This window comes from Streptomyces sp. NPDC093109, assembly GCF_040701725.1.
Taxonomy (GTDB): Bacteria; Actinomycetota; Actinomycetes; order Streptomycetales; family Streptomycetaceae; genus Streptomyces.
Genome location: NZ_JBFBEZ010000011.1, coordinates 114,288 through 171,958 on the forward strand (window position 1 = coordinate 114,288; position 57,671 = coordinate 171,958).

Sequence of the window (57,671 nt, forward strand, 5' to 3'; positions counted from 1 at the left end):
GTCGGGCGCCGAACGGGTCTTCATGCCGTACGTGGCACTCCAGCTCCTGGCCGAGCACGGCGTCCATCTGGGCCGCTACCCGTCGCGGCTGCGCGATGTCGTCACCGCCGGTGAGCAGTTGGTGTGCACGGACGCGATCCGCCGCTGGTTCGCCGGTCTCTCCGGCGCGCGGCTCTTCAACCACTACGGCCCGACCGAGACCCATGTGGTCAGCGCGCTGTGCCTCGACGGGGATCCGGCGCACTGGCCGGCCCGGCCCGCGATCGGCCGCCCGGTGGTGGGCGCCTGGCTGCGGGTCGTCGACGACGCCGATCAGGCCGTACCGCCCGGCTGCCCGGGCCGGCTGCTGATCGGCGGGCCGATGGCGGCTCCCTGCTACGCGAACGATCCCGCGCTCAACGAGAAACACTTCGTCGAACTGCCAGGACTGGGCGTGTTCTACCGCAGCGGCGACCGGGCGCGGTTCGACCGGCAGGGGCTGCTGCACTATCTGGGCCGGGACGACCAGCAGATCAAACTGAGCGGCCACCGGCTGGAGTTGGGCCAGGTCGAGGCGGCGCTGCTGCGCCATCCGGCGCTCGTCAACGCCGTGGTCGTACGGGACGGCGAGCGACTGGCGGCGTGTGTCCAGTGCCGCGACGGGGAGCCCGAGCCGACGGCGGCGGAGCTGGCGGAACATCTGGCGCCGCTGCTCCCCGCGTACGTACGGATCGACCGGTTCCGGCGGCTGACAGAGCTGCCCCGCACCCCCAGCGGCAAGCTGGACCGGCGGGCGGCGCTGAGCGCCCCCGGGGAGGAGCTGGGACAGGGGCAGGCCCCCGGGTCGGGTGACACCACCGGCTCCCGCACCGCCACCGCCGTACCGGAGCTGTCGGCGCGCGAGGCACGGCTGTCGGCGCTGTTCGAGGAGGTGATCGGCCGGCCCGTCGGGCGTGACCAGCGCTTCTTCGACGCGGGCGCCTCCAGTCTCGATCTGATGCGCTTCCATCTGCGCTGCACGGCCGAGCTGGATCTGCCGCTGACGATCCCCGATCTCTTCGAGCACGTCACCATCCGCCGGCTCGCCCGCTTCCTGGACGCCTCCGGCACGGCCCAGGCTGTACGGGACGATCGCGCCGCCGGAAACACCGAAGGCCCCGGCGACGCCGGGATCGCCGGGTCCGCCGATGAGCCCGTGGCCGTCGTCGGCATGGCGGTACGGCTGCCCGGCGCCAACGATCTGGCCGGCTTCTGGGCGATGGTGAACGAGAACGGCCGGGGCATCGAGCACTTCGACGCCGCCGACGGACTCGTGGGCGCCCGCAGCCTGTTGGACGGACCGCTCTCCTTCGACCCGCGCCGGTTCGGCATCGGTCCGGCGGAGGCGCGGCTGATGGACCCGCAGCAGCGTCATCTGATGATGAGCTGTGCCGAGGCGCTGGCCCACGCCGGGATCGCCGATCCGGACGGGCGTGGGATCGGGCTGGTCGCGGGGTGCGGCGAGAACACGTACTTCCAGTCCATGCTCCGCGAGGCCGACCCCGAACGGCTGCCCGACCGATTCCAGCTGGCCCTCCACCACGACAAGGACTTCCTCGCCACCAAGACTGCGTACCACCTCGGGCTGACCGGGCCCGCCTTCACCGTGCAGGCGGCCTGCGCCAGTTCGCTGGTGGCGGTCCATGTCGCGGCCGGAATGCTGCGCCAGGGCGACGCCGGGACCGTGCTGGCCGGGGGCGTCCTCGTCGACACGACGCTGAGCGACGGTTACCGGTACCGGCCGCAGCACATCCTCTCCCCGGACGGGTACTGCCGGCCGTTCAGCGACGACGCCGACGGCACCATCGGGGCCAGTGGCGTCGGTGTGGTGGTGCTCAAGACACTGCGGGCCGCGCGGCGTGACGGTGACACCGTGTACGCGGTGATCACCGGATCCGCGCTCAACAACGACGGTTCCGCCAAGCTCAGTTACAGCGCACCCTCACTGCCGGGGCAGCGGGAGGTGATCCGCACGGCGCTGCGCCGCAGTGGCCGCTCCGCCTCCGAACTGGGGTACGTGGAGGCGCACGGCACCGGTACGCGGCTCGGCGATCCGGTCGAAGTCGGCGCGCTGCGGCAGGCGTTCGGGCTGGAGGCGGCGAGCGGCGGCGACAGCGGCAACGACAACGGGCTGAATGCCGGCGGCGGGTGCGCGCTGTCCTCCGTGAAGAGCCAGATCGGCCATCTCGGCGCCGCCGCCGGCGTGGTGGGGTTGGTCCGGGCGGTGCTCGCGGTCCACCACGGGGTCATTCCGCCCAACGTCGGCTTCCGGCAGCCCAATCCGCGGATCGGCGCGGACGCCGCGCCGTTCCGCTTCCCGGCGGAGGCCGCGCCCTGGCCGGCCGGCCGGGACCGGGTGGCGGCGGTGAGCAGCTTCGGGATCGGCGGCACCAACGCCCATCTGATCCTGGAGGCCGCCGACAACACGCCCCCGGCCGGTCCTCCCGCGTCCCCGGACTGTCTGCTGCTCTCCGGCGACAGCGAGGCGGCGCTGCGCGCCGACGCCGCCCGCGTCGCCGACTACCTCACCGAACGTCCGCAGGCGTACGGCCAGGTGCTGCGGCACCTCCAGGCCGGACGCCCGGCAGGCCGGCTGCGGATGGGCGCGGTGTGCGCGGACGCGGCCGACGCCGTCGCATGGCTGCGTACGGCGGCCGTGGCGGACGTGGTGGAGACGGTCCCGGGCGAGGAGACACGGCCCGCCGGGGACCGGACGGCGGCGGCGCTGACCGCCGCGTGGCTGGCCGGTGAGCGGATCGCCTGGCACCCGGGGCCCGCGCAGGCGCCGTGGGACTTCCCGCCGCCCGCCTTCGATCTGGCCGACTACGACTTCGAGCGCGCCACACCCGGAACCGTCACCGGAATCGAAGCCGGAACCGGATCCGGAATCGGAACCGGAGCCGAAACCGGAGCCGCCGAGGAGCGGCGCGGGCGGCTGCCCGAGTCCGACTGGCTGCACCAGCCGCACTGGGTACGCCGCGGCCGCGCCGCCACCGTACCCGGGGCGCGGACGGCCGGCCCGCGCGTCCTGGGCGGTCCGGAGCTGCCGGAACTGCTGGTGGTACTGACGGCGTCCGGCCCGCAGGACCGGGAGACGACGCGGCTCTTCGAAGCGGCGTACGCCCGGGTGGTACGCGTCGCGGCGGCCGGGACGTTCGCCCGGCTCGCGGACGGCACGTACGAGGTCGACCCGGCCGATCCGGTCTCACTGCGGCAGCTGCTCGACGCCCTGACCGGCCCGCCGTACAGCGCGTGGAGCGGCAGCGGGCAGGTCCGAATCGACTGGCTGCACGCGCTGCCCCTGGCCATCGAGGGCCCCGTCGGCGAGGACACACTGGAGCGCGCCCACTGGGCGTGTGTCGACACACCGGCGGCGCTGCTGACGGCCGTGGCCGGGATGGACCGGCCGCCACAACTGCGGCCCTGGTGGCTGTCGTACGGGGCGCAGCCGGTCGAGGGTGTCGTGGACCGGCCCGAAGCGGGGCTGCTCGCGGGCGTCTGCGAGGTCGCGCCGCAGGAGCGTGGCACCGAGGGCCACTGGCTGGACCTGCCCGGCGCCGACCCGGCGGTGTGGGTGGCGCCGCTGGCCGCACTGCTGGCCGGAACACCTGCCGCGGACACCGCCGCCCGGGCCACCGCAATCGCCGACGGCACCGAAGCCACTCCGCCGCTGCCCCGGCGGCTCGCGCTCCGCCAGGGGTACTGGTGGCAGCAGGCGCTGCTACCGGTGGAGGCGTCCCCCGCGGCCGGTCTCCCGTCCCTCCTGGACGAAGGCGGTGTCCATCTCCTGCTGGGCGGCACGGGCGGTATCGGCTCCGCCCTCGCGGCCTGGCTGCTGGAGGGGACGGACTGCCGGGTGGTCCTGCTGTCCCGGCACCCGCGCGTGCCGGCCGCGCTGTCGCGGTGGGCCGACCGTATCGAGCTGGTCGACGCCGATCTCGCCGAGACCCCGGTGGATACGGTCCTGGCCAGGATCGGCCGTATCGCCCCTCGCCTCGACAGTGTGATCCACGCGGTGGGGGTGGCGTCCGGCGGCCTGATCACCCACCGGGACCCCGAGGCGATGCGGCGGGCGACTGCGGGCAAAGTGCGCGGCGCCCTGCTGACCGAGCGGCTGATCCAGCTCCGTCGTCCCGCACTCGCGGTCTACTGCTCGTCGATGTCGGCGCAGTTCGGCGGTGTCGGGCAGCTCGACTACGCCGCCGCCAACGGTCTGCTGGACGGCTTCGCACGGCTCCGGCCCGACGCTGCCGAAGCCACACTGCGGATCGGGGTGGACTGGGACATCTGGCGCGAGGTGGGTATGGCGCGCCACGCCCTGCGGACGGACGCACGCCATCAGGAGCATCTGGCGGTCGGACTCGATGTGGCGGAAGGGCAGCGGGTGTTCGCCCGGGCACTGCGGCTCCAGCTGCCGCAGCTGCTGGTGTCCACGACCCCCGTCGAACGGGCCCGCGACTTCTACGCGCCGCCCGCCACCGCCGTACCCGTAACCACCACAACCACAACCACAACCACCGCGACCACCACGCCATCCCCCACCGAACAGCTCGTCGAACAGCTCACGGAGTGGCTGCGCGACTGGCTCGGTCTGGAGCAACTCGACCCGGACGCCTCGCTCTACGACCTGGGCGCCGACTCGCTGACACTGCTGGATCTGATCGGCGAGGTGAAACGGCTCTTCGGGGTGGACATCGAGCTGTCCCAGCTCAACCACCGGGCCAGCCTCGCCGACGTACTGGCACGGCTGGACGAGGAGACGCGGCCGGCCGCGGAGATACGGTCCGCCACCGGCGATCCGGTGGAGCTGGAGATCTGGCAGGAGGGCGACGGGCGCGAGTTGCTCTGCCTGGTCCATCCGGTCGGCGGCGACATCCAGGCGTACCGGGCGCTGGTGTCGGCGCTCGATCCGCGCCTGACCGTCTGCCTCATCGCGGACCCGGCGCTGCGCCGCCCCGAGCTGCCCGCCTGGTCCCTGGCCGAGCGGGCCCGCCGCTACCACGCGGCGCTCGCGGCGCGCTTCCCCGCCGGGCAGTGGCGCCGGCGGCTGGCCGGCTGGTCGTTCGGCGGCTGGGCGGCGCTGGGGATGGCCGCCGAGGCCGAGGCGGCGGGCGAGCCGGTGGCCGGGCTGTATCTGCTCGATCCGCCGCCGCCGGACGCCGGACCGGTTTTCGGTACGTACGACGAGGGCGGGTTCGAAGCGGTCTTCGCCCATGAGCTGAGCAGCGCGGGCTCGGGCGTGGGCGTGGGCACGGGCACGGCCCGGTCGGCCGGGCCTCGCGCGCAGGAGTACGCCGAGCGGCTGGCGCACTGCTGCCGGGCCAATGTGGCCGCGATGGTCCAGTACGAGCTGCCCCGGCTGTCCCGCACACCGAGCCGGCTGTGGCTGGCGAACACACCGGCGGAAGGACTGCCCACGACCGGTACGCCGGACGAGCGGCGGCGGCTGTGGCAGGCGCATCTGCCGGACCTGACCGACTGCCAGTACCTGGACACCACCCACTACGGCGTTCTCGGAGCGCCGTACGTGGCGGCCGTGGCCGGAACGGTCAACTCGACGTGAACGGGCCGCTCCACGCCTTCACACACCGACACACACCGCGGGAGACCTCATGGAACAGTACGCACTCGACGCGATGGAACGCATCACCACCCGGCCCCCGGAGGTCTACGAGACCATCGGTGTCGCTCCGCTGACCCCGGTGACCGGGGCCGAGGTGTCCGGGATCGATCTCTCGGAGAAGCTGTCGGACACCCAAGTGGCGGAACTGAAGCGGGCTTTCCACCTCCACCATGTGCTGGTCTTCCGTGACCAGGAGCTGACCGGCGAGGATCACAAGCGCGTCGCGGGCCACTTCGGAGAGCTGCATCCCGTGACACTGCCGGTCGAAGGGTCCGACCCGCACATCCTGGAGATCAGCGCCGGCGGCGCGTCGCGCGCCGTGGCCGGGGACGGCTGGCACTCCGACGGCACCGCCGACGCGGAGCCGTCGCTCGGCTCGATGCTCTACATCACCCGCACCCCGGAGATCGGCAGCGGCGGCGACACCCTGTTCGCCAACATGCATCTGGCGTACGAGCTGCTGTCGCCGCCGATGAAGGCGTTCCTCGACGGCATGACGGCGGTGCACGACGGGCTGCTGCCCTGGGGCGGTGTCACACCGCCGCCCGAGTACGACGTCCCGAAGAACGAACACCCGGTGGTGGTAAGGCATCCCGAGACCGGTCGTCCGCTGCTGTTCGTCAACGGCGCCTACACCTCGCACCTGACCGGGCTGACACCGAACGAGAGCCGGGCCGTGCTCGACATGCTGTTCGCGCACATCGCCCGTACCCCGCTGCTGACCTGCCGGGTCCGCTGGACGCCGGGCACCCTGGTGTTCTGGGACAACCGCTGCCTTCAGCACCACGCGACCTGGGACTACTACCCGCACCAGCGGTACGGGCAGCGCGTCGCCATCAAGGGCGCGCGGCCCCTGGCCTGAACCCCCCGCCCACCACAGCACACCGGGGCGGCGCGGTGGGGACAAGCACACCGCACCCCATCGCACCGCCTCCATCACGATCCGGTCTCGGAATGTCTCCGGGCCCTTGCCACGCTCCGTGTAATCGTTTCCAATCCTCCTTGTAATCGATTCCACAAGGAGGTGGACCGATCGATGGCAGGCATCAAGGATGTCGCAGCCGAGGCCGGTGTGTCCGTCGCCACGGTGTCGCGCGCGCTCAACGGCCATCCGTCGGTCAGCCCGGCCGCGCGGGCCCGGGTCCTCGCCGCCGTGGCCGCGCTCGGCTACCGGCCCAACGCCGTGGCCCGCTCCCTGCGCACCGACCAGACCCGCACCCTGGGGCTGGTCATCAGCGATGTGCTCAACCCGTACTTCACCGCCCTCGCCCGCGCCGTCGAGGAAGAGGCCCGGGCGCTCGGCTACAGCGTGATCATCGGCAACGCCGACGAGCAACCCGAGCTTCAGGACCACCACGTCCGCACCCTGCTGGACCGCCGGATCGACGGGCTGCTGCTCTCGCCCACCGACCCCGGCTCGCCGCTGATACCGGACGCGGTCCGCGCCGGGACGCCGATCGTCTTCGTGGACCGCTGGGTGCCGGGCGTGAAGGTGCCGGTGGTACGGGCCGACGGGCGCGGCGCCGTCGCGGACCTGGTCGCCCATCTGCTGCGGCTCGGCCACCGGCGGCTGGCGATCATCGCAGGTCCCGCGGCCACCACCACCGGCAGCGAGCGCGTCGACGCCTTCCGCGCGGCGCTGCGCGAGCACGGGGTGGCGCTGCCGGACGCGTACATCGGCCAGGGCGACTTCCAGGCGGAGAGCGGGCGGCGGGCCGCCGAGCGCTTCCTCGATCTGCCGGAGCCGCCGGACGCCGTGTTCGCCGCGGACAACCTGATGGCGCTCGGCGCGCTGGACGCGATCCGCGCCCGGGGGCTCAGCGTCCCCGGTGACATCGCGCTGGCCGCCTTCGACGACATCCCGTGGTTCGTCCACACCGATCCACCGATCACCGCCATCGCCCAGCCCACCGAGGAGCTGGGCCGGGCCGCCGTACGGGCGCTGGTCGAACGCATCGACGGCCGCACTCCCGACTCCGTGACACTGCCCGCCCGGCTCGTCGTACGCCGCTCCTGCGGCGCGCCGGGCCCGGCAGGAGACCCGCGCCCGCACCCACAGACACCTCCGCATCCGCATCCGCACACCACCGTACGAAGGAGCAACCCGTGAGCCATCCGGACGAGTTGCTGCGTATCGAGGGGATACGCAAGACCTTCCCCGGCGTGGTCGCGCTCGACAGCGTCGACTTCGATCTGCGCCGGGGCGAGGTGCATGTCCTGCTCGGCGAGAACGGCGCCGGCAAGAGCACCCTGATCAAGATGCTCTCCGGTGCCTACCGGCCGGACGCCGGGCGGGTGCTCGTCGACGGCCAGGAGGTACGGATCCACGGCGCGCAGGACGCCGAACGGCTCGGCATCGCCACCATCTACCAGGAGTTCAACCTGGTGCCCGAGCTGACGGTGGCCGAGAACATCTTCCTGGGCCGCCAGCCGCGCCGCTTCGGCATGATCGACCGCAAGAAGATGTACGCCGACGCGGCCGAGCTGCTGGAGCGCGTCGGGGTGGCCACCTCCCCGCGGACGCTCGTCCGTGAACTGGGCATCGCCCGGCTCCAGATGGTCGAGATCGCCAAGGCGCTCAGCCTGGACGCGCGGGTCCTGATCATGGACGAGCCGACCGCCGTGCTGACCTCCGGGGAGGTCGAGAAGCTCTTCCGGATCGTGCGCAGGCTGCGCGAGGACGGGGTGGCCATCGTCTTCATCACCCACCATCTGGAGGAGATCGCCGCGCTCGGCGACCGGGTCACCGTGCTGCGCGACGGCCGTAGTGTGGACCAGGTGCCCGCGTCGACCCCCGAGGACGAACTCGTCCGGCTGATGGTGGGCCGCTCCATCGACCAGCAGTATCCGCGCCGGGCCGCCGAGGCCGGCGAGCCGCTGCTCAGCGTCGCCGGGCTGACCCGTCAAGGGGTCTTCCACGACATCGGGTTCGAGGTGCGCGCCGGTGAGGTCGTGGGCATCGCCGGGCTGGTGGGCGCGGGCCGTACCGAGGTCGTCCGGGCGGTGTTCGGCGCCGACCACTACGACGCCGGTACGGTACGGGTCGCGGGCGCGGCCCTGCCGGGCCACGACGTGAGCGCGGCGCTGGCCGCCGGGATCGGGCTCGTACCGGAGGACCGCAAGGGGCAGGGCCTGCTGCTGGACGCCTCCGTGGCGGAGAACCTCGGCCTGGTCACCCTGCGCGCGGCGACCCGCGGCGGGCTGGTGGACCGCAAGGCACAGCACACCGCCGCCGAGCGGATCGCGGAGCGGCTCGGGGTGCGGATGACCGGCCTCGGCCAGCGGGTGGGCACCCTGTCCGGTGGCAACCAGCAGAAGGTCGTCATCGGCAAGTGGCTGCTCGCCGAGGTGAAGGTGCTGATCCTCGACGAGCCGACGCGCGGTATCGACGTCGGCGCGAAGGTCGAGATCTACGAGCTGATCAACGCGCTGACCGACGCCGGGCACGCGGTGCTGATGATCTCCAGCGATCTGCCCGAGGTGCTCGGTATGAGCGACCGGGTGCTGGTGATGGCCCAGGGCCGGCTGGCCGGTGAACTCGCCGCGCACGAGGCGACGCAGGACGCGGTGATGGCGCTCGCCGTCGGCGCGACGGACACGGCCCGCACCACGGGCGACGACGACACGACCCGCACAACGGACGACGAAGGGGTGGAGGGCTCCCGTGGCCACTGACACGCTCAAGAAGACAGACGGTGCCGGTGGCGCCTCGGCGATCCGCCGCGTACTCCTCGACAACGGCGCGCTGAGCGCCCTGGTGGTCCTGGTGGTGGCGATGTCGCTGCTGTCCGGCGACTTCCTCACCACGCAGAACCTGCTCAACGTCGGTGTGCAGGCCGCCGTCACGGCGATCCTCGCCTTCGGTGTCACCTTCGTCATCGTCTCGGCGGGCATCGACCTGTCGGTGGGTTCGGTGGCGGCGCTCTCCGCGACCGTGCTGGCGTGGGCCGCGACCTCCGAGGGCGTGCCGGTGGTGCTGGCGGTCGTGCTGGCCGTGGTCACCGGTGTGGCCTGCGGTCTGGTCAACGGCGCGCTCGTCTCGTACGGCAAACTGCCGCCGTTCATCGCGACGCTGGCGATGCTGTCGGTGGGCCGCGGGCTCTCGCTGGTGATCTCGCAGGGCTCCCCGATCGCCTTCCCCGACTCCGTCTCCCACCTCGGCGACACACTCGGCGGATGGCTGCCGGTGCCGGTGCTGGTGATGGTCGTGATGGGGCTGATCACCGCGGTGATCCTGAACCGCAGCTACCTCGGCCGGTCGATGTACGCGATCGGTGGCAACGAGGAGGCGGCGCGGCTGTCCGGGCTGCGGGTCAAGCGGCAGAAGGTCGCCGTCTACGCGCTGTCGGGGCTCTTCGCCGCCGTCGCGGGTATCGTCCTCGCCTCCCGGCTCACCTCGGCGCAGCCGCAGGCCGCGCAGGGGTACGAGCTCGACGCGATCGCGGCGGTCGTCATCGGCGGCGCCAGTCTCTCCGGCGGGGTCGGTAAGGCGTCCGGGACGCTCATCGGCGCGCTGATCCTCGCGGTGCTGCGCAACGGCCTCAATCTGCTGTCGGTGTCGGCGTTCTGGCAGCAGGTGGTCATCGGTGTGGTGATCGCGCTGGCGGTGCTGCTGGACACCGTACGCCGCCGCGCCGGGTCGACGCCTGCCGCCAACGAGGCTTCGGGCGGGGGCGGTTCGGGCGGCAAGCGGGCCCGTACGGTCCAGTACACGGTGGCCGCCGTGCTGGTGGCCGCGATCCTGGGCGGCATCTCGCTGTGGAACGGCGGCTCGTCCTCGGGTGGCACGACCAGGCTGGGGCTGTCCGTCTCCACACTCAACAACCCCTTCTTCGTCCAGCTGAAGGAGGGCGCACAGGCCGAGGCGAAGGCGCAGGGTGTCGATCTGACGGTCACGGACGCGCAGAACGACGCGTCCCAACAGGCCAATCAGATACAGAACTTCACCAGCGGCGGTATGTCGTCGGTGATCATCAACCCGGTCGACTCGGACGCGGCGGGCCCCTCCGTACGCGCCGCCAACAAGGCGGGCATCCCGGTGGTCGCGGCCGACCGCGGGGTGACCAAGGCGGACCTCGCGACGCTCGTCGCCTCCGACAATGTGGCGGGCGGCCGGCAGGCGGCGCGGGCGCTGGCGGAGAAGCTCGGCGGCAAGGGGAAGGTCGTGGTCCTTCAGGGCACCGCGGGCACCTCGGCCAGCCGTGAGCGCGGCCAGGGCTTCGCCGAGGGCATCAAGGCGTACCCCGGTATCGAGGTGGTCGCCCAGCAGCCCGCGGACTTCGACCGGACCAAGGGCCTCGATGTGATGACGAACCTGCTCCAGGCGCACAGCGATGTGAACGGTGTGTTCGCCGAGAACGACGAGATGGCGCTGGGCGCGGTCAAGGCGCTGGGTGCCAAGGCGGGCACCTCGGTGCCGGTCGTCGGCTTCGACGGGACGCCCGACGGGCTGAAGGCGGTCGCGGCGGGCACCCTGTACGCGTCGGTGGCGCAGCAGCCGAAGGAGCTGGGCCGGCTGGCGGTGCTCAACGCGATCAAGGCGGTGGACGACAAGAAGCTGACCGCCCAGGTGAAGGTGCCGGTCAAGGTGGTCACGGCGGAGAATGTCGCCGACTTCTCCTGACCGCACACCACCGCACACCACCGCACACCCACCGCACACCCACCGCACGCACCCCCGGGTGCCTCCGCGAGTCCGCCCCACGACGGAAAGAGACAGTGATGTACGACTACGACCTGCTGGTCGTAGGGTCGGCCAACGCCGACCTGGTGATCGGCGTCGAACGGCGCCCCGGCGCGGGTGAGACCGTGCTCGGCTCGGACCTGGCCCTCCATCCCGGCGGCAAGGGCGCGAACCAGGCGGTCGCCGCCGCCCGCCTCGGCGCCCGTACGGCCCTGCTGGCCCGGGTCGGCGACGACACGCACGGCCGGCTGCTGCTCGACTCGCAGCGCGCGGCGGGCGTCGACACCACCGGGGTGCTCTGCGGCGGCGCGCCCACCGGGGTCGCGGTGATCACCGTGGACCCGTCGGGGGACAACAGCATCGTGGTGTCGCCGGGTGCCAACGCCCGGCTGTCCCCGGCGGACGTCGCGGACGCGGGCGACCGGCTGCGGGCGGCGCGGGTCGTCTCCGTACAGCTGGAGATCCCGCTGGAGACGGTCGCCGAGGTGGTGCGGACGCTGGCGCCCGGCACGCGCTTCGTCCTCAATCCGTCTCCCCCGGTGGAGCTGCCGGCCGGGATCCTCGCGGCGTGCGATCCGCTGATCCTCAACGAGCACGAGGTACGGGTGGTGCTCGGCCGGACCCCGGAGGCGCCCGGGGCGCGCGAGGGTGACGGTCCCGAGGAGTGGGCACGGGCGCTGCTGGCGCTCGGTCCGCGGTCGGTGGTGATCACACTGGGCGAGCGGGGCGCGCTGGTGGCGGACGCCGGTGGGACGGAGCGGGTGGCGTCCGTACGGGTGCGGGCCGTGGACACGACGGGCGCGGGTGACGCGTTCACGGCGGCGCTGGCCTGGCGTCTGAGCGCCGGCGAGGGGCTGGCGGACGCGGCGCGCTACGCGGCGCGGGTGGGGGCGGCGGCCGTCACCAAGGAGGGTGCGCAGGCGTCCTTCCCGACGGCGGCGGAGGTGGCGGCGCTGACCGGCGCCGCGGGCGGGGAAGCGGTGGAGCGATGAAGAGGTCCGGGATTCTGAACCGCCATCTGGCGGGCGCGCTGGCCGAGTTGGGCCATGGGGACGGGGTCCTGGTGTGTGACGTGGGGATGCCGGTCCCGGCGGGCCCGCGCGTGGTGGACCTGGCGTTCGTGGCCGGGGTGCCGTCGTTCGCCGAGGTGCTGGGCGGGCTGCTGGCCGAGCTGGTGGTGGAGGGCGCGACGGCGGCGGGCGAGGTGCGGGAGGCGAATCCGGCGGCGGCGGCGCTGCTGGCGGACCTGCCGGACCTGCGGTTCGTCACACACACCGAGCTGAAGGAGCTGTCGGCGGGCGCGCGGCTGGTCGTACGGACGGGTGAGGCGCGGCCGTACGCGAACGTCCTGCTGCGGTGCGGCGTGTTCTTCTGAGCCATGAGCCGCGTACGCGCGCACGGCGAAGGGCGGTCGCCCGGGGGGAAGTCCCGGGCGACCGCCCTTCGGTGTGTCTCCGTGCGGATCAGGCGAGCGTGGCGAGCGCCTGGTTGAGCGTGGCGGACGGGCGCATCACGGCCGCGGCCTTGGCCGGGTCGGGCTGGTAGTAGCCGCCGATGTCGGCCGGCGAGCCCTGTACGGCGTTCAGCTCGCCGACGATGGTGCTCTCCTGCTCGGTGAGCGTCTTGGCGAACGCCTCGAACGCCGCCGCGAGCTGTACGTCGTCGCTCTGCGCGGCCAGCTCCTGGGCCCAGTAGAGCGCGAGGTAGAAGTGGCTGCCGCGGTTGTCGATGCCGCCGACGCGGCGGCTGGGCGACTTGTCCTCGTTGAGGAAGGTGCCGGTGGCGCGGTCCAGGGTGTCGGCGAGCACCTGGGCGCGCGCGTTGTCCGTGGTCTGCGCGAGGTGCTCGAAGCTGGCCGCGAGCGCGAAGAACTCGCCCAGGCTGTCCCAGCGCAGGTAGTTCTCGTTGACGAGCTGCTGGACGTGCTTGGGCGCGGAGCCGCCGGCGCCGGTCTCGAACAGTCCGCCACCGTTCATCAGCGGGACGACGGAGAGCATCTTGGCGCTGGTGCCCAGCTCCAGGATCGGGAAGAGGTCCGTCAGGTAGTCGCGCAGCACGTTGCCGGTGACGGAGATGGTGTCCTCGCCGCGGCGGATGCGCTCCAGGGAGAACGCCGTCGCGTCGACCGGGGACATGATCTCGATCCGGAGGCCCTCGGTGTCGTGCTCCGGCAGGTACGCCTTGACCTTGCCGATGAGCTGCGCGTCGTGCGCGCGGTTCTCGTCGAGCCAGAACACGGCCGGGACGCCGGTGGCGCGGGCGCGGGTGACGGCGAGCTTGACCCAGTCGCGGATCGGGGCGTCCTTGGCCTGGCAGGCGCGGAAGATGTCACCGGCGGCGACGGTCTGCTCCAGGACGGTGGTGCCGGCGGCGTCGACCAGGCGGACCGTGCCGGCGGCCGGGATCTCGAAGGTCTTGTCGTGGCTGCCGTACTCCTCGGCCTTCTGCGCCATCAGGCCGACGTTGGGCACCGAGCCCATCGTCGACGGGTCGAAGGCGCCGTGGGCGCGGCAGTCGTCGAGGACGGTCTGGTAGACGCCGGAGTAGCTGTGGTCCGGCAGCACCGCGAGGGTGTCGGCCTCCTGGCCGTCCGGGCCCCACATGTGGCCGGAGGTGCGGATCATGGCCGGCATGGAGGCGTCGACGATGACATCGCTCGGCACGTGCAGGTTGGTGATGCCCTTGTCGGAGTCGACCATGGCCAGCGCGGGGCCCTCGGCGATCTCGGCGTCGAAGGACGCCTTGATCGCGTCGCCGTCGGGCAGTGTCTCCAGGCCCTTGAGGATGCCGCCGAGGCCGTCGTTGGGGCTGAGTCCCGCGGCGGCGAGGGTCTCGCCGTACGCGGCGAAGGTCTTCGGGAAGAAGGCCCGGACGACATGGCCGAAGATGATCGGGTCGGAGACCTTCATCATCGTGGCCTTCAGGTGTACGGAGAACAGCACGCCCTCGGCCTTGGCGCGGGCGATCTGCGCGGTGAGGAACGTACGCAGCGCGGCCACGCGCAGCACCGACGCGTCGAGGATCTCGCCCGCCAGGACCGGCACCGACTCGCGCAGCACGGTGGTGGAGCCGTCCTCGGCCACCAGCTCGATACGCAGGGTGCCGTCCTCGGCGATGACCACGGACTTCTCGGTGGAGGCGAAGTCGTCGGCGCTCATGGTGGCGACGTTCGTCTTCGACTCGGGGCTCCAGGCGCCCATGCGGTGCGGGTGGGCCTTGGCGTAGTTCTTCACGGCCGCCGGGGCCCGGCGGTCGGAGTTGCCCTCGCGCAGCACCGGGTTGACGGCGCTGCCCTTGATCTTGTCGTACCGCGCGCGGACATCGCGGTCCTCGTCGGTCTTCGGGTCGTCCGGGTAGTCCGGCAGTGTGTATCCCTGCTGCTGGAGTTCGGCGACGGCCGCCTTCAGCTGCGGGATCGAGGCCGAGATGTTCGGCAGCTTGATGATGTTCGCACCGGGGGTCCTGGCCAGCTCGCCCAGCTCCGCGAGCGCGTCGTCGATCCGGCGGCTCTCCTCGAGGAACTCGGGGAAGGCGGCGATGATCCGTCCGGCCAGGGAGATGTCACGGCTCTCCACGGCGACCCCGGCCGTCGAGGCGTAGGCCTCGACCACCGGCAGGAAGGAATACGTCGCCAGGGCCGGGGCCTCGTCGGTGTGCGTATAGATGATGGTCGAGTCAGTCACCGGGTGCTCCGCTCCACGTCTGCAACATTGCTCGACATCAAGATATCTCGTGACCCCGCCCCTCGGGACAGGGCCCCGCCCACCCGGCGCCCGGCCCGGCGGGAGGGCCCCGCCCGCCCCGGTCAGGGGGCCGGGTCGGCGGCGGCCCGCAGCGCCGCGATGTCCAGCTTCTTCATGCCGAGCATGGCCTTCATGGCCCGCTGGGCGCGCTCCTGGTCCGGGCCGCCGAGCAGCTCGGCCATGGCGTCGGGCACCACCTGCCACGACAGGCCGTAGCGGTCCTTCAGCCAGCCGCAGGGGCCCTCCTCGCCGCCGGCGGAGAGTGTGTTCCAGTAGTAGTCGACCTCCTCCTGGTCCGCGCAGGCGATCGAGAGCGAGATCGCCTCGTCGAAGGTGAACTGCGGGCCGCCGTTGATCGCGGTGTACGCCTGGCCGTCGAGGACGAAGTCCACGGTCAGCACGGTGCCGGCCCGCCCGGGACCGGCCTCCCCGTAGTACGAGATGTGGCGGATCCGCGAGTTCGGGAAGACGGACACGTAGAACTCCGCGGCTTCCTCGCCCTCGGTGTCGAACCAGAGGTTGGGTGTGATCCGGGGCATCGTTCTCTCCTCCACGTCGGGTGCGCGGGGCGGTCTCCGCCCGCTGCTGATTCCGACCGTCGCGGCGGCGGAAACTCATCGCCGGGCGCGCCGCGTATATGACTTTGCCAGCGAGGGCGGCGCCCGGGGAGACTGGGGCGTCCACCTCCCGTACCCCCACGAAAGCAGTCTGACCGCACATGCACGACATAGCATCCGGGCCGCAGTCGCCGGCCGAGTCACCCGCCGAACCGCTCGCCGGAGGGCTGAAACAGCGGCATCTGACCATGCTCGGGCTCGGCGGGGTCATCGGGGCCGGGCTCTTCGTCGGATCGGGCGCCGGGATCGCGGTGGCCGGGCCCGGGATCGTCGTCTCGTATCTGATCGCGGGCGCGCTCGCGATGTGTGTGATGCGGATGCTGGGCGAGATGTCGGTCGCGCTGCCGGCGTCGGGTTCGTTCTCCGTGCACGCCGAGCGGGCGCTCGGGCGGTGGGCCGGGTTCACCGTGGGCTGGCTGTACTGGTTCCTGCTGGTGGTCGTGCTCGCGGTGGAGGCGACGGGGGCGGCGGGGATCGCGCACGGGTGGGTGCCTTCGGTGCCGCAGTGGGCGTGGGTGCTGCTCTTCATGGTCGTGTTCACCGGCGCGAACCTGATCACCGTGAAGAACTTCGGCGAGTTCGAGTTCTGGTTCGCGATCATGAAGGTGGCCGCGATCGTCGCGTTCCTGGTCCTCGGGCTGCTCGCGATCCTCGGGGTCCTGCCGGACACCTCACCGGTCGGTCTCACCCATCTCACCGGGCAGGGCGGCTTTCTGCCGGGCGGCTGGCACGGTGTGATCTCGGGGGTGCTCGCGGTGATCTTCGCCTTCGGCGGTCTGGAGGTCGTCACGATCGCGGCGGCCGAGTCGGACGATCCGGTGCGGTCGGTGTCGCGGGCGGTGCGCAGCGCGACGTTCCGGATTCTCTTCTTCTACGTCGGATCGATGGCGGTGATCGTGACGGTGCTGCCGTGGACGGCGCAGAGGGCGGGGCTGAGCCCGTACGTCACCGTGCTCGACTCGATCGGTGTGCCGTCCGCCGGGCAGATCATGAACATCGTGGTGTTCGTGGCGCTGCTCTCCGCACTCAACGCCAATCTGTACGGCTCGTCACGGATGGTCTTCTCGCTGGCCGAGCGGGGCGAGGCGCCGAGGGCGCTGCTCAAGGTGGGCGGCGGCGGTGTGCCGCGCCGGGCGGTGCTGGCGTCGGTGGCGTTCGGCTTCGTGTCGGTGCTGCTGAACCTCAAGTGGCCGGACTCGGTCTTCCTCTACATGCTCAACGCGGTCGGCGCGGTGCTGCTCTTCGTCTGGGCGCTGATCGCCGTCTCGCAGCTGCGGCTGCGACGGCACATCCAGGCCGCGCTGCCGGACCGGCTGCTCCTGCTGCGGATGTGGTTCTTCCCCTGGCTGACCTGGGCGACGCTGCTGGCGATGGCGGCGGTGTTCGTGCTGATGCTGACCGATGACACGGCACGTCCGCAGCTGCTGTGGTCCCTGGGCGCGACGGCGCTGGTGCTGGCGGTCGCGGGGGTACGGGAGTGGCGGTCCCGGCGCGCCGCCTGACACGCGCCGGAACCGCCGGGCGGTGTCAGGCCGTACGGTGGCAGCGGATCCAGGCGGCCTGGCCGCCGTCGACCAGCAGATCCGTACCGGTGATGTACAGCGATCCCGGGCCGGTGAGGAACGCGACCGCGTCGGCGATCTCCCCGGGTGTCCCGGTGCGGCCCGCGCCGCAGTCCTCCAGCATCTTCATCATGTGCGCACCGGACGCCGTCTCGGACTCCGCCTTGGCCATCGCGGTGGAGATGACACCCGGGCTGACGGTGTTCACCCGGGCACCGAGGCGGTTCCAGGCGAGCGCGGCGGCCTGCACCCGCAGATGGTTGGAGCGCTTGGTGACGCAGTACGCGGAGGTCGCGTCGTCGCCGATGGCGGCGATGACACCGAGTCCGGTGAGCCGGTCCGTCGGTGTGGTGGCGAGCGCGAACTCGTCCTCCCGGCCGATCTGCGCGTAGTGCCCGGCCATGCTGGAGATACACACCAGCGAGGTGCCGCGGGTCGCCACCGTCTCGAAGACGTCGATCACATGGGCCGTACCCGTCATGTTGACGTCGATGATCGCCGCGGCCGACGCGGTCGCGGGCGAGAGTCCCGCGGTGTGGACGACGGCGGCCACGCGGCCCTCGCCGGCCGCGGTCGCCGCGAGCTTCTCGACCGAGGCGCGGTCGGAGACATCGGTGACGACGCCCCGTACCGCGTATCCCTCGGCGGTGAGCGCGCCGACGGTCACGTCGAGCTGCCGTTCCGAGGCGTCGGCGAGGATCACGGTCCGTCCGCTGCCCAGCCGGCGCGCGATCGACGCGCCCATGCCTCCCGCACCCGTGACCACGACCACGTCGCGGGGCTCTGTGTGCTGACGGTCCACCATGAGGGCAACTCCCTGCGCTGGATTGAAGGTCGGGGGCGCCGGGCCCTGACTCCGGCGCCCCCGGGTCCGCCGGCCGGTGACCGGCGGACGGTGCGGGTCTCCCCGCGGTCTATGCGACCTCGGCGGCCGGCGCCGGCGTCCGTACGGCCTCGTCCCACGCGGTACGGGACGCGATGGCCGCCCGCCAGGGGCGGATCGCCCGCGGCGGCAGACCGACGGCGAGCACGCCGGACAGCCGGTCGCCGGTGCGGTACGCGACCATGAACCGGCGCTCGTCCAAGTCGCCTTCCACCACGGTCACTTCTTCGTGGCCCCGCAGATATCCGAACGCCTGGACCTTCATGTCGTACTGGTCGGACCAGAAGTACGGCACCGGTGCGAACGGCTTGCGGGCCTCCGGGTGCAGCAGGTTGCGGGCGGCGGCCATGCCCTGCTCGGCCGCGTTGGTGCGGTGCTCGATACGCATCCGCGTACCGAACAGCGGGTTGTGCCAGTGGGCCACGTCCCCGGCGCCGTACACCCCCGGTGCGGCGGCGCTGTACTGGTCGCACACCAGCCCGTTGTCGACGGTGAGGCCGCTGTCCGCCAGCCACTCGGTGTTGGGTACGGAGCCGATGGCCACCAACACCTCGTCGGCCTCGACCAGTTCACCGTCGGCGAGCAGTACCCCGCGGGCGGTCACCTCGCTGACGGTGACCCCGGTGCGCAGTGTCACACCGTGCTCCAGGTGGGCGCCCGACAGGACGCGGCCGACCTCCTCGCCGACCGCGTGGGCCAGCGGCACGGGCGCCGGTTCGAGGAGGGTGACCTCGCAGCCGAGCCCCCGCGCCACGGCGGCGGCCTCCGCGCCGAGGAACCCTGCCCCGACGATCACCAGGCGCCGCCCGGGGCCCAGCCGGTCCCGCAGGGTCAGCGCGTCGTCGAGGGTACGGAGCAGATGCGCGTGCCCCTCGCCGGGCAGCCGGCGCGGCCGTACCCCGGTGGCCACGATCAGGCCGTCGTACGGCACCCGGGAGCCGTCGGCCAGCAGCACCGTACGCGCGGCGAGGTCGAGGCCGGTGGCGCCGATCCCGAGGCGCAGGTCGAGACCGAGTGCGTCCAGGTCGGCCTCGGGGCGCAGCGGCAGCCGGTGCGGCTCCCACTCCCCGGAGAGGATCTGCTTGGAGAGCGGCGGCCGGTCGTAGGGGGCGTCCGGCTCGTCGCCGACGAGGGTCAGCTCGCCGTCGTACCCGTCCCGGCGCAGCGTCTCGGCCGCCGCGAGCCCGGCGGCCGAGGCACCGACGACCAGGATGCGGTTCACTTCTCCACCAGCCGGATCGCCGCGGCCGGGCAGAGGCCGGCGGCTTCCCTTACCTCCTCGTCGAGGGCGGCGTCGGGGTCACTTTCGAGCAGGATCACCACGCCGTCGTCGTCGCGCTGATCGAATACGTCGGGGGCGCTCATGACGCACAGGCCCGCCGAGACACACTTCGGTTCGTCCACTTCCACATGCATGGTCTTCTGTCCTCGTTCCTCGTCCTGGGTGGCGGTTGTCCGGTGCGGTGTGGCTACCAGGTGACGGGGAGCTCGCGGACACCGTAGGTGGTGCCGCTCTCCTCGAACTGGATCTCGTCGAACGGGGTGGCCAGGCGCAGGGTGGGGATGCGCCGGTAGAGCGTGCTGTAGACGACCTGGAGCTCCACGCGGGCGAGCGACTGGCCCAGGCACTGGTGGGGGCCGAAGCCGAACGCGTTGTGCTGCCGGGCGTTGCGGGTGAGGTCGAGCTTCTCGGCCTCGGGGAAGGCGTTCGAGTCCCAGTTGGCGGCGGAGATCTCCACCACGACGCCCTCTCCCGCGCGGATGAGCTGACCGTCGATCTCGATGTCCTCGCGGGCGACCCGGCGCAGGCCGGAGTGGACGATCGACAGATAGCGCAGGAGTTCCTCCACCGCGCCGGCGACGAACTTCGGGTCGTCGCTGTCGCGGAGCAGGTCCAGCTGCCCGGGGTTCTGGAGCAGCGCGAGGGTGCCGAGACTGATCATGGTCGCGGTGGTCTCGTGGCCGGCGATGAGCATCGCGACGCCCATGTGGACCGCTTCGGTGTGGGTCATCTCGCCCGCGGTGACCCGGGCGGCCATCTCGGACATCGCGTCGTCGCCGGGAGCGGCGAGCTTCTCGGTGAGCAGCTTGTCCAGATATCCGGACAGGGCGGTGCTCGCCGCGCGGGCCTCTTCCGGTGACGCGTCACGGTCGAGGGCGGTGCTGCTGTTGTGCTGGAAGAACTCGTGGTCCTCGTACGGCACTCCGAGCAGTTCGCTGATCACGAGCGACGGTACGGGCAGCGCCAGCGCCGTGAGGAGGTCGGCGGGCTTGGGGCCGGCCAGCATGTCGTCGATCAGATCGTCGACGATCTTCTGGATGGCGGGCCGCATCTTCTCGACCCGCTTGAGGAGGAGCGGGCCGTTGACCATGCGGCGCAGCCGGGTGTGTTCGGGAGCGTCCGTGTTGACGATCATCTTCGGGGTGTGGGGCGCGATCTGCGCACGGTAGGCGGTCACGTGCGGGAAGGCGCCGATGTGATCGTCGTTGCTGAGGCGGGGGTCGGTCAGGATGGCCCGCTGCTGGGCGTGTCCGGTGATGAACCAGGGGGTGCTGCCGTCCCAGATCCGGACCTTCGCGACGGGGCTCGCGTCGCGGAGCTCCTCCAGGGCCGGGGGCGGGGCGAAGGGGCAGCCGGCCGCCCTGGGCATCGGGAATTCGGGGCCCCGCTGGTCCGCGGTGTCCGCGGGGTCCGTCTGTGTCTCGGCCATGTTCACTCCTCGGTGGGGGGTCTCCGCCGGGGCGGAGAGGGAGATGGGGGGTCCGATGTCTCTGGTGTGTCTGTGCGCAGATACAACCGGAGCGGGCTGACGCCTTCCGGCCGGTTACCTGACAACAAGCTGACGTGACGACGATCACAGTCCGTCGGGGCAGGTCAGCGGCCGAGCCGGTAGCCGAAACCTCTGCGGGTGTGGATCAGCGAGGGTCCTTCCTGGTCGACTTTGTGGCGGAGCCGGGAGACGAGTTTCTCGATGGCGTTGCCGGCGCGGTCCTCGCCCCAGACGTGCCGGCAGATCTGTTCCTTGGAGAGCACGTGGTCCGCGTTGACCAGCAGATGGCGCAGCAGCCGGTACTCGGCGGGCGTGAGGTCGAGGGCGCGCTGGCCGCGCCACGCCTGGCAGGTGGCGTCGTCGAGGGCGAGATCGTCGTAACACGGTCCGCGCCGGACCGGGCCGCGGTCGCGGCTTCGCAGCAGCACCCGCGCGCGGGCCAGCACCTCGGCGATCCGGAACGGTGTCGTCACGTAGTCCTCGTGGCCGGGGCCCAGTTCGGGTACGAGGCTGTCCAGGTACTCGCACGCGGTCAGGAAGAGCACGGGCGGGCGCTCGACGGCGGGCCGGAGTCCCCTGGTCAGGCCGGCCAGGTCCGGCAGCGCCGCGTCGAGGACCACCAGGTCGAAGCGGTCCCCCGCGATCCGCGCCATCCCCTCGGTGCCGGTACGCGCCGTACCGACCCGGTATCCCGCCAGCTCCAGCGTGGTGCAGAGGAGTTCGGAGACCCCCTGGTCACCGACGATGACCAGCACCCGCTGGCCGTCCCCTCGGACCACCGACGGTTTCTCGCTGACGCTCCGCGTTCCGTACAACCCGTACTCCCCACACCTGGAAGGCTCGGAAGGGCCACTTCGTGCAATGCCGCGGCTTCGGCTTCGTGCGGGGCTCACGCCGCACCTCCTGGCGGCGGAGCCACGGGCCCGGGGGCCCGGGGCGGTGCCGTCAGGCGGGGCGCTCGTCGTCGCCGGCCAGGAGTTCCGGGTCGGGGCCCCGGTAGCCGAGGAAGTCGTCGACCATCCGGTGGAACAGGGTGGCCAGCTGCCGGAGCTCCTCCGGGGACCAGTCGGCCAGGGCCGCCTCCATCCCCCGGTAGCTGACCTGGCGGATGCGGTCGGTCGTCTCGCGGCCCAGTTCGGTGAGCTGGATGCGCTGGGCGCGCCGGTCGTCCGGGTCCGGGACCCGGGTGACATAGCCCGCCTTCTCCAGCTGCTGCACCTGGCGGGTGATGTGGGACGCCTCCACGGCCAGCCGGTTCGCGAGCTCGCTGGGGCGCAGGGGCTCGGAGTCGGCGATCTGCCGCAGCAGCGCCACGGCGGCACGGTCCAGCGATACCCCCACCAGGGACATCAGGCGGTCGTGCTGCCGGACACGGCTGGAGAGGTAGGCGACGCGGCTGAGCGCCCGCTCGATCTCGATCACATCGGTCGAGAGGGGGGCGGTGACGGGATGCGGTGTGGGCATGCATACACTTTACCATCTTTACTTGCCTAACTCAAGCAAATTCAAATGAGCTTGCTTGACTCAAGTAACTCACACATGTTTGCCTGACTCAAGCAAGTCGCTACCGGTCACCTCCGGCACCGGCCGGATCTCACCCCCGGCCGGCGCCGTGACCGTAAGGACCGGGGCCGTCCCGAGCGGAGGCGGTCCCGCCGCGCCTGCCCGTGGGGACGGGGAACGGCGCGGTCCCGGGGTCGGGCGGCGGAGCCCACGGGCTCCGCCGCCGGGCCCGGGGAACTCACCCTGAACGCCGGAGATTGACCGGACATTGACCGGAAGACGCGGAACACCGGCGCAGGACCGCCGACCAGGGAACCGGAGACCCGATGAGAATCTGTGGACAGGCCTCGCTCGCCGGAGGGCTCGCGTGCGGTGTGTTCCTCACGGCGGTCTTCGTCGGCCGGCCCGACGACGCCACGGTCGACGCGGCGCCCCCGAGAGGCCCGTACGTCGCCCTCGGCGACTCGTACACCTCCGGCCCCGGGATCCCCGGCCGGGCGGGGCTGCCCGCCGGGTGCGACCGCTCCGACCACAACTACCCGGCGCTGGTCGCCGAGCGGCTGGGGATCGGCCCGGCCGACTTCCGCGACATGAGCTGCAGCGGCGCTGCCATCGCCGACCTCTCCGCCCCGCAGAGCACCGACGGGGGGACCAACCCGGCGCAGATCTCGGCACTGTCCGCCACGACGCGGCTGGTCACGCTCGGGATCGGCGGGAACGACATGGGCTTCACCGATCTGGTCACCCGGTGCGTCGAGGCGGGCGTCCTCCACGGCCTGCTCGGTGGCGCGCCGGGCACCTCGGACGACGACGCGCCCTGCCGCGACGCGTACGGCACCACCGGCGCCGACGGGATACGGCGGAAGATCGACACCGCGGGCGAACGGCTGTCCGGCACCCTCGACGAGATGAGACGCCGGGCGCCGCACGCCCGGATGTACGTCGTGGGCTACCCGGCGATCCTGCCGCCCGGCGGAACCGGCTGCGACGGCGAAATGGGCCTGGCCGAGGGGGACGTCACCTTCCTCCACGGCGAGGAGCAGCACCTCAACACCATGCTGCGGCAGCGGGCGGAAGCCGCCGGCGCCGGCTATGTCGACACGTACACGCCCTCCGTCGGCCACGACGCCTGCTCGGCGCGGGACACCCGCTGGATCGAGCCCCTCGTGCCCCGCTCCCCCGCGGCCTCGGTGCACCCCAACGCGCGTGGTGAGGACGGGATGGCCGAGGCTGTAGTGCATACGATCAGCGCGGCGGCATGAGCACCGTGGCCGCCGGCACCACCAGGACCACGGCCCGGGGCGCCCGCCCCTGGCCCGACCCATCGATCGATCCGCGCACGGCGGAGAGAAGGAGTACCCCATGAGCACCACCGGTTTTGAAGGACGCAGCGTCGTCGTCACCGGAGCGGGATCGGGTATCGGCAGGGCCGCCGCCCTGCGCTTCGCCGAGGAGGGTGCGAAGGTGCTGGTCGCGGATCTCAACAAGGAGACCGCCGAGGAGACCGTCGAGGCCGTGCGGGCCGCGGGCGGCACCGCTCTCGCGGTCATCGGTGATCTCAGCGAGCAGGCGGTGGTGGACGAGATCGTCGCCACGGCCGTGGACGCGCACGGCGGCCTGGACGTCCTGGTGAACAACGCGGGCATCATGGACCGGATGTCGGCGGCGGGCGAGACCGAGGACTCCGAATGGGAGCGCGTCATACGGATCAACCTGACGGCGCCCTTCCTGCTGACGCGGGCCGCGCTCCCGCACATGCTGGCCAAGGGCCGCGGCGCGATCGTCTTCACGGCCTCGGAGGCGAGCCTGCGCGGCAGCGCGGCCGGCGCGGCGTACACCGCGTCCAAGCACGGGATCGCGGGCCTGACGAAGAACCTCGCCGTGATGTACCGGAACGACGGAATCCGTACCAACGCCATCGCTCCCGGGGCGACCGCGACCAATATCCAGATGGACATCCAGCCGGACGCGCACGGCCCGGCCGCCCTCCGGCCGTACTTCGTGGCGGCCGGCAAGCCCGCCGACGCCGCCGAGCAGGCCGCCGCGATCGTCTTCCTGGCCTCGGACGCCGCCTCCAACATCAACGGCACCATCCTGCCCGTCGACAACGGCTGGTCGGCCGTCTGACCGTCGGCACACCGCCGCACCGGCCGCGGTCCGGCCGCGACGGGACGCCTCAGTCCCGTCGCGGTCGGCCGCGGTCCCGGACGAGCGAGGTGCCCGCGCCGAGGGAGACCACACCCATGCCGACACTGGTCATGACGCCCTGCGTACCGTCCACGACAAAGGGCGCGACCGCGGCGACCACGAGGTTGAACAGAAACAGGAACCAGAGGACCGGCCTCGACGAAAGCAGCGTTTTCATGGGTTTTCCTCATCTGTGGGCATGTTGGGGCCTTTCGGGAACAACATTGCCGCCGCCGGAACGCGGGCACGAGGGAGCACTCTCCCGAACCGGTGGTGGAGCGTGCTCCACCATCCCCATCCGTCACAAGACCCGCAGGAGTACCGACCGTGAGCGAAGTGGAGCTGCCGTGCGTGTGGTGATGGCCGAGGACAACGCCCTGCTGCGGGAGGGGATCGTCATGCTGCTGACCTCCGCGGGGCACGAGGTGGTGGCGGTCGCGACCAGCGGCCCCGAGGTGCTGCCCGCGCTGCTGACGCACCGTCCGGACATCGCCGTGCTCGATGTCCGTATGCCGCCCGGCTTCCGCGACGAGGGCCTGCGCGCGGCGGTCGCGGCGCGCGAGGAGATCCCCGGGCTGCCGGTGCTCGTCCTGTCGCAGTACGTCGAGGAGTCCTACGCGACCGAGCTGCTGGCCGGGGGCGCGAGCGGGGTCGGCTATCTGCTCAAGGACCGGGTCGGCCGGGTGGACGAGTTCCTGGACGCGCTGGACCGGGTCGCCGCCGGGGGCACGGCGCTCGATCCCGAGGTGGTGACCGAACTCCTCACCCGCCGGCGCGACTCCCCCGTCGACTCGCTGACCCCCCGTGAGCGCGAGGTGCTCGAACTCATGGCGGCCGGCCTCGACAACACGGCCATCGCCAAGGCCCTGACCGTCACGGAACGTTCGGTCAGCAAGCACATCGGCAACGTCTTCCTCAAACTGGGGCTGCCCCCGAGCGACAGCGGCCACCGCAGGGTCCTGGCGGTGCTGGCCTACCTGAACGAGCGGCGCGACACCCCTCAGCCGAAGAAGCCGCACCGCGGCTGATGTCGGCGTCCGCACAGGAGGGGCCCGGTAATTGAAAGCAGGAGGGGCCCAGTGATTGAAGCTTCACCCACCCGGTGGGACATTCGGTAAGGCTTGCCTTATATGCTGACTCGGCCCCACGTCGCCGCATCCGCCGTGCCGGGGGCACGCCCCTCCGCTCCCGCACGACAGGACCCTTCATGCGCACCCCCTCCCGCGGCTTCGTCGTGGTGCTCGCTCTCGCCCCGCTGCTGACCGGCTGTTTCGTGTCGGGCGAGGACAGCACGGACAGCACCGCCGAAGGAGGACCGGCCGGCCGGCTGAGGGTCGCCCTCGCCGTCCCGCCGGTGCAGGCGCTCTCCCCGTACAGCAATGACGCCACCGTGCTGAGCAAGCTCTCCGTGGCCGAGGGCCTCACCGCGCTCGACAAGGACGGTGCCGCCGCGCCCGCGCTGGCGAAGTCCTGGACCCGGAAGTCCGCCACCACCTGGACCTTCGCACTGCGCAAGGCCACGTTCCAGGACGGCACCGAGGTCACCGCCCAGTCGGTCGTGGACGCGCTCGACCACGCCAACGCCGCCAAGGTCAAGCCCCGCGTCCTCAGCGATATGGCCCTGACCGCGAAGGCCCAGGACGCCGGCACCGTCGTGATCAGCACGGAGACCGCCGACCCGGTGCTCCCGATGCGGCTCGCCAGCCCCGCGCTCGGCATCCTCGCCCCGAAGGCGTACGCGAAGGACGGGACCGTCAGCCCGGTCGGCACCGGCACAGGCCCCTTCGAGATCACCAAGCTCACCGGGAAGACGAAGGCCGCCCTCGGCCGCTTCGACGGGTACTGGGGCGGCCGGGCCAAGGCGTCAGGCATCGACGTGACCTGGATAGCCGACGGCACCGCCCGCGCCAACGCCCTGCGCGGCGGCGACGTCGACATCGCCGAGTGGATCCCCACCGCCCAGGCGAAGCTGCTGGACAAGGACACCCGTCACGAAGTGCCCTCCGTACGCACCGACAGCCTCGTCCTCAACACCGCGAGCGGCATCTTCACCGACCCGGCGCTGCGCGCGGCGGCCCGGGAGGCCGTGGACAGTTCCGCCCTCGTCGACTCGGTCTTCGGCGGATACGCCGACCCCGCGCGGGGCCTGTTCGGACCCGCCGTCCCCTGGGCGGCCGGCAAGCGCGCCGAGGTGACCGGCCGGACCGGGGCCGCGCCCCGCGACCGGGTCGTGAAGGAGACCAAGGGCAGGACGCTGCGCCTGGCCGCCTACACCAACCGCGCGGAGCTGCCCGAGGCCGCGACCGTCCTGCAACAGCAGCTGGAGAAGGCCGGCTTCACCGTGAAGCAGGACGTGCGCGAGTACACGCAGATGGAGGCCGACCTCCTCGCGGGCAGGTACGACGCGCTCGTCCTCTCCCGGGTGACCCTCCTCGACACCGGCGACGCGGTCTCGTATCTCGCGAGCGACTACACGAGCGACGGCGTCTACAACATCGCCGGGCTGAAGGACGCCAAGGTCGACCGCGCCATCAAGTCCGCCGCGGCGGAAGGCGGTACGGCCGAACGGCAGCAGAAGATCCTGCGGGCCGAGACCGAGATCCTGCGCACCGACGCCGTGGTGCCGCTGGTCCACGAGAAGGTCGTCCAGGGCATCGGCGCCGACGTCGAGGGCGTACTCCTCGACCCCCGCGAGCGCTCCCTGGTCAACGTCGACACCCACCTCAAGTAGCGGCGGATGAGCTCCGCATCGGCCGGCGCCGGTGTCCGCACGGCCCGGTGGCGCACCGGCGCCGGGCGGGTCGCGGCCGGCGCCGGGCTGCTGGCGGCCGTCGCCCTGCTGCCCTGGCTGTCCGGTACCGACCCCGCGCTGACGGTGCTGCGGGCCCGCGCCGCCGACCAGGACCCGACCCCGGCGCAGCTGGCCGCCGTACGGGAGGAACTGGGCCTGGACCAGGGGGCGTTCACGCACTTCGCGCAGTGGCTGGGCGGGCTGCCGCGCGGTGACGCGGGCACCTCCTGGGTGTCGGGCGAGCCGGTGCTGCCCCAGGTCACGTCCGCCTTCGCGGTCTCCCTGACCCTGATGCTCGGCGCCCTCGTGGTGACGGTCGTGGTGGCCGCGCTGGTCTGCGCCCGCACCCTGCGCCTCGGCTCCCGGCGGCGGCTGCGGCGGGCGCGCGCGGGGACCGGGGCCGCCGTCCTCGCCGCGCTGCCCAAGTTCCTGCTCGCCTCGCTGCTCGCCACGGTGTGCGGGGTGTGGCTGGGCTGGTTCCCGTCCAGCGGCTGGGAGGGACCGCGGTCGATGGTGCTGCCCGCGCTCGCTCTCGGCATACCGTCCGGGGCGATGATCGGCGGTCTGCTCGACCGGGATCTGCCCGCCGCCTTCCACGAGCCGTGGGCGCGGACCTGGTACGCCTTCGGGTTCCCGCCCGGCCTCACCGCCAGGAACGCGGTGCGCCGCACGCTGCCCGGGGTGCTCCCGCAGCTTCTGCCGACCGTCGTGGCGCTGGTCGGCGGTGCGGTCGCGGTGGAGAAGATCTTCAACATACCGGGGCTCGGCCGGCTCGCCCTGGACGCCGCCATGACCCAGGACCTCCCGCCGCTCCAGACCGCGGCGCTGGTCCTCGTCCTGCTCGGCGTCGCCGCCGGCGCGCTCGTCCAGGCCCTGCGCCGCGCTCTCCTCGGTCCCGCGCTGCGGGCCGGCGCCCTGCCCGCGCTCCACGCGCCGGTCCTGCCGCACCGGCGCTCGCCGCGCCTGATCGCCGGCTGCTGCGCCGCCGTCCTGCTCGCCCTGGTCGTGGCGGGGCTGCTGCGCGACCCGCTGTACGTGGACACGGCGGCCCGGCTGCTGCCGCCCTCGGCCGCGCACCCGCTGGGCACGGACGCGCTCGGCCGTGATCTGCTGGCCCGCCTCGGCCACGGGGCGCTGCGCACCACCGGGGTGGCGTTCGCGGTGACGGCGGTCTGCGCGGCGACCGGGCTGCTGCTCGGTATGTCGGCGCGGGTGGGCCTGGGGCTGACGGAGGTGGTGGCGACGCTGCCGGCCGTGCTCGCCGGGCTGCTGACGACCGCGGTGACCGGCCCTTCGGTCTGGGGCGCCGCGTGCGCGGTCTGTCTGGTCGGCTGGACCCCGTACGCCGCCCAGACCGCCGCGCTGCTCGAACAGGAACGGGCGAGCGGCCATGTGCTCGCCTCGATCGTGATCGGCGCCGACCGGCCGTATCTGCTCCGCCGCCACCTGCTGCCCGCGGTGCTCCCCGCCGTACTGCGCAACTCCCTGCTGCGGCTGCCCACCACCGTCCTCGTCCTGGCCTCCCTCGGCTTCCTCGGCCTGGGCGAGCAGCCGCCCACCCCGGAGTGGGGCCGGCTGCTGTCGGAGAACCAGCCGTACGCGGAGCTGGCGCCCTGGACCGTGCTGGGCCCGGCCTGCGCGCTCGTGCTGCTCTCCGTACTCGCCGTGACCGCGGCGGCCTCGCGGGGCAGCGGTGGACGCGTTCGCCACAGGCCGGCGTAATACCGTTCAGATGACGTCGCGGACGGCCCGTTCGAAGCCCTCGACATGGCCGCGGGCGAGCCGTGACGCCCGCTCGGGGTCGCCCGCGACGATCGCCTCCAGCAGGGGGCCGTGCTCCGCGACGTGGCCGGCCATGCCGGGCAGCCGGTCGACGAACAGGCACCAGATACGGGTGGCCAGATTGTCGTACCGGATAAGGGTGTCCTCCAGATACGGGTTGCCCGTGGCGGCGTAGACGGCGCGGTGGACCCGGAGGTCCAGGCGCATCAGCCCGGCGGCGTCGTGGCGAGCGGACTCCACGCCCGCCAGGTCCGCCAGTACGGCCGTCAGACCCGCCCGGGCCGGGTCCGTGGCGCGCCGCGCGGCCCGGTCGGCGGCCAGGGGTTCCAACTCCTGGCGCACCTCGGAGATATGGGCCAGATCCGTGATGTTGACGTCCGTGGCGAAGGTGCCGCGCCGGGGGTAGGTGGCGATCAGGCGCTCGTGCTGGAGCCGCTTGAGCGCCTCGCGCACCGGCGTCCGCCCTACCCCGAGCGACTGTGCCAGCTGGTCCTCGTTGACGGGCGCGCCGGGGCGGATCTCCAGCATCACGAGCCGGTCGCGGAGGGCGCGGTAGGCGTGTTCGGCGAGGGACAGTTCCCCGCCGCCGGATTCCGTCGGATCGGTCACACCGGTCGCCGTGTACCGCATGAGGCCCCCTTGACCCGTCCCGCGAGCTCCCCTACCTTACCGCGGAGAACGACTGATATATCAGTTGCTCATCAGTCGACTCCCAGTTGACTCTCAGGACGGTGGTCGGATGGCAACGGACTTCCTCTGGCGCAACCCCGAGCCACGCTCCTCGTACGACGTCGTCATCATCGGCGCGGGGGGCCACGGCCTGGCCACTGCCTATTACCTGGCCGCGCACCACGGCATCACCAACGTCGCCGTGCTGGAGAAGGGCTGGCTGGCCGGCGGCAACATGGCGCGCAACACCACGATCATCCGCTCGAACTACCTTCTGGACGAGAGCGCGGCGATCTACGAGTACGCGCTCAAGCTCTGGGAGCGGCTGCCGGCGGAGCTGGACCACGACTTCCTCTTCAGCCAGCGCGGTGTCCTCAACCTCGCGCACACCCTCCAGGACGTCCGCGAGGGCACCCGCCGGGTCAACGCCAACCGTCTCAACGGCGTCGACGCCCAGTGGCTCGGTCCTGACGAGGTCGCCGAGGTCTGCCCGATCGTGAACGTCTCGCCCACCACGCGGTATCCGGTCCTCGGCGGCACCTTCCAGCCCCGGGCGGGTATCGCCAGGCACGACCAGGTCGCCTGGGCGTTCGCCCGCCGGGCCGACGCGCTGGGGGTCGACCTGATCCAGGGCTGCGAGGTCACCGGCTTCCTCAAGGACGGCGACCGGGTCGTCGGTGTCGAGACCGATCGCGGGCGTATCCACGCCGGCCGGGTAGGACTCGCCGCCGCCGGACACAGCGGTGTGCTGGCGGAGCGGGCCGGATTCCGGCTGCCCGTGCAGTCCCATCCGCTCCAGGCGCTGGTCTCCGAGCTGCACGAGCCGGTGCACCCCACGGTGGTGATGTCGAACCATGTGCACGTCTACGTCTCCCAGGCGCACAAGGGCGAGCTGGTGATGGGCGCCGGTGTCGACGCGTACACCGGTTACGGGCAGCGCGGCTCCTTCCATGTGATCGAGCGTCAGATGGCCGCCGCCGTCGAGCTGTTCCCCGTCTTCGCCCGCGCCCATGTACTGCGTACCTGGGGCGGCATCGTCGATGTCACCCCGGACGCCTCCCCCATCGTCGGCACCACGCCCGTCGAGAACCTCTATGTCAACTGCGGCTGGGGCACCGGGGGTTTCAAGGCCACCCCGGCCGCCGGCCGGACCTTCGCGCACACCATCGCCACCGGCGCACCGCACCCGCTGAACGCGCCCTTCGCCCTCGAACGCTTCACCACGGGGGCGTTGATCGACGAACACGGCGCCGCGGCCGTGGCCCACTGAAAAGGCCCCACCGAGAAGGCCTCACCGAGGAGGACACCGTGCTGAGGAGGACACCGTGCTGCTGATCAGCTGTCCCTGGTGCGGACCGCGCGACGAGACCGAGTACCACTACGGCGGACAGGCCCATGTCCCCCACCCCGAGAGCCCCGCCGACCTCGACGACCGGCAGTGGGCCGAGTACGTGTTCTACCGCGAGAGCCCCAAGGGCCCCTTCGCCGAGCGGTGGATGCACAGCACCGGCTGCCGCCGCTGGTTCAACGTCGTACGGGACACCGTCACTTACGAGGTGCTGGCCTCCTACCGGCCCGGCGAGCCGCGCCCCGAACCGCCACGCCACGAACCGCCACGCCACGAGCCGCCACGCCCCGAACTGCCCAGGACCGGAGGCGACCGATGACCGACCAGCGCTTCCGGCTCCGGCAGGGGGGCCGGATCGACCGCGCCACCGTGCTGCGGTTCACCGTCGACGGGCGGGAGCTGACCGGCCATCCCGGTGACACCGTCGCCTCGGCGATGCTCGCGAACGGGCTCGTCGAGGTCGCTCCGTCGATCTACCGCGGTCGCCCGCGCGGGATCGTCTCCGCCAGTGCCGAGGAGCCCAACGCCCTGGTACGGATCGAGGGTCCGTGCGCGGAGGGCATGCTCCCGGCGACGACGGTGGAGCTGTACAACGGGCTGTCCGCCACCACGCTGTCCGGGCGGAGCCGGCTCGACCCGGCCCCCGACTCCGCCGTCCACGACAAGAAGTACGTCCACACCGACGTTCTGGTCGTCGGCGCGGGACCGGCCGGACTGACGGCCGCCGCCACCGCCGCCGGCTCCGGCGCCCGGGTGATCCTCGTCGACGAGCGGCCCGAGTCCGGCGGTTCACTCCTCTCCGGGCGGAGCGGACCGGCGTGGGCGGCCGAAGCGCGCGCGGCGCTCGACGCCGCCGCCGAGGCCGTCGTCCTGCACCGCACCACGGCGTTCGGCTCGTACGACGACAACTACGTACTGGCCCTGCAACGCCGCACCGACCACCTCGGCGCCGGCGCCCCCGGACCGTCCGCGGGCGTCTCGCGCCAGCGGCTGTGGCACATCCGGGCGCGTCAGGTGATCCTGGCGACCGGCGCGCACGAACGCCCGCTGGTCTTCGCCGGCAACGACCGCCCCGGTGTGATGCTCGCCGGGGCGGTGCGCACGTACCTCAACCGGTATGCCGTGGCCCCGGGTTCGCGGGCCGTGGTGAGCACGACCAACGACAGCGCCTACGACACGGTCGCCGATCTCCGCGCCGCCGGGATCGCCGTCGCCGCCGTCGTGGACGCGCGTCCCGTACTCTCCCGCCGGGCCGCCGAGGTCGCCGGGGCGACGGGGGTACGGGTATGCACGGGCAGCGCGGTGGTCGGTAGCGCGGGCGACGGGCGCCTGACCGGGGTCACCGTCCAGGGCCTCGACGACCGGGGCCAACTCACCGGCACCCCCGAGTCGTTCGACTGCGACCTGCTGGCCGTCTCGGGCGGGTGGAGCCCGGTGACGCATCTGCACAGCCAGCGCCAGGGCCGGCTGCGCTGGGACGAGGACCTGGCCGCCTTCGTCCCCGACGGAGCGGTACGGGACCAGCGGGTCGTCGGCGCGGCCCGGGGAACGTACGGGCTCGACGGCTGCCTGGCCGAAGGCGCGCGGGCCGGCGCGCGGGCGGCGACGGACGCCGGGTTCCCGGTTCCCGTACCGGCGCCGCCGTCCGAAGAGGCCAGGTCAGGGGGTCCGGTGCGCGCGGTGTGGCTGGTGCCCGCGACCGACGGTGCCAGTGGCAGTGGCAGTGGCAGTGGCAGTGGCAGTGGCAACGGAACCGGCGGTGAGGACACCCACTTCGTCGATCTCCAGCGCGATGTCACGGTCGCCGACATCCGGCGGGCCACCGGCACCGGCATGCGCGGTGCCGAGCACATCAAGCGCTACACCTCGCTCGGCACCGCGGGCGACCAGGGCAAGACATCCGGTGTCAACGCCATCGGTGTGATCGCCGAGGTCCTCGGCACGGGCGCGTCACCCGGGGAGATCGGCACCACCACCTACCGGGCGCCGTACACACCGGTGGCCTTCGCCGCCCTGGCCGGGCGGGAGCGCGGCGAGCTGTTCGATCCGGAGCGTACGACCGCCGTCCACCACTGGCACATCGCGCACGGGGCGGTGTTCGAGGACGTCGGGCAGTGGAAGCGCCCCCGGTACTACCCCCGGCCGGGTGAGGACATGGACACGGCGGTGGCCCGCGAGTGCCGCGCGGCCCGTGAGTCGGTGGCGGTCATGGACGCCTCCACCCTCGGCAAGATCGAGATCCGGGGCGCCGACGCGGGCGAGTTCCTCAACCGCGTCTACACCAACGCCTTCAAGAAGCTCAGGCCCGGACTCGCCCGCTACGGTGTGATGTGCGGGACCGACGGAATGATCCTCGACGACGGTGTGACGCTGCGCCTCGACGAGAACCGCTACTTCATGACGACCACGACCGGTGGCGCGGCCGGCGTCCTGGACTGGCTGGAGGAGTGGCTCCAGACCGAGTGGCCCGGACTCGACGTCCACTGCACCTCGGTGACCGAGCAGTGGACGACGATCGCCGTCGTCGGCCCCCGGGCGCGCGAGGTCGTCGCCCCGCTCGCGCCCCAACTCGACCTGTCCGCCGAGGCGTTCCCCTTCATGGCGTTCCGCGAGACCACCCTGGCCTCCGGGATCCCGGCACGTATCTGCCGGATCTCCTTCTCCGGCGAGCTCGCCTACGAGATCAATGTCTCCGCGTGGTACGGCCGGGCCGTCTGGGAGCAGGTGTACGAGGCCGGGCGGCCCCACGGCATCACCCCGTACGGCACCGAGACCATGCATGTCCTGCGCGCCGAGAAGGGTTTCATCATTGTCGGCCAGGACACCGACGGCACCGTCACCCCGCAGGACGCGGGCATGGAGTGGGTGGTGTCGAAACAGAAGGACTTCATCGGCAAGCGGTCACACTCCCGCGCCGACACCTCCCGCGCCGACCGCAGACAGCTGGTCGGTCTGCTGCCGTGCGACCGCCGCACGCGGCTGCCGGAGGGCACCCAGCTCATCGCGCCCGGCGTGCCCGTCACACCGGACGCGGGACCGGTGCCGATGCTCGGCCATGTCACGTCCAGCTACTACAGTCCGGCCCTCGGCCGCCCCTTCGCCCTCGCCCTCGTCGCCGGTGGGCGGTCGAGGATCGGCGAGACCCTGCTCGCCCCGGTGGGCGAGGAGCTGGTGCCCGTCCTGGTGGCCGACTCCGTGCTCTACGACCCCGAAGGGACCAGGCGAGATGGCTGATCCGACGACCGGCACCGGCACCGGTGCGGGCGCGGGCGCGGGCCTCGCGGGCCTGCGCGGAAGCCCGCTGGCGCATCTGGCGGAACGGATGCGCGCCGCCGCCGTCACCGGCGCCCGTGGCGTCACGCTGGCCGAGCGCCCGTTCCTCACCATGGTCAACCTGCGCGTCGACCCCGCCTCCGAGGCGGCCGACCGTATCGGGAAGACCCTGGGGACGCCGCTCCCCGGGCGGTGCGGCCACACCGCCACGGCCGGCCCGCGTACGGTCGTGTGGCTCGGCCCCGACGAGTGGCTCGTCCTGTCCACGGACGAATCGGCCGCCGTGGCGGCCGAGTTGGGAGAGGCGCTCGGCGGGGACCCGGGCTCGGGCTCAGTGGTGGACGTCTCGGCGAACCGCACCACACTGGAGCTGAGCGGCCCGGCCGCGCGGCAGGTGCTGGAGAAGGGCTGCCCGCTGGACCTGCATCCCCGGGCCTTCGGTCCCGGCCGGGCGGTGTCGACCACGGTGGGCCCCGTCGCGGTGCTGCTCCAGCAGGTCGACGACGCCCCGACGTACCGGCTGTACCCGCGCTCCTCGTTCGCCGACTATCTGGCACGCTGGCTGATCGACGCGATGAGCGAGTACCGCGGCCCGGAGCTGCCCTAGCCGCCTCGGCGTTGTTCGTCGCGCGCCTACGATGTGTCCATGCCCGGTCGCCAGCAACCCTCACCAGCGCACGATGCGCATCAGCACACCCCCGGCGTCCGCGAACTCACCGCGGCGGCGTCGGTCTTCTCGCTGCTCTCCGATCCGACACGGCTGCACCTGGTGTGGCTGCTGACCCGGGGGGAGGCGGACGTGACCGCGCTGGCGGCGGCGTGCGACGCGGCGCGGCCCGCCGTGAGCCAGCATCTGGCCAAGCTGCGCCTCGCGGAGCTGGTGCGCTCGCGCAAGGACGGCCGCCATGTCGTCTACGCGCTCACGGACGGCCATCTGCGCCGCCTGGTGGTGGAGGCGATCAGCCACGCCCACCACCAGGTCACCGGGGAACCCTGGCACGACTGATCCCGTCCGGCGATCCCGTCCGGCGGGGCACTTCGCGTCTCCTCACCTCCAACATGTGCACAGGTGCGCACACATGCATTAGATTGAGGGCCGCGCGCCCGCCCTCGACCCAGGAGGTGTCTGCTTGCTCACCGTGCTGCGCGACCGCACCTACCGGCACCTCTTCACCGCCCAGGTCATCGCCCTCGTGGGGACCGGGCTGGCCACCGTGGCACTGAGCCTGCTCGCCCACGACCTGGCCGGGGCGGACGCGTCCGCCGTGCTCGGCACGGCCCTGGCGGTCAAAATGGTCGCGTACGTGGGGGTCGCGCCCGTCGTCGGCGCGCTGGCCGGCCGGCTGCCCCGGCGCACCCTGCTGGTCTCGATGGATCTGACCCGGGCCGCCGTGGCCCTCGCTCTGCCCTTCGTGAGCCAGGTGTGGCAGGTCTATGTCCTGGTCTTCGTGCTCCAGTGCGCCTCGGCCGCCTTCACCCCGGCGTTCCAGGCGACGATTCCGCTGGTCCTCCCCGCCGAGCGCGACTACACCCGGGCGCTGTCGCTCTCCCGGCTCGCGTACGACCTGGAGAGCCTGCTCAGCCCCGCCCTCGCGGCGGCCCTGCTCTCCGTGATGTCGTACAACTGGCTCTTCGCGGGCACCACCGCGGGTTTTCTGGCCTCCGGCGCGCTGGTGGTCTCCGTACTGCTGCCGACGCCCGTCCCCGCATCCGCGGAACGGGCCGGCGGTGTGTTCGCGAAGGTGTCCTCCGGGACCCGGCTCTTCCTCGCCACCCCCCGGCTCCGCGCGCTGCTGCCGCTGGATCTGGCGGTCGCGGCGGGCGGCGCCATGGTCACCGTCAACACGGTCGTCCTGGTCCGGGACCACCTGGGCCGGGCCGTCGGCGATGTCTCCCTGGCGCTCGGCGCGTACGGAGCCGGCTCGCTGACCGCGGCCCTGGTGCTGCCGCGGCTGCTCGAACGGGTCAGCGACCGGGCGCTGATGCTGCCCGCGGCCTTCGCGACGGCCGGCCTCCTGACCGTCCTCGCGCTCGGCACGGCCGTCGCGCCGGGCCCCTGGGCCTGGCCGGCGCTGCTCGTCGCCTGGGCGCTCCTCGGCACCGCCGCCTCCGTGGTCCTCACCCCGTCGGGGCGGCTGCTGCGCCGCTCCGCCACGGACGCCGACCTGCCCGCCGTCTTCGCCGCGCGGTTCTCCCTGTCCCACGGCTGCTGGCTGCTCACCTATCCGCTCGCGGGGTGGCTGGCGGCCGGGGCGGGGATGCCCGTGGCGGCCACCGCGCTGGCCGTTGTCGCCCTGGCCGCCGCCGTCACCGCGCTGGCGCTCTGGCCGCGTACGGACCCCGCCAGGACCGGCCGTCCGGGCAGCGAACTCCCGGCCGGAGGGCCCTGCGTGACCCTTCCGGCTACCTCCGCGGAAGCACCGGCACGCCGGTCAGCTCCGCCGACAGCTCCCACAGCCGCCGGGCGGACTCCGGGTCGCGGGCCTGCTCGTTCCGGGGCTCCCCGCGGCTGAGCCGGTGGAAGCAGGCGCCGTTGACGGACTGCGCGTCGGCGACGGCGGCCAGGTGCAGCAGGGGTTCGGCGCCCTGTTCGGGAGTGAGGAGCAGGACCCTGACCAGCGGGGACTCCACGAGCTTGCGTTGCAGCGCGCTCTCGCGGGTGAACTCGGTGGCGATCGCTGCTGTGGAACATGGATCCGCCGAGCGACGGCTGGCGGCGCTGCGTCGTACTCGTCCTGGACGGCCTGTCCCCCGCCAACGCGAGCCCCCTTCCCCCCGTCTCCCCGTCTCCCCGTCTCCCCGATGAAGGAGTGCTACGGGGGAGCGCCGATCCCGCCCATGCCGGGTGGCGGCGGCCAGTAGGGAGCGGTCAGTAGAACTCGACGGTGTTCACGCGGTTGATCAGGTCCCGCCCGTCCAGGAGCCGGGTGGCGTTGGCGGCGAAGAGTTCCGCGATGAGACGGTCCTCCGCGGCGTCGAGCGCGGCGGTGTGCGGGCTCACCAGCACCCGGTCGTGGTCCCAGAGCGGGCTGCCGGCCGGCAGCGGTTCCGTCTCGAAGACGTCCAGCGCGGCGAATCCGACACGGCCCGAGTCCAGCGCGTCGATCAGGGCGGCCTCGTCGACGACGGTTCCCCGGCCGACGTTGACGAGGGAGGCGCCGGGCCGCAGGGCGTCGAAGAACCTTCTCCCGAGGAGGTGTTCGGTCGCCGCGGTGCCGGGCAGTGTGTTCACGACGGCGTCCACCGCCGGTGCCACCTCGACGATGCGGTCGGGATGTACCACTTCGGCCACACCGTCGACGGTGACCGCTCGTCTGCTCGTGCCGATGACGGTCGCGCCCAGCGCGTGCAGCTTCGCGGCGACGACCCGGCCGATCCCGCCGAGGCCGAGCACCAGCACGGTCTGCTCGCTGACCTGCCGCATGGTCCAGCGGCCGCTCCACTCGCGGTGGCGCTGCTGGACGTTCAGCCGGGGCAGGTCCTTGGCGCCCGCGAACACACCGAAGACGGCGAACTCGGCGAGCGGCCGGCCGTGCACACCGGCCGAGGTGGTGAACCGGACCCGGCCGAGCTCGTCGCCGTCGAGCCCGGCGGCCCCGACCTGGCTCCCGCCACCCGCCGCCATGGTGTGCACCCAGCGCAGGCGCGGGTTGGCGCGGACGGCTCTGGCCAGGGCGGACGGCTCCGCGTCGGGAATGCCGTACAGCGCGTCGGCCGAGTCGACGGCCGCCTCGAAGGCACGCTGCTGCCCGGGGGTACGCCGCCAGGACGGGTCGCCGGCGAAGTCGGCGGGCCAGCGCATCGGCGGCAGGAGCGTGTGGTCGACGACGAGATCGATCCGCGGTTCCAGCTCCAGGACGCGGGCGCGGTTCTCCTCGGACAGCGGCGCCGCGACCGCGACCCGCAGCCGGTCCCCCGGCAGGTGTTCCGGCGCCCTCACGCGAGCCTGCTCCGCAGCGCCTCGACCTCGGCGTCGAGTTCGGCTTCACGGGCGACGATCTCCTTGACCGCCGCGAGCGCCTCGTCCGCCCGGTGCGGCGGAATGACGATGACCCCGTCCTCGTCGGCGGCGACGATGTCACCCGGATTCACCACGACGCCGCCGATGGCGACCGGTTCGCCGATCGTGCCGGGGCCGTTCTTGAACGGACCGGCGGGGGTGAGCCCGCGCGCGAAGACCGGCACACCGAGCTTCTCGATGATCGCGCCGTCGCGCACATAGCCGTCCACCACCGCGCCGACGGCGCCGTACACGGCGAATCGCTGGGCGAGGTTGTCGCCGACGACGGCCCGGCCGTCGTAGCCGAAGGCGTTGATGACAAGGATGTCGCCGGGGCGGATGTGTTCGAGCGCGGCGATCACGGCCTTGTTGTCGCCCGCGACGGTGAGCACCGGGAGCGCTGTGCCGACGGCCCTGGCCCCGGTCCAGACCGGCGCGATACCCCCGTCGACGATGTTCAGCCGGTCGAGGGCGTCACCAAGGTTGGCCACGGAGTGTTCACGGAACTGATCGAGCACATGGCGGTCGGCGCGCTGCCACGCGGTGTTCACCCGTACGTTGTCGTGGGACATCACGGTCTCCTTGGGATGGGTGGGGGCGCGGAGGACGGCCCGTGCGTATCGACCGACCGGCTTTCCCCATAGGTGAGTTGCTCGGGTCCCGACCCGCCCCGGCGATAAAATGCGAAAGCTTTCGCGTTTCGCAAGAGACAGTGTGCATCCATCCGCGCCACGAGACAAGGGCCGACGGAGGGCCGGCCCGCGGGCCTCTTCCGCCCGTCCGGGGCGGAAGCGCGATGGAAGCGGAAGGTTAACTTCGGGGCAACACAGATCCTTGACCGCTCCCAGAATGCGAATCTATTCTCATTCGCGACCCAAGTCTCAACTTGGTACCGCTCGGTGTGCGGTGACGGCCCCGGGGCCGTCACCCCGGTGAATCCGACGCACCGAAACGCCGCCGTCGCCTTCCCACGAGGACCCGGAACGCCGGCGCACCACCTCGGCACAGGGGCGGCCGCCGGCCGCGACCACGTTCAGCGCACGATTCTCAGGACACCGTTCCAGGAGTCCGCGACACCGAAGGCGAACGTCATGACAACGTCAGATCGGCTCGGCATAGCGTCAGACCCTCAGCAGACCGCGGCGGACCATCCCGGCGCGGCCGGGGCCGACGTCGTCACCGCGGACGGCAAGGTCGTCCGCAAGGCCACCGTCGCCGGCGCGATCGGCTCGTTCGTGGAGTGGTACGACTACGGCATCTACGGCCTGCTCGTCACCTACCTCGCGATCAACATCATGGGCGAGGCCGAGGCCGGAGGGCTCTTCCTCACCAACGTCGGTTTCCTGGTCAGCTTTATCGCGCGCCCCTTCGGCAGCGTCATCTGCGGATACCTCGGGGACCGGATGGGCCGCAAGACCCTCCTGGCCACCCTCCTGGTGCTGATCTCCGCCGCGACGGCGGCCATCGGGCTCATCCCCTCCTCCGCCGCCATCGGCACCGCCGCGCCCGTCCTCCTCGTCCTGCTCCGTGTGCTGCAGGGCTTCTCGGCGGGCGGCGAGGTGGCCGGCGCCATGTCCTTCGTCGGCGAGTACGCCCCGGACACCCGGCGCAACTACATGATGAGTTTCATCGCCGTCGGCTCGTTCGTCGCCCTCATGTTCGGCAGCGCCTTCTCCGCCGTCCTCATCACCACCCTCGGCGACGACGCCATGGCCTCCTGGGCCTGGCGGATCCCGTTCCTGCTCGCCGTCCCGCTCGGCTACGTCGGCTTCTACATCCGCCGCCAGCTGGAGGAGACCCCGCACTTCACCGCGCTCCGCGCCCAGAACACCGTCGTGCGCAACCCGCTGAAGGCCGCGCTGACCTCCCCTCGGCACCTGAAGGCGATCGCGCTCACGATCTTCCTGCCCGCGCTCAACGGCCCCGGCTACTACCTGCTGTTCGTCTACATGCCGACCTATCTGAAGACCTCGCTCGGCGACCACAACTTCTCGATGCTGCGCGCGCTCATGGTCACCGCGGTCAGCCTGGTCGCCATCGTGATCTGTATCCCGCTCATGGCCCGGCTGTCGGACCGTATCGGCCGCAAACCGGTGCTCACCCTCTCCGCCGTCGCGATGGCCGTGGTCTCGTACCCGATGTTCCTGCTCATCACCACCGGCGAGTTCGCCCTCGCGTGCATCGGCACCACCGTGCTGGCGATCGCGTTCTCCGGCCACGCGGCGGTGGTCCACACCGTGCTCGCCGAACTGTTCCCGACCACCGTTCGCTACTCCGCGTACAGCATCGGGTTCAGCATCTCGACGATCATCTTCGGCGGCAGCGCGCCGCTCCTGATGACCACACTCATCGAGTCGACCGGGTCCAACCTGATCCCGGCGTTCGCCTCCATCATCACCGCCACGATCACCTTGGTCACCCTCGCGTTCCTGCGCGAGACCAAGGGCCGGCCGCTCGCCACCCACTGAACCGCACACCACCCCTCCGGGAGGACACCATGGGAATCAACTCGGTAGCCGTCGTCGCCGACCTCGGCGAGAGCTTCGGCAACTACACGATCGGCGACGACGACGCCCTCCTCGGCCTCGTCACCGCCTCGAACATCGCCTGCGGCTTCCACGCCGGCGACCCGCGCATCATCGACCGGACCGTCGCCGACTGCGTCGCCCGCGGCATCGAACTCGGCGCCCACCCCGGCTACCCCGACCTCGTCGGATTCGGCCGCAGGCTCATCGAGGCGTCGGAGGAGGAGATCCGCACCGACGTCCTCTACCAGCTCGGCGCGCTCGACGCCTTCGCCCGTGTGCACGGCGGCACGATCAGCCATGTGGCGCCGCACGGCCGCATGGGCTCGATCGCGCAGACCGACGCCCCGCACGCCCGCGCCATCACGGACGCGATCGCCGCGTACAACTCCGACTACATCGTGATCTGTCAGCGCGGCCTGCTCGCCGAGGAGTCGCGCAAGCGCGGCCTGGAGGTCGGTTACGTGTTCCTGGCGGACCGCGGTTACGGCGACGACGGCATGCCCGTACCGCGCTCGCACCCGCAGGGCCTGGTCCACGACCCCGCGCTCATCGGCGAGCGTGCCGTCCAGGTCGTACGGGAGGGCACCGTGCGCTCGGTCGACGGCAACATCGTGCCGCTCGGCCACGACGCGGATGTGCTGCTGCTCCACGGGGACCACCCCACCGTGCTCGACAACGGCATCGCGCTGCGTGCCGCGCTCGACGCGGCGGGCGTCCGCGTCGCGGGCCTGCGGGACGTCCTCGCCGAGAAGGCGGAGGTGGCGCTCGCCCGTTGAGGGTGCGCGCACAATCTCCCATGACCACTGCACCGCTCACCACCGCCAGTGCCACCGCCAGTGCCACCGCCGCCGCGGCCGTCGCGCTCACCGTCGAACCCTTCGGGGACTCGGCGGTGATGGTCACCGTCCCCCACACCGACAGTGCGGTGCGCAGGTCCACGATCACGGCCTTCCGCGACCGGTTCCTGGCGTACCGCCCGCACGGTGTGCTCGATGTCGTCTCCGGCCTCGAATCGCTGCTCATCGAGTTCGACCCGCTGGAGACCGCGCTCCCGCATGTCGTCCACGCGGCCCGGCTGCTGACGGAACGGATACCGGCAGGCGATCCGGGACGGCAGGCGCGGCCGGTCCGCCGGTTCGACGTCCCGGTCGTCTTCGACGAGACGGCCGGGCCCGATCTGGCGGCCGTCGCCGAGGAGGTGGGCCTCGCCCCGGCCGAAGTGGTCGAGGCGATCGCGGAGTCCACGTTCACCATCGCCCTCCTGGGCGCGGCGATGGCTCCGATGATGGACGGGCTCAGGGTGCCGCGGCCGGTGCGCCGGCGCGCCGAGCCGCGTACGGACGTCGCGCCGGGCGCGGTCATGATCGCCGGTACGAACGCGATCATCCAGCCGTTTCCGGGCCCGACCGGCTGGCGGGTGGTCGGGCGTACGCCGCACACCATCGTCGACATCTCCCGCCCGGATCCGGTCGCGTTCGGCACGGGGGATCTCGTACGGTTCGTCCCCGTCACGAGGGACGAGGCGGCGGCGCTGGACGCGGGCTTCCTGCTGCCGGTGGAGGTGCGGGCATGACGGCCGTGAGCCTCGACATCACCGGCACGGGGTGGCTCACCACGCTCCAGGATCTGGGCCGCCGGGACGCCGAGCGGCGCGGTGTGCCCACCGGCGGCGCGGCCGACCAGCACTCCGCGGCCGTCGCGAACGTCCTCGTGGGCAATCCGCGCGGCGCGACGCTGATCGAGAACCTCGGGGGCGAGCTGGCGCTCGTACCCGACCGGGACGTCCTGGTCGCCGTGGCCGGCGCGCCCGCCCGGGTGAGCGTCGACGGCGCGATGGCCGGTGACTGGTCGCCGGTGGTGGTGCCGGCGGGCCGCGAGATCCGGGTCCGCTGCGACACCGGCCGGGGAACCCGTACGTATCTGGCCGTGAACGGCGCGATCGGCGCGGAGACCTTCCTCGGCAGCGCGGCGCCGGACGCGCGGATGGGGTTCGGGCAGATCCTCACCCGGGGCGCGAGACTGCCGCTGGAGACGGAGTTCCGGCGTTTCCGGCGCGCGTTCTTCGAGCCGCCGCTGTTCCGGCTCCCCGTCCCCGCCCTGCGCTGCCCGGAAGGGCCCTGGACCATCGATGTCGTCGAGAGCCCGGGGATCCACGCCATTCCCGGGGTCCGCGAGGTCATCGAGGAGTCGGCCTATGTCGTCACCCCCCGGTCCAACCATGTCGGACTGCGGCTCGACGGTCCTGTACGCCATCCGGACACCGACACCGAGATCGTGTCCCACGGCGTACCGGTCGGGGCCCTCCAGATTCCACACGCGGACGAGCTCATCGTGCTGGGCAGATACCGGAGTCTGACGGCCGGTTACCCGATCGTCGGAGTCGCCTCGCGGGCCTCGCTCCCCCTGCTGGGGCAGGCCGGACCGGGGCGGGAGCTGCGGTTCCGCTGGGTCGACCGGGAGACCTCGCTCCGCGCTCACGCGGAGCGGGAACGCGAGGTGCGGATGCTCGAACGCGCGGTCGCGGGGGCGTTCGGCGCACTCGGTCTCGCGACACCCTTGCCCCGGCAGTAGATGAGAAGATATTCTCATTTGGTACTTGAATCTCAATTCGTAGACGGAGGAGGAACGGTGACATTGGAGACGTTGGCCGGCCGCACCGCGCTCATCACGGGAGCCGGCAGCGGAATGGGGCTGGAGACCGCGCGGCTGCTCGCCCGGGACGGTGCCACCGTCGTCCTCGTCGGCCGCCGGCAGCAGGCGCTCGACGCCGTCCGGGACACGATCAGGGCCGACGGCGGAACCGCCCACGCGATCGCGGCGGACATCACCCGCGCGGACGATGTGGCACGCGTCCTCGACCACGTCCACACCGAACTCGGCCCGGTCGACATCCTGGTCAACAACGCGGGAAGCGCGTCGACGGTGCTCAACCCGCAGTGGCTGCCGCACGACGAGTGGCGACACGTTCTCGACGTCAACCTCACGGCGGTCTTCCAGCTCACCCAGGCCGTGCTCCCCGACATGCTCGGCCGCCGCACCGGAACGATCGTCACCGTCTCCTCGCTCGCCGCCGTCAACCCCAACCTGCTCGGCGGGGCCGCCTACGGCGCGGCCAAGGCCGGTGTCCGCAACTTCATGACCTTCCTGCACAACACCTTCCGCAACGAGGGCCTGCGGGCCATCACCGTGCTGCCCGGCGAGGCGGACACCCCCATCCTGGACAACCGGGCCCGGCCGCCGGCCGCCGAGGAACGCGCCCACATGGTGCGTCCCGAGGATGTGGCGGAGGCGATCCGCCTCGCGGTAACCCTTCCCCAGCGGGTCGTGCTCCAGGAGATCGTCGTGGCCCCCACCCGGCAGCGCGACACCTCGGCCGACCTCGAGATCAGCCGCAGGGCGGGCGCCCCCGCCGACGCCTCACCCCAGGTCTGACACCTCTAGTGCTGTGACCGGCACTAGCCTCCAGGAGGAACACATGCCGCCCACCGTCACCACACCGCCGGCCCCCTTCGCGCCCGCCGAGGCCGTCGCCCGGATCGCCGCGGCCTCCCGCCGGACACAACAGCCCCAGTCCGGGGGCGACCTCGTCTCCCTCGCCATGGGCGAGCCCGGCTTCGACACACCCGAAGCGGTGACCGAGGCCGCCCTCGCCTCGCTCCGCGCCGGACGCACCCACTACTCACCGCTGTTCGGCGAACCGGCGCTGCGCGAGGCGCTCGCCGAGAAGCTCACCGGCACCGCCGGGGCACCGGCCTCCGCCGCCGACGTCCTGATCACCCAGGGCGGCACCGCCGGTCTCGCCGCGTCGATCCTCGCCGTCGTCGGCCCCGGCGACAAGGTGGTCGTCCCTGACCCCACGTACTCGCTCTACGCCGACCTGGTGAGCATGGCCGGCGGTGTCGTCGTACCCGTACCGCTCGCGCCGGACCTGCACTGGGACCTCGACCGGCTGGCCGACGCCCTCACGGACGCCAAGCTCTTCGTGTTCTGCAATCCGGTCAACCCGACCGGGATCGTGCACAGCCGCGACGAACTCGAAGCGCTCGCGGGCATGTTGGAGGGGACGTCCACGATCGTCATCTCCGACGAGGCGTACGCCGACCTCGACTACACCGGCCGGCCGTTCACCTCCGCGGTCGCCGTCGACGGCCTGCGCGACCGTACGGTCCACTGCCAGACCTTCTCCAAGAGCTACGCGATGACCGGCTGGCGTGTCGGCTACCTCTGGGGCCCGTCGCCGGTCATCCAGGCGTCCGCGCGGATCCACAACACCTTCAACGGCTCCATGAACACCTTCGTCCAGGACGCCGCGCTCGCCGCCGTGCTGAGCTGCGACGCCGACATCGCCCGGATGCGCGCCGCGTACCGGGAACGCGGCGAGATCATGCGCGCGGAGCTGGCCAAGGTCCCGGGCCTCACCCTCAGCGCGCCGGAGGGCGCGTTCTACCAGTTCCCGCGCTACGACCTCGACCTGCCCTCGGACCGGGTCGTCGCCGCGCTGCGCACCCACGGCGTCGCCGTGCGGCCGGGAAGCGAGTTCGGCGCCCGGGGCGAGGGCCATCTGCGGCTGTCGTACGCTGCGGGACCGGAGTCCATCACCGAGGGCGTCCGCCGGCTGGCCCGCGGTCTCGCCGCCCTCCGGTGACCGCCGTACCGCAGGCAACAGGGGAGTCGACCCATGCGCAGTGACACCGAGCGCAACCGCAGGCACCTCATCAAGGCCGCCGCGCTGCTCTTCGAGAACTCACCGACGCCGGTCAGTCTGGCCGAGATCGCCAAGCACGCCGAGGTGTCCACCGCGACGGCCTACCGGCACTTCTCCTCCGTCGAGGAGATCCTGCACGCGTTCCGTGCCCAAGTCGGCTCCGAACTGCGCGACTTCAGCGCGCGCCAGACGACCCGGGGCATGGTGCGGCTGGACGCGGTGTCCCGCTACTGGGTGTCGCTCGTCCTCGAACACGGCGGAGCGATGGCGCAGATGCGCTCGCACCGCGGATACCTCGAACGGCTGCGTGAGAGCACCGGCTATCTCACCCCGCAGGCCGAGGCGCTCGCCGAGCCCCTGCGGCAGACCACCGAGGAACTCGGGCTCGGGGACCTCGGGGACGAGGCCCTGTTCCTGTGGAACACACTGTTCGACCCCCGGGACATCCTCGACCTCATCAAGAGCGGACGTACCGAGGACGAGGCCGCCGACCGCCTGGTCGCGGCGGTGCGCGGCGCCCTGACCGGCTGGGCCGCGGCTGCGGACCAGGAGCGCTGAGGCCGGGCCGGCGGGCCCAACACCGGCGGCGCGGGAGCACACGGCCCTGTCCTTCGGGACGGCCGTGTGCTCCCGCGCCATCAGCCCGTTCCGGTCACGCCGCCGACCCCATCAGGTCGCGCACCTCGGCGTCGTCGAGCATCCCGATCAGCTCGATACGCGCACGCGCCACCCGCGAACGTACGGTTCCCACCGGGCACCCGATGGCCGACGCGGCCTCGGCGTACGGCAGTCCGAGCATCTGGGTGAGGACGAAGGCGTCGCGCCGGTCCGCCGCGACGGCGGAGAGCAGCTCCGCGAGCGCGACACCGTCGTCGAAGCCGGGCAGCCCCCGGGGCTGGGCCCGCTCCGCCGCCGACCGCCAGTCGGCACTGTCCGACAGCCGCGGCCGGGCCGCCGCGTACCGGAGGCTGTCCACGAAGGTCCGCCGCGCGATCGACAGCAGCCAGGTACGGGCCGACGAGCGGCCCTCGAAGCGGTGCAGGCTGCCCAGGGCGCGCAGAAAGGTGTCCTGGGTCAGGTCGTCGGCGGCGTGCGGGTCCGCGCTCAGATAGGCCACGTAGCGCCAGACATCGCTGTGCAGGGCGCGTACGAACCGGTCCACGGCGGCCGGGTCGCCGGTGCGGGCGGCGAGCGCCCAGTCCGTGACGGCTTCGTCGTTCCTGTGCGAGGGATACGAGGGCAGGGCAGAGTTCATCGCCTGGTGTCCTTCTCCGAAATCCGGGATCCGGGAGCCTCGTGGAGGCAGACCCGGTGAAGTGGGTACGGCCCGCGTCGAGGCGTGGCCGATGCCCGGAGCGCCCGGCGGAAGACCGGCGCGACCGGGAAACTGGCTGTCAGCGGACAGCGGTCCCGGAAGGCGGACCCCGTGAGGTGAGGACGTGCACCAGCAGCAACTGCCGGAGCGTACGGACCGCGTGCGCCGTACGGGCGCGAACGCGCGGTCGGTGAAGGGGCGTCGGCAGCCGGAGCGCCCACCGCAGGGGCGCGACGAGCCGGCCCGCGCAGGCGCGCAGGACCCGGAAGGCGGCCCGCTCACCGTGAGCGAGCCAGAGGCCGCACAGCAGCGCGGCCAGCAGGTGGGCCGCCGGCATCCCTAGGGACGGCATGCCGCCGGCGGCGTGCCCGAGGGAGGTGGCCGCGTCGTGCGTCATACCCGGCATGTCGTGGTGGGCCGGGCCGTGCTCGGCCGGCATGGGCGCCATGCACAGCAGATACCGCGTCCACCGCTCCACAAGGGACGCGCCGCCGTCCGGCGAAGGCCCTTGCGCCACCACCTGCGCCAGCGAGAATCCCGCGTGCAGCACTGCCTGGATGGCCATGGTCGCGGAGAGCACCGTACGAAACCCACGCTCACGCCCGGCCAGCACCCACCCCACGACACCGGAACCGACGGCACCGGCGAGCAACGCCCACCGGGGGACGGCCGTTCCGGACATGACGATGTGCCCGAGCGCGGTGAGCAGCACACAGACGGCCGCGAACACCGCGGCCCGTACCGTGCGCAAGCATCGACCCGGATCCATGTCGGCACGATCCTCGCACCAGTTCAGGTCCGACAGGAACCGGGTCCGAAATATCCCCACGGCCCCCTCCACCCACCGGAATACGTGACGCAGGACACACGGAATCCCCGGAACCCGACCGCCGCGCGATCCGACCCCTCAAGGGGTCGAATGCCGCACGAGGCGGAGCGATGTGCACCCGCCGGGTACCGGGGATGCCCACCTCGACCGAGGACCCCGGGCCTGGGTCCCGTCTTCTGTCTCGCAGCTACCCGAGGAACGACAACCGGACCTGACGGTTCGTATTGTCAACGTTGGTGTCCACCAGCATCCGTTAAGTCAACTGCCAAGGTACCCAATCGCGCTCTCCGCGCACCAAACTCTCCTCCACAGAGCGGCATTCTCCGCCTCCAGCACGGTGGGTGGTTGGTCCGGCATCTCCGCCTGGCGGCCCTGGGGCAGGCGCGCTCCGGCCGCCCGGGCCCAGTTCCGCAGTCTCTGGGTTGACTCCCGGATCAGCGGCGACAGACCTGATGCCCCTGCAGCCCCGCCGTCGCTACCCGTAGGAGGCAGCCAGCCGAACGGACTGGAGGGTGCAACAGACGCCTGCAACAGATCGGGCTGCCCCAGTCCCTACCTGCGCTCACGACCTGCCCCCGTTGCGGTGTCTGTCGCCGCCTTGCCGGGTGCCGCTCTTCGCGGGGGAGGTTGGACATATGAGCACGCGTCCGTTGCAGAACCAGAGCGAGGCTGCCACGGGGTGCGGAGGAGTCACCCGCACGACCATTCCGCCGAAACTACAGAAAGCCCGCAACGCGGCCGGCTGGTCCCCGTCGAAGACCTCCCCCTGCGCGTTCCGGCTAAACGCCCCGCCGAACCAGCGCCAAAGCGCCCCCAGCAACCCCGGCCGGGACAAACGACACGGTCTGGGAGGGCGCCGTCGCGGTCAGCGCCGCACTCAACCCGCGTACGGCCCGAGCATGCCTTGGCCGTCGTCAAAACGGAGCGCGGCCGCCAGCTTGCCGAGGCCTCCCGAACAACCCCTTCGTACGGACCCGGGCGACCGGTCAGCGGGGCTCATCGCATCTCAGGGCGCGACGAGGACGAATCCCTGACGCGAGCGCCGCGGCCGGGCGTCGACGTCACCGGCCGACCCTGCCTGCGCGTTGGGGAAGGTCGAGGTGTACATGCACCCCTCGCAGGGTCGGGTGTGCGTCTCCAGCAGCTCCGAGGGTGATTTCGGCGGGGCCCTCGGCCACGTCTGCCAGGATGCTGCGTACCTGGTGCAGCCCGTGTCCCCGGTCGGGCCCCTTCGTCGTGCGTCCCTTCCGGAAAACCAGGGTGGGGCGGTCCTGGAACTGTCCTACGAGCCCCTTCCCGCTGTCGAGGATGTCGACGACGAGGTCGGGTTCGTCGATCTGGACGATGACCTGTACGGTTCCGCCGCCGATGGAGGACACTGATTCAGCCGCGTTCTCCAAAATTTCGTAGAAGACCACTCGCAGGGCGTCCGCCGAGAGGGCGGCGTACGCGTCGGCTGGGCAGCGGATGTCGACCTCCACCTGCGCGTGGGCCGCGCTCAGTTCGGCCGCCAGTTCCCTGAGCACCTGGTCAAGCAGTGAGGTTCCGTCAGGCGCGAGCCGGTCTCCGGCCTCCGTCTGGGCGAGTACTTGGCGGGCGGTGGAGAGCAGTTCATCGCTGTCCGTGGAGGCCGCTCCGGTCAGGGCCTGGTAAGCGGCGAAATCGGGGGCGAGACGGTGCCGGTTGATGTGCCAGTCGGAGAGCTGCGCGAGCAGGGCGGATTGCGCGTCCGCGGGTTCGGCGGCCGTCACTGCGGGAAGGCGTGCGACTGCATGGGTCAGCCGTTCCTCGGCGTGCCGGGCGAGCAGGCCGAGGACATTCGCCCGGGGCAGCAGCCAAAGGTCGTCCTCGCCTCCCGGGCGGAGGATTCCGTCGGCGGCCAGTGCGGCCGCTCCGGCGGCCACCGCGGTCGCGGTGTCCTTCCCGGCGACCACCACCATGGACGCCACCGCTCGAACGTCGTCCATGCGAACACGGCCGTCGGGTTCCGCGACGTACAGCGCCGCCCAGAAGGTGGCCAGGGAGGCCTCGTCCTGGCAACGGCTCATCAGGTGCTCCTCCATGGCGCGCACCAGGTCGGTGTCGCCCTGCCACGAGGCGAAGCGGCCGCCCGGGAGCAGGGCGGTCCGAGGCTGACCGGGCGCGGCCCGGTGCAGCATGGTGTGCAACAGGCCGGTGTCGAAGCCGGTCGCCGACTCCATCTCGTCGACGACGACGGCGTCGCCGAGGCCCGCGAGGTCGACGATCCAGCGCAGACGCCGCCACCGGGTCTCGCCGCTGCCGAGCAGCCGGTCGAGATCCTTGGGGCTGCGGCCGGCGAGGACGGTCAGCGGCCACTGCCTGGCCAGCAGACGGAGCATCGCGGTGGGCCGGTGCGCGGTGAGGGGAAGCAGGCGCAGCAGGTCGCGGGTGGACAGCACGGCGCAGGGTTCCCCGCCGAGGTAGCCCGAGGGCTCGAGGCCACGGCCGACCGCGACGCACTGCTGCAGCCCGGCGAGGTCGCCCGGCAGGCCCGGCTGGCCGGGTGCGGCGACGAACAGGTCGACACGGCCGGTCTCGTGGAGATGGCGCAGCGGGTCCTCGGCGAAGAGCCCGTCGAAGGAGGTCATGAATCCGGCGCCGTCCGGGCGGTCGCTGACCGGCCCGATCCGGTGGCTGGCCCCGAGGAAGCGGCCCAGCGCGGAGGTGAACACGACCACTGCCTGCCGGGTGCAGCCCTCCTCGGACATCAGGTCGTCGTAGGCGTCCAGCAGCGCCCGGGCGTCCGGGTCCGCGGGCTCCCACCGTCGGTACTCCGCCACCCGGGGGGCGCTCGGGTCCACCAGCACCTGCCGGACCACTTCGGGGTCGAACGCCGTGCGCCAGGCCGGGAGTTGCGGAACCGCCTCCGGCAGCAGCGCACCGGGCGGCTCCCGCTCCAGTACGGCGCGGGCGACCCTCAGCTGGCCCGCGGTGAGGAGGTCCTCCACGTAGGCGGTCTGGGCCGGGCTCCGCTCGTCGGCGCGGATGCTCCCCCGCAGTGTCTCCACGGCGATCGCGATGTCACGGTCCAGGGTCCGCTCGTACTGCTCCAGTCGGGTCGCGACGGGCGCGGTGCGGAGGTGTGCGCGTTCCCCCAGCTCGTCGATGTCCGGTTCGGGAGGCGGCGTGAGGTCCGCGTCCTCGGCCCGCCGCCTCAGTTCACCGACTTTCAACCGCACCGCTTCGCCCGCCACCGCGCGGACACCGCCGAGTGCCTGCCTCAGGTCGGCGGCGTCCTCGCGGAGCTCACGGCAGTCCGTCAGCATCCTGTCGGCGAGCTCGAACTCGCCCGCTTCGAGCAGGCGGTGGTACACCTCGGTCGGGGTGGCCGGGCCGTGGTACGTGTCGAGCAGCGCCCTGGCCAACTGCTCGGGGTCGGGCTCCGTGTCCGCCGCGAGGGCGACCAGAACGGCCTGGTGCCGGAATCGGTCGGTCCAGTCGGCGAGCAGGTCACGCAGAGGCATACTCATGTTGTCTCCTGTGTCGGTCTGCCGCTTCCCGCGACGCGGTCCGCCGGGTGGCTCCGGTGGGCCGGCCGCGCTCTCACGCGGCTCCCTCCGCACGGTTCAGCGGGCGCAGTCGGTGCAGCAGCGCGAGGGCGGGCTGTGCGTGCAACGGCCCCAGTGCCTCCGCCTCCCGGAACAACTCGTCCCAGCGGTCGCGGATGAGCCGGGTGAGCTCGTGGTGGTGGCCGTCGGTGGCCGTGCCGCCGTCCGGGGCCGCGGCGAGTTCCGCCATGAGTGCGACGACCTCGCGGGCGTCGTCGACGATGCCGGCGGCCCGGTCCGCGTAGCGCATCAGGTTGTAGTTGGTCCACTGGATCGCGGGGTACTGACCGTCGGCGACGATCTCGTCGAGGTACGGGCGGATGTCCGGGCCGGACGGCAGGGTCGCCCCGAGCTTCTCGCACGTGTCGGCGGTGCCCGGTCCCGGTGCTTCGGCGACCGCCTGGATGCGGGTCATCAGCCCGTCCGCGGCGAACAGCTGATCGTGCAGGTAGTAGCCACCGCGGAAGGCGAAGGTTTGCCGGGCGGGGCGGAAGTCGTCGATGCGCTGCGCCAGTGCGCTGCGGGCCCGGTCGACCTGCTCGACGCGCCGGGTGCGTTCGGCTTCCGAGGCCAGCCGGCGCAGCGGGAGTGCCTGTCCGGTGGCCTCGTGGTGGGCGACGGCTCTTTCGCCGAGCTCGCACCAGACGGCGGGCAAGGGTGCCCCGGTGGCGCCCGCCGACAGCTCCGCGTAGACGTCCGCGCCCGCCCGGCCGCCCCACAGCAGGAGTTCGGCGATGGCTCCGGCCAGACACACGGCCCGCTCCTCGGGCCGGGCGGGGAGGCCGAGCGCCGCGTAGTAGAGCGCGTCTCCCGTCGGGCCCTTCTCGACCGGCACGGCGACGGCGCTCAGCTCGGGCGACACCGAGCCCGTGCCCGCCGTCAGCGGCACGAGGAGCTGGGCCTCCACGAAGGCGTGGCGGTGCCAGGCGTCCTCGACCAGCCAGTTCGCCCATCTCCGCCACTGCGGTTCTTCCCGGGAACGGGCGAGGAGCGTCCTGACGGCCTGTCCGCGCAGTTCGGCTCGCCGGAGCTCCGGGGCCCGCAGGAGTTCGTCCAGGTCCGCCCAGGCGCGGTCCTGGCCCGCTTCGGCCGGTGCTGTCGGCGTGTCCTCGGCGGGTGCGCCGTGCCAGTCGGCGATGCCGAGTTCATGGGTGTGGCGGGCGGCGAAGTCCGCGCCGAGGATGTGCAGGCCGACGTGGCCGCTGAGCAGGTCGGCGTCCGTCCGGTGCGAGCGGCGTACGAGCGGTGAGGAGCTGCCGACGACGACCGCCCGGTCGTACACCACCGACCGGGTCGTCGCCCTGCCGTGGCGCAGTGTCCGTGTGCGGCAGACGGCCGCGGTGAGTTGCTCGAAGGCTTCGGAGGTGGCCGGGCCGGCCGGTGCCGGGTGGAAGAGGTGTACGGTCGCGCCGTCGTCGAGCAGTGCCCGCAGGTGGCGTCCGAGGGCGTCGCCGCAGGCGTCGTGCTCGGCGTCGTCGTCCGTGATGGCGATGCGGCGGGCGTCGGAGTGGAGCGCCAGGTGGATGAGGGACCGGTACTCGGCGTCCTCGGCCATCAGGACCACAGGAGCTCCGGTGTGGAGGCCGTCGACGGCGGCGGTCAGTCGCGCGGCGGTGTCCCGCCAGTCCGCGGCCCACCGGATCCGGGCGGTCGCACTATCCTCGGTGGCTTCCTCGGGGAGCTCGGGCAGGCCCCGGGCGACCGGCGCAGGGGCCGGCTCGATGGCGGTCTTCCGGCCGAGGTCCTCGGGCCGGAAAGCGATCCGGCGGCCGGTCTGCCATTGGGGGAAGAACCGGCGCGCCCAGATGAGCAGGTCCACGACGCACCGCGCGGGTTCGGCGGCGCCCTCGGCGGGCCGGACGAGCACGCAGCCGCCGGGGTCGCCGGTCAGCAGGCTGCGGGAGCCGACGCAGGCCTGTTCGTCGTCCTGGACGATCAGGCTGGCCCGGATCCGGGCCCCGCGGTCGCTGAAGATCATCCGGTCGCCGTGCCGGATCTTGAGGTCGTGGAGAGCGTTGGCCACCTTGTCGGGGAGGGTGGCGTTCACCGCGGTGCCCCACAGGAGCACGACGGTGACTCCCCGTTCGAGGGCGTCCCCGAGGTCCGCCAGGATCTCCTTGAACGGCCCGTACTCGATGGCCGGGGCGGCGATGACGATCTGGTGGCGGGCCGATCGGATGAGGTCTGACCTGGTCCAACGGACTCCCTCGCCGACCGCGACCGGCTGGGCCGTGGCCCGGAAGCCGGCCAGGTGGTCGATGCGTTCGCCGAGTGTGCGGGCCGCGGTTCGGAGTTCCTCGTGGGCCAGCTTCAGCTTGGTCGCCGGCGTGGCCGCCGCGGCGTCCGCGAGCCGGGTGAGTCGGCTGCCGAGGTAGGCGAGGTCGGTACGGGCGGGACGACCGGGCTCGGCCTTGTCCCGGAGCCGGTCGATGAACGGGTGAGGCGGGTCCTGTTCGGCGAGGACCGCGATCTCGTTCCGAAACCGGTCCCTGGCCTGCTGGTTCCACTCGGAGTCGTCCGAGATCTCGACGGAGAGCCGCCCGGTGTCCAAGTCGCTGTGCACGGTGCCGCGCACGGACAGCCAGCGCATCGAGCCGTCGGTGCTCAGGAGCGGGTTGCCGAAGGAGACGTCGAGGATATTCCGGCGGAGGCCGCGGCTGCGGCGGTCGTACCGGATGACCGAGCGGACGGCGCGCAGCAGTTCGCCGCGCGGCAGGTCATCGGTGCCGATGCCCTGGCGGACCGGGACCTCGATGGCTCCGGCGGGCGGGGAGGACAGGGACGAGGCGTAGGTGAACACGCTGCCGGTGATCGGCTCGTAGACGAACTTCCGCTGCTCCTGCTGGGCTCCCGCGTCGTCGAGGGCGGAGCCCCGGGCGATCAGGTCCCGTGCGGTGTCGGTGAGTTCGAGCCGCCCCTCGGAGAAGTCCACGGAGACGTACCCCTTCGTCCACAGGCCGTGCACGACGTCGAGCATCACCCGGTGGGGCAGGGTGAACAGGTCGGCGAGGTCGGCGACCGTCCGACGGCCGGCCGCGACGGCCCGGGCGGCCAGTCCTTCCAGGGTGGTCGCGCCGTGCTCGGGGCCGAGCACCAGGGTGAGGGTGACGGCGCGGACGGGGACAGCGATGGTGACATTCATCCGAGCGGCTCCTGCGCTGCGTCCTTGATCTTCCCGATGCGGCGGAACACCGTGGTGACCTGCTTCCACGCCTCGCCGCCGTGCTCCTCGAAGTGGGGCAGGTCGCCGACCACCACGAGCAGTTTGCGGGCCCGGGACAGCAGGACGTTGACGAGTTCGGCCTGTGCCACGTGCCCGACGTTGTGGCGGACGTCCGGGCCCTGAACGGTGGAGCGGACGAGTGAGACGATCACCAGGTCCGCCTCCTGCCCCTGGAACGAGTGAACCGTGTGCACACGGTTCCGCAAGTTCCCGAACTGCCCCAGAGCGCGCACCTGTTGGCTGTACGGGGTGAGCACGGCAAGGTCCAGGGAGTCGCTGTCGGCGGTACCGGCGAGCTGTTCCACGAGCTCGGTGACCAGCTGCGCCTCGCCGTCGTTCCTCCAGTACGGCTTGTCCGTGCAGTCCGGGCGGCGCGAGGTGTCGAGCCAGACCAGGGGGCTGCCCGCGACGTACGGCGGTGCGGTCAGCCCGTGGCGCTTGGCGTATCCGGTGAACGGGGTGGTGAGGAAGGTCGCGGGCAGGCCCGTCGGCTCGTACCTCACCGCCCCGTCCTCGCCGCGCTGCTGGTAGAAGGCGCGCGCCACGGGTTCGGCGATGTCGGGGTGCATGCGGAACTGCTGCTCGAGCTTGTCCAGCGGCGAGCCGGGGCGATGCTGCTGCTCGTCCTTCCTGAAGAGCGTCCCGAACAGCTCCAGGTGCGCGAGGTAGCTCTCGGCCATCTCGACGTGCCGTGCGACCTGTACGTTGCCGCTCTCCCGCAGCGTTTCGAGGAAGTTGCGCACGTCGGTGGCCCGGTGCGGGCCGAGCTGGCGGTGGTCGCCGATGAGCGTCCACCGCACGCCGAGCACCAGCGGCATGATGATCTCGGTGGGCCAGGCCTTGGCGGCCTCCTCGATGAGCACCCAGTCGAAGATGTCGGAGGCGTCCCGGATCTCCTCGCTGAACGTGCCGGCGATCGAGCAGGTCGCGAGGACGATGTTGGCACCTGCTTTGATCCTGTCGGAGACCTCCAGCAGGTTGTTGCCGACCAGGTCGGCCCACTCCCGGGCAAGCCTGAGCTCCGCCCGGCCGATGCCCGCCCCGTCCGGTCCGGGGTCCGCCATGCGCTGAGGGGCCCGGCGGATGTCGTCCCGGAGGTTCTCGGAGAGTCGCGTCAGCGTGTACGGCTGGAGGGCCGGAGGCAGGCTGTCGATCCCCCGCGAGTCCGGGATCTCCCGCAGCAGCAGGACGCGCCGTTCGGCGAGTTCGGTCCGCAGCTGTTCGACGAGCCGCAGCCCGAGGTGGTCGAGCGCACCGTTCGACTGTGCGCTCACCAGGACCCGTGCCCCGGGCTCGGCCCGCAGGTAGCGCTGGACGGCTCGGGTGGCGACGGTCGTCTTTCCGGTGCCGGGCGGGCCCTGGAGTGCGAAGAAGGGGTGGGACTCCAGCATCTTCCCGATGATCTTCTCGGCGTTGCCGGCCAGTTGCGACCGTTCGTCGGAATCGTCCGGGTGCCACTGGCCCCGGTTGATGGTGATCGACGAGGGCGAGTGGAGAGCACGCATCAGCCCCTGCTTCTGCCGCAGGGCCTCCACCCCACGCGCCATCCGGCTGAACTGGATCGCCGTGCCCCGGTCCTGCGCGGGCCTCAGCCAGCCTGTGGGCGGAAGGTGCCGCGCGTCGGAGATCCGCACCTCCACGGTGTCCGCGTCCCTGCGGCCGACCAGGGAGACGTGCACCCGGTCGCGGCCGAAGTACGGGGTGCCTTCCCCGGCCACCACGTCGAGCACGACCTCGCCGTCCTTCTCCGCCTGCTCGGCCAGGAGGGAGGCCGCGAAGTCGCCGAGTGCCGGGCGTCGCCGGGGATCGGCCGCGAAGGCGGTCAGCAGGGGGTTGCTGTGCCGGTACTCGGGGTCGCGGTCACGGTCGATCTGCAGGATGTGGGTGCTGCCGCTGCTGCCCTCCGGAACTCTGGTGTACGGGTACTGCCGGGCCCGTTGCATGGCGCCCTGGTAGTCGAGCATGAACTCCATGGACCTCAGCAACTGCTGGTTCCCGGGGTCGTGGGCGGCCCGGCCGGCCTTCACGGCTTCGGTCAGCGGCGTCCAGTCGGGGCGGCCCTCGAAGTGGGCGCGGAGGTCCTGCCGTGCTCGGTACGCGACGAGGTCTATCCTGCCGATCCGGCGCCGGGGCCGGGCCGCGAGGATCTCCTGAGCGAAGCGCCGGTCGACCAGGTACTTAATGACCAGCGTGCGGGTGTGCTGGGCCCGGATCTGTCCGGAGAGCGTCTCGTCGTAGAGGAACGCGCAGAACCAGACGGCCTGTTCGCCGATCAGCGCCCATTCGGCCTGCTGCAGGCGCTCCTCGCGCCCGGAGACGAAGCCCTTCGCACCGCCCGGGGACCACACCAGTTCGGCCTGCCGCAGCTCCCATGTGAGGAAGTCCCGGAGCTCGTCGCGGCCGGTGGGTTCCTCGGGGCTGTGGGCGATCCACTGGCGCTGCCGGTACACGGTGTCGACGGACTCGGCCGGCATGAACGCGACCAGGTACGGCTGCCGTTCGGGGTCGTTCTCCTCCCACAGGTCACAGATCGACCCCCAGTTCTCCTCCAGCGAGCGGGCCGCCTCGAACGAGGAGCGCCGCGCGCCGGGCTCCGGGTCGAGCATTCCGAGCAGGACCCGGACCAGTTCCCGGGGGATGCCCCGGCCGGACTGGGTCTGCAGATGCCGGCGCATCTTCGTGTGCAGGGTCTCCAGGGCACCGAGCAGCTCGCCCGGACCGGCGGTGGAGACCGCGGCGTACGACTCCGTGAGCGTCTCGGCGAGCGGCCCGCAGAACAGTTCCCAGCCGAACACGCCGAGGCCGAAGACGTCCGTGCTACTCCAGTCGCGTCGGGGCTCGGGCATCTCGTCGAAGAGCGACGGCCATGTCTCGGGCGCGAGGTAGGCAAGGTGATGGGCGCGCTGGATGCCTGCGGGCGGCTCCAGGTAGAGCGCGTTCATCAGGGTGCGGTACTCGTGGTTCCTGGACGGCGCGTACAGGGTCCTGACCAGATTGCCGAGCAGCGCGCTCATCTCGAACCGTCCGAGGGCGAAGGCGTAGCGCCCAT

The 57,671-nt window shown here is 72.2% G+C and carries 43 protein-coding genes (2 of these 43 cut by a window edge); 26 read left to right on the forward strand and 17 right to left on the reverse strand.

The features are described from left to right. The 7 genes from AB0389_RS13585 to rbsD form a co-directional block, all read left to right on the forward strand. Nucleotides 1-5,581 carry the 3' portion of an amino acid adenylation domain-containing protein gene (locus AB0389_RS13585; protein WP_366395536.1) on the forward strand. The gene continues 4,013 nt to the left of window position 1, outside the view, so only the last 5,581 of its 9,594 coding nucleotides appear in the window; the start codon falls outside the window, past its left edge; the stop codon is at nucleotides 5,579-5,581. A gap of 49 nt (nucleotides 5,582-5,630) precedes the next feature. Beyond that, nucleotides 5,631-6,503 carry a TauD/TfdA family dioxygenase gene (locus tag AB0389_RS13590; RefSeq protein WP_366395537.1) on the forward strand — a complete coding sequence of 291 codons (873 nt, stop codon included), beginning with the start codon at nucleotides 5,631-5,633 and terminating at the stop codon, nucleotides 6,501-6,503. Nucleotides 6,504-6,677: 174 nt separating this feature from the next. Further along, nucleotides 6,678-7,751: a LacI family DNA-binding transcriptional regulator gene (locus tag AB0389_RS13595; protein ID WP_366395538.1), complete on the forward strand. Its 1,074-nt coding sequence runs from the start codon at nucleotides 6,678-6,680 to the stop codon at nucleotides 7,749-7,751. Then, on the forward strand, nucleotides 7,748-9,316 hold the full coding sequence (locus AB0389_RS13600) for a sugar ABC transporter ATP-binding protein (RefSeq protein WP_366395539.1): 1,569 nt from the start codon (nucleotides 7,748-7,750) through the stop codon (nucleotides 9,314-9,316). Before AB0389_RS13595 ends, AB0389_RS13600 begins: the two co-directional genes overlap by 4 nt. Further along, complete coding sequence (locus tag AB0389_RS13605) at nucleotides 9,306-11,264, forward strand: substrate-binding domain-containing protein (protein ID WP_366395540.1); 1,959 nt, start codon at nucleotides 9,306-9,308, stop codon at nucleotides 11,262-11,264. The genes AB0389_RS13600 and AB0389_RS13605 overlap by 11 nt, the downstream gene beginning before the upstream one ends. Before the next feature lie 98 nt (nucleotides 11,265-11,362). Then, nucleotides 11,363-12,316: a ribokinase gene (locus AB0389_RS13610; RefSeq protein ID WP_366395541.1), complete on the forward strand. Its 954-nt coding sequence runs from the start codon at nucleotides 11,363-11,365 to the stop codon at nucleotides 12,314-12,316. Then, nucleotides 12,313-12,699 (forward strand): D-ribose pyranase, encoded by a 387-nt coding sequence (gene rbsD / locus AB0389_RS13615; RefSeq protein ID WP_366395542.1) that lies wholly within the window; start codon nucleotides 12,313-12,315, stop codon nucleotides 12,697-12,699. Before AB0389_RS13610 ends, rbsD begins: the two co-directional genes overlap by 4 nt. Nucleotides 12,700-12,787: 88 nt before the next feature. Here the strand turns inward: rbsD and AB0389_RS13620 are convergent, their stop codons facing one another. Both AB0389_RS13620 and AB0389_RS13625 read right to left on the reverse strand, forming a co-directional pair. Next, entirely contained in the window at nucleotides 12,788-15,007 is a 2,220-nt protein-coding gene (locus AB0389_RS13620; RefSeq protein ID WP_366395543.1) for an NADP-dependent isocitrate dehydrogenase, read from the reverse strand. Nucleotides 15,008-15,129: 122 nt separating this feature from the next. Further along, nucleotides 15,130-15,606, reverse strand: a complete 477-nt coding sequence (locus AB0389_RS13625) for a VOC family protein (RefSeq protein WP_366395544.1) — start codon at nucleotides 15,604-15,606, stop codon at nucleotides 15,130-15,132. A gap of 179 nt (nucleotides 15,607-15,785) precedes the next feature. Here AB0389_RS13625 and AB0389_RS13630 point away from each other — a divergent pair, with 179 nt between their 5' ends. Next, nucleotides 15,786-17,186, forward strand: coding sequence for an amino acid permease (locus AB0389_RS13630; RefSeq protein ID WP_366395545.1), 1,401 nt, complete (start codon nucleotides 15,786-15,788; stop codon nucleotides 17,184-17,186). 25 nt (nucleotides 17,187-17,211) lie between these two features. On the opposite strand, the gene AB0389_RS13635 is transcribed toward AB0389_RS13630, so the two are convergent. The 6 genes from AB0389_RS13635 to AB0389_RS13660 all read right to left on the reverse strand — a co-directional run bounded on the left by AB0389_RS13635 (nucleotide 17,212) and on the right by AB0389_RS13660 (nucleotide 22,364). Beyond that, nucleotides 17,212-18,051, reverse strand: a complete 840-nt coding sequence (locus AB0389_RS13635; protein ID WP_366395546.1) for an SDR family oxidoreductase — start codon at nucleotides 18,049-18,051, stop codon at nucleotides 17,212-17,214. 109 nt (nucleotides 18,052-18,160) lie between these two features. Then, the gene (locus tag AB0389_RS13640; RefSeq protein ID WP_366395547.1) at nucleotides 18,161-19,351 is read right to left on the reverse strand and encodes an FAD-dependent oxidoreductase; all 1,191 of its coding nucleotides are present in this window, start codon (nucleotides 19,349-19,351) and stop codon (nucleotides 18,161-18,163) included. After that, nucleotides 19,348-19,545: a ferredoxin gene (locus AB0389_RS13645; protein WP_366395548.1), complete on the reverse strand. Its 198-nt coding sequence runs from the start codon at nucleotides 19,543-19,545 to the stop codon at nucleotides 19,348-19,350. Before AB0389_RS13645 ends, AB0389_RS13640 begins: the two co-directional genes overlap by 4 nt. A 53-nt stretch (nucleotides 19,546-19,598) precedes the next feature. Beyond that, the gene (locus AB0389_RS13650; protein WP_366395549.1) at nucleotides 19,599-20,840 is read right to left on the reverse strand and encodes a cytochrome P450; all 1,242 of its coding nucleotides are present in this window, start codon (nucleotides 20,838-20,840) and stop codon (nucleotides 19,599-19,601) included. A gap of 164 nt (nucleotides 20,841-21,004) precedes the next feature. Next, nucleotides 21,005-21,715, reverse strand: a complete 711-nt coding sequence (locus AB0389_RS13655; RefSeq protein WP_366395550.1) for a response regulator transcription factor — start codon at nucleotides 21,713-21,715, stop codon at nucleotides 21,005-21,007. Nucleotides 21,716-21,845: 130 nt separating this feature from the next. Further along, nucleotides 21,846-22,364 carry a MarR family transcriptional regulator gene (locus tag AB0389_RS13660; RefSeq protein WP_366395551.1) on the reverse strand — a complete coding sequence of 173 codons (519 nt, stop codon included), beginning with the start codon at nucleotides 22,362-22,364 and terminating at the stop codon, nucleotides 21,846-21,848. 365 nt (nucleotides 22,365-22,729) lie between these two features. On the opposite strand from AB0389_RS13660, the gene AB0389_RS13665 reads away from it, so the two are divergent. After that, nucleotides 22,730-23,665: an SGNH/GDSL hydrolase family protein gene (locus AB0389_RS13665; protein WP_366395552.1), complete on the forward strand. Its 936-nt coding sequence runs from the start codon at nucleotides 22,730-22,732 to the stop codon at nucleotides 23,663-23,665. 100 nt (nucleotides 23,666-23,765) lie between these two features. Continuing rightward, nucleotides 23,766-24,530, forward strand: a complete 765-nt coding sequence (locus AB0389_RS13670; RefSeq protein WP_366395553.1) for an SDR family NAD(P)-dependent oxidoreductase — start codon at nucleotides 23,766-23,768, stop codon at nucleotides 24,528-24,530. A gap of 49 nt (nucleotides 24,531-24,579) precedes the next feature. Here the strand turns inward: AB0389_RS13670 and AB0389_RS13675 are convergent, their stop codons facing one another. Continuing rightward, nucleotides 24,580-24,768 carry a hypothetical protein gene (locus AB0389_RS13675; RefSeq protein WP_366395554.1) on the reverse strand — a complete coding sequence of 63 codons (189 nt, stop codon included), beginning with the start codon at nucleotides 24,766-24,768 and terminating at the stop codon, nucleotides 24,580-24,582. Between the two features lie 169 nt (nucleotides 24,769-24,937). Here AB0389_RS13675 and AB0389_RS13680 point away from each other — a divergent pair, with 169 nt between their 5' ends. From AB0389_RS13680 to AB0389_RS13690, 3 genes are all read left to right on the forward strand, one after another. Beyond that, a complete protein-coding gene (locus tag AB0389_RS13680) occupies nucleotides 24,938-25,618 on the forward strand; it encodes a response regulator transcription factor (protein WP_366395555.1) in 681 nt (226 codons plus the stop codon). A gap of 179 nt (nucleotides 25,619-25,797) precedes the next feature. Next, complete coding sequence (locus tag AB0389_RS13685) at nucleotides 25,798-27,321, forward strand: ABC transporter substrate-binding protein (RefSeq protein ID WP_366395556.1); 1,524 nt, start codon at nucleotides 25,798-25,800, stop codon at nucleotides 27,319-27,321. A 6-nt stretch (nucleotides 27,322-27,327) separates the two neighbouring features. Next, on the forward strand, nucleotides 27,328-29,103 hold the full coding sequence (locus AB0389_RS13690; protein ID WP_366395557.1) for an ABC transporter permease subunit: 1,776 nt from the start codon (nucleotides 27,328-27,330) through the stop codon (nucleotides 29,101-29,103). A gap of 6 nt (nucleotides 29,104-29,109) precedes the next feature. On the opposite strand, the gene AB0389_RS13695 is transcribed toward AB0389_RS13690, so the two are convergent. Beyond that, nucleotides 29,110-29,793 carry a GntR family transcriptional regulator gene (locus tag AB0389_RS13695; RefSeq protein WP_366395558.1) on the reverse strand — a complete coding sequence of 228 codons (684 nt, stop codon included), beginning with the start codon at nucleotides 29,791-29,793 and terminating at the stop codon, nucleotides 29,110-29,112. A 109-nt stretch (nucleotides 29,794-29,902) separates the two neighbouring features. Between AB0389_RS13695 and AB0389_RS13700 the strand changes: the two genes are divergently transcribed. The 6 genes from AB0389_RS13700 (at nucleotide 29,903) to AB0389_RS13725 (ending at nucleotide 36,966) form a co-directional block, all read left to right on the forward strand. Next, the gene (locus AB0389_RS13700; RefSeq protein WP_366395559.1) at nucleotides 29,903-31,102 is read left to right on the forward strand and encodes a sarcosine oxidase subunit beta family protein; all 1,200 of its coding nucleotides are present in this window, start codon (nucleotides 29,903-29,905) and stop codon (nucleotides 31,100-31,102) included. A gap of 55 nt (nucleotides 31,103-31,157) precedes the next feature. Further along, nucleotides 31,158-31,499 carry a sarcosine oxidase subunit delta gene (locus AB0389_RS13705; protein WP_366395560.1) on the forward strand — a complete coding sequence of 114 codons (342 nt, stop codon included), beginning with the start codon at nucleotides 31,158-31,160 and terminating at the stop codon, nucleotides 31,497-31,499. Continuing rightward, nucleotides 31,496-34,414 (forward strand): sarcosine oxidase subunit alpha family protein, encoded by a 2,919-nt coding sequence (locus AB0389_RS13710; protein WP_366395561.1) that lies wholly within the window; start codon nucleotides 31,496-31,498, stop codon nucleotides 34,412-34,414. The genes AB0389_RS13705 and AB0389_RS13710 overlap by 4 nt, the downstream gene beginning before the upstream one ends. An 88-nt stretch (nucleotides 34,415-34,502) precedes the next feature. Then, the gene (locus tag AB0389_RS13715; RefSeq protein WP_366395592.1) at nucleotides 34,503-35,060 is read left to right on the forward strand and encodes a sarcosine oxidase subunit gamma family protein; all 558 of its coding nucleotides are present in this window, start codon (nucleotides 34,503-34,505) and stop codon (nucleotides 35,058-35,060) included. A gap of 39 nt (nucleotides 35,061-35,099) precedes the next feature. Beyond that, a complete protein-coding gene (locus AB0389_RS13720; RefSeq protein WP_366395562.1) occupies nucleotides 35,100-35,459 on the forward strand; it encodes a metalloregulator ArsR/SmtB family transcription factor in 360 nt (119 codons plus the stop codon). Between the two features lie 124 nt (nucleotides 35,460-35,583). Continuing rightward, the gene (locus tag AB0389_RS13725; protein WP_366395563.1) at nucleotides 35,584-36,966 is read left to right on the forward strand and encodes an MFS transporter; all 1,383 of its coding nucleotides are present in this window, start codon (nucleotides 35,584-35,586) and stop codon (nucleotides 36,964-36,966) included. A gap of 356 nt (nucleotides 36,967-37,322) precedes the next feature. Here the strand turns inward: AB0389_RS13725 and AB0389_RS13730 are convergent, their stop codons facing one another. Then, on the reverse strand, nucleotides 37,323-38,393 hold the full coding sequence (locus AB0389_RS13730; RefSeq protein WP_366395564.1) for a D-2-hydroxyacid dehydrogenase: 1,071 nt from the start codon (nucleotides 38,391-38,393) through the stop codon (nucleotides 37,323-37,325). Then, nucleotides 38,390-39,025: an RraA family protein gene (locus AB0389_RS13735; RefSeq protein ID WP_366395565.1), complete on the reverse strand. Its 636-nt coding sequence runs from the start codon at nucleotides 39,023-39,025 to the stop codon at nucleotides 38,390-38,392. The genes AB0389_RS13730 and AB0389_RS13735 overlap by 4 nt, the downstream gene beginning before the upstream one ends. A 519-nt stretch (nucleotides 39,026-39,544) precedes the next feature. Here AB0389_RS13735 and AB0389_RS13740 point away from each other — a divergent pair. From AB0389_RS13740 to AB0389_RS13770, 7 genes are all read left to right on the forward strand, one after another. Next, nucleotides 39,545-40,921 (forward strand): MFS transporter, encoded by a 1,377-nt coding sequence (locus tag AB0389_RS13740; RefSeq protein WP_366395566.1) that lies wholly within the window; start codon nucleotides 39,545-39,547, stop codon nucleotides 40,919-40,921. Nucleotides 40,922-40,950: 29 nt separating this feature from the next. Then, complete coding sequence (locus AB0389_RS13745) at nucleotides 40,951-41,757, forward strand: 5-oxoprolinase subunit PxpA (protein WP_366395567.1); 807 nt, start codon at nucleotides 40,951-40,953, stop codon at nucleotides 41,755-41,757. A gap of 20 nt (nucleotides 41,758-41,777) precedes the next feature. Next, nucleotides 41,778-42,554, forward strand: a complete 777-nt coding sequence (locus AB0389_RS13750; protein WP_366395568.1) for a carboxyltransferase domain-containing protein — start codon at nucleotides 41,778-41,780, stop codon at nucleotides 42,552-42,554. Beyond that, nucleotides 42,551-43,552 (forward strand): allophanate hydrolase, encoded by a 1,002-nt coding sequence (locus AB0389_RS13755; RefSeq protein ID WP_366395569.1) that lies wholly within the window; start codon nucleotides 42,551-42,553, stop codon nucleotides 43,550-43,552. Before AB0389_RS13750 ends, AB0389_RS13755 begins: the two co-directional genes overlap by 4 nt. Before the next feature lie 63 nt (nucleotides 43,553-43,615). Next, nucleotides 43,616-44,413 (forward strand): SDR family oxidoreductase, encoded by a 798-nt coding sequence (locus tag AB0389_RS13760; protein ID WP_366395593.1) that lies wholly within the window; start codon nucleotides 43,616-43,618, stop codon nucleotides 44,411-44,413. Between the two features lie 43 nt (nucleotides 44,414-44,456). Then, nucleotides 44,457-45,626 (forward strand): aminotransferase class I/II-fold pyridoxal phosphate-dependent enzyme, encoded by a 1,170-nt coding sequence (locus AB0389_RS13765; protein ID WP_366395570.1) that lies wholly within the window; start codon nucleotides 44,457-44,459, stop codon nucleotides 45,624-45,626. Between the two features lie 33 nt (nucleotides 45,627-45,659). Then, the gene (locus AB0389_RS13770; protein WP_366395571.1) at nucleotides 45,660-46,244 is read left to right on the forward strand and encodes a helix-turn-helix domain-containing protein; all 585 of its coding nucleotides are present in this window, start codon (nucleotides 45,660-45,662) and stop codon (nucleotides 46,242-46,244) included. A gap of 94 nt (nucleotides 46,245-46,338) precedes the next feature. On the opposite strand, the gene AB0389_RS13775 is transcribed toward AB0389_RS13770, so the two are convergent. From AB0389_RS13775 to AB0389_RS13795, 5 genes are all read right to left on the reverse strand, one after another. After that, entirely contained in the window at nucleotides 46,339-46,941 is a 603-nt protein-coding gene (locus AB0389_RS13775; protein WP_366395572.1) for a sigma-70 family RNA polymerase sigma factor, read from the reverse strand. Nucleotides 46,942-47,080: 139 nt separating this feature from the next. Then, nucleotides 47,081-47,770, reverse strand: a complete 690-nt coding sequence (locus tag AB0389_RS13780; RefSeq protein WP_366395573.1) for a hypothetical protein — start codon at nucleotides 47,768-47,770, stop codon at nucleotides 47,081-47,083. 1,121 nt (nucleotides 47,771-48,891) lie between these two features. Further along, a complete protein-coding gene (locus AB0389_RS13785; protein ID WP_366395574.1) occupies nucleotides 48,892-51,321 on the reverse strand; it encodes an ATP-binding protein in 2,430 nt (809 codons plus the stop codon). A gap of 73 nt (nucleotides 51,322-51,394) precedes the next feature. Continuing rightward, nucleotides 51,395-54,541, reverse strand: a complete 3,147-nt coding sequence (locus tag AB0389_RS13790; RefSeq protein WP_366395575.1) for a hypothetical protein — start codon at nucleotides 54,539-54,541, stop codon at nucleotides 51,395-51,397. Next, a protein-coding gene (locus AB0389_RS13795; protein WP_366395576.1) for an AAA domain-containing protein crosses the window boundary here: on the reverse strand, nucleotides 54,538-57,671 show its 3' portion. 511 nt of this gene lie beyond the right edge of the window; 3,134 of the gene's 3,645 nt are visible here — the last part of the coding sequence; the start codon falls outside the window, past its right edge — the gene reads right to left on this strand; it ends in the stop codon at nucleotides 54,538-54,540. Before AB0389_RS13795 ends, AB0389_RS13790 begins: the two co-directional genes overlap by 4 nt.

Coding starts and splice junctions, on each gene's coding strand:
- AB0389_RS13590 (WP_366395537.1), top strand. CDS start 5,631: ATGGAACAGTACGCACTCGACGCGATGGAACGCATCACCACCCGGCCC.
- AB0389_RS13595 (WP_366395538.1), top strand. CDS start 6,678: ATGGCAGGCATCAAGGATGTCGCAGCCGAGGCCGGTGTGTCCGTCGCC.
- AB0389_RS13610 (WP_366395541.1), top strand. CDS start 11,363: ATGTACGACTACGACCTGCTGGTCGTAGGGTCGGCCAACGCCGACCTG.
- rbsD (WP_366395542.1), top strand. CDS start 12,313: ATGAAGAGGTCCGGGATTCTGAACCGCCATCTGGCGGGCGCGCTGGCC.
- AB0389_RS13625 (WP_366395544.1), bottom strand. CDS start 15,606: ATGCCCCGGATCACACCCAACCTCTGGTTCGACACCGAGGGCGAGGAA.
- AB0389_RS13630 (WP_366395545.1), top strand. CDS start 15,786: ATGCACGACATAGCATCCGGGCCGCAGTCGCCGGCCGAGTCACCCGCC.
- AB0389_RS13635 (WP_366395546.1), bottom strand. CDS start 18,051: ATGGTGGACCGTCAGCACACAGAGCCCCGCGACGTGGTCGTGGTCACG.
- AB0389_RS13645 (WP_366395548.1), bottom strand. CDS start 19,545: ATGCATGTGGAAGTGGACGAACCGAAGTGTGTCTCGGCGGGCCTGTGC.
- AB0389_RS13650 (WP_366395549.1), bottom strand. CDS start 20,840: ATGGCCGAGACACAGACGGACCCCGCGGACACCGCGGACCAGCGGGGC.
- AB0389_RS13660 (WP_366395551.1), bottom strand. CDS start 22,364: ATGCCCACACCGCATCCCGTCACCGCCCCCCTCTCGACCGATGTGATC.
- AB0389_RS13665 (WP_366395552.1), top strand. CDS start 22,730: ATGAGAATCTGTGGACAGGCCTCGCTCGCCGGAGGGCTCGCGTGCGGT.
- AB0389_RS13670 (WP_366395553.1), top strand. CDS start 23,766: ATGAGCACCACCGGTTTTGAAGGACGCAGCGTCGTCGTCACCGGAGCG.
- AB0389_RS13675 (WP_366395554.1), bottom strand. CDS start 24,768: ATGAAAACGCTGCTTTCGTCGAGGCCGGTCCTCTGGTTCCTGTTTCTG.
- AB0389_RS13685 (WP_366395556.1), top strand. CDS start 25,798: ATGCGCACCCCCTCCCGCGGCTTCGTCGTGGTGCTCGCTCTCGCCCCG.
- AB0389_RS13690 (WP_366395557.1), top strand. CDS start 27,328: ATGAGCTCCGCATCGGCCGGCGCCGGTGTCCGCACGGCCCGGTGGCGC.
- AB0389_RS13695 (WP_366395558.1), bottom strand. CDS start 29,793: ATGCGGTACACGGCGACCGGTGTGACCGATCCGACGGAATCCGGCGGC.
- AB0389_RS13700 (WP_366395559.1), top strand. CDS start 29,903: ATGGCAACGGACTTCCTCTGGCGCAACCCCGAGCCACGCTCCTCGTAC.
- AB0389_RS13710 (WP_366395561.1), top strand. CDS start 31,496: ATGACCGACCAGCGCTTCCGGCTCCGGCAGGGGGGCCGGATCGACCGC.
- AB0389_RS13715 (WP_366395592.1), top strand. CDS start 34,503: ATGCGCGCCGCCGCCGTCACCGGCGCCCGTGGCGTCACGCTGGCCGAG.
- AB0389_RS13720 (WP_366395562.1), top strand. CDS start 35,100: ATGCCCGGTCGCCAGCAACCCTCACCAGCGCACGATGCGCATCAGCAC.
- AB0389_RS13735 (WP_366395565.1), bottom strand. CDS start 39,025: ATGTCCCACGACAACGTACGGGTGAACACCGCGTGGCAGCGCGCCGAC.
- AB0389_RS13740 (WP_366395566.1), top strand. CDS start 39,545: ATGACAACGTCAGATCGGCTCGGCATAGCGTCAGACCCTCAGCAGACC.
- AB0389_RS13745 (WP_366395567.1), top strand. CDS start 40,951: ATGGGAATCAACTCGGTAGCCGTCGTCGCCGACCTCGGCGAGAGCTTC.
- AB0389_RS13750 (WP_366395568.1), top strand. CDS start 41,778: ATGACCACTGCACCGCTCACCACCGCCAGTGCCACCGCCAGTGCCACC.
- AB0389_RS13755 (WP_366395569.1), top strand. CDS start 42,551: ATGACGGCCGTGAGCCTCGACATCACCGGCACGGGGTGGCTCACCACG.
- AB0389_RS13765 (WP_366395570.1), top strand. CDS start 44,457: ATGCCGCCCACCGTCACCACACCGCCGGCCCCCTTCGCGCCCGCCGAG.
- AB0389_RS13770 (WP_366395571.1), top strand. CDS start 45,660: ATGCGCAGTGACACCGAGCGCAACCGCAGGCACCTCATCAAGGCCGCC.
- AB0389_RS13775 (WP_366395572.1), bottom strand. CDS start 46,941: ATGAACTCTGCCCTGCCCTCGTATCCCTCGCACAGGAACGACGAAGCC.
- AB0389_RS13780 (WP_366395573.1), bottom strand. CDS start 47,770: ATGGATCCGGGTCGATGCTTGCGCACGGTACGGGCCGCGGTGTTCGCG.
- AB0389_RS13785 (WP_366395574.1), bottom strand. CDS start 51,321: ATGAGTATGCCTCTGCGTGACCTGCTCGCCGACTGGACCGACCGATTC.
- AB0389_RS13790 (WP_366395575.1), bottom strand. CDS start 54,541: ATGAATGTCACCATCGCTGTCCCCGTCCGCGCCGTCACCCTCACCCTG.